General features: G+C 70.9%; 44 protein-coding genes (1 of these 44 running past the window's edge). 19 read left to right on the top strand and 25 right to left on the bottom strand.

Annotation, left to right across the window (positions count from 1 at the left end; all coding sequences use genetic code 11):
- The 6 genes from ACIBAG_RS44980 to ACIBAG_RS44955 all read right to left on the bottom strand — a co-directional run.
- Positions 1-1,451 carry the 5' portion of a nitrite/sulfite reductase gene (locus ACIBAG_RS44980; protein WP_399113850.1) on the bottom strand. 247 nt of this gene lie to the left of the window's left edge, so only the first 1,451 of its 1,698 coding nucleotides appear in the window; its start codon is at positions 1,449-1,451; its stop codon lies beyond the left edge, outside the window.
- Positions 1,452-1,580: 129 nt separating this feature from the next.
- The gene (locus ACIBAG_RS44975) at positions 1,581-1,664 is read right to left on the bottom strand and encodes a putative leader peptide (RefSeq protein ID WP_310591794.1); all 84 of its coding nucleotides are present in this window, start codon (positions 1,662-1,664) and stop codon (positions 1,581-1,583) included.
- Positions 1,665-1,790: 126 nt separating this feature from the next.
- Complete coding sequence (locus tag ACIBAG_RS44970) at positions 1,791-2,363, bottom strand: GNAT family N-acetyltransferase (RefSeq protein ID WP_399113848.1); 573 nt, start codon at positions 2,361-2,363, stop codon at positions 1,791-1,793.
- Positions 2,364-2,644: 281 nt separating this feature from the next.
- Positions 2,645-3,934 (bottom strand): hypothetical protein, encoded by a 1,290-nt coding sequence (locus ACIBAG_RS44965; protein ID WP_399113847.1) that lies wholly within the window; start codon positions 3,932-3,934, stop codon positions 2,645-2,647.
- Between the two features lie 159 nt (positions 3,935-4,093).
- Positions 4,094-5,383: a GAF domain-containing protein gene (locus ACIBAG_RS44960; protein ID WP_399113845.1), complete on the bottom strand. Its 1,290-nt coding sequence runs from the start codon at positions 5,381-5,383 to the stop codon at positions 4,094-4,096.
- 349 nt (positions 5,384-5,732) lie between these two features.
- On the bottom strand, positions 5,733-7,367 hold the full coding sequence (locus ACIBAG_RS44955; RefSeq protein WP_399113843.1) for an acyl-CoA dehydrogenase family protein: 1,635 nt from the start codon (positions 7,365-7,367) through the stop codon (positions 5,733-5,735).
- A gap of 138 nt (positions 7,368-7,505) precedes the next feature.
- Between ACIBAG_RS44955 and ACIBAG_RS44950 the strand changes: the two genes are divergently transcribed.
- Entirely contained in the window at positions 7,506-8,654 is a 1,149-nt protein-coding gene (locus ACIBAG_RS44950; RefSeq protein ID WP_399113842.1) for a YihY/virulence factor BrkB family protein, read from the top strand.
- A 62-nt stretch (positions 8,655-8,716) separates the two neighbouring features.
- Here the strand turns inward: ACIBAG_RS44950 and ACIBAG_RS44945 are convergent, their stop codons facing one another.
- A complete protein-coding gene (locus ACIBAG_RS44945) occupies positions 8,717-9,568 on the bottom strand; it encodes an NAD(P)H-binding protein (RefSeq protein WP_399113840.1) in 852 nt (283 codons plus the stop codon).
- 206 nt (positions 9,569-9,774) lie between these two features.
- Here ACIBAG_RS44945 and ACIBAG_RS44940 point away from each other — a divergent pair, with 206 nt between their 5' ends.
- Positions 9,775-10,746, top strand: coding sequence for a cupin domain-containing protein (locus tag ACIBAG_RS44940; protein WP_399113839.1), 972 nt, complete (start codon positions 9,775-9,777; stop codon positions 10,744-10,746).
- Between the two features lie 24 nt (positions 10,747-10,770).
- On the opposite strand, the gene ACIBAG_RS44935 is transcribed toward ACIBAG_RS44940, so the two are convergent.
- A complete protein-coding gene (locus ACIBAG_RS44935; RefSeq protein ID WP_399113837.1) occupies positions 10,771-11,385 on the bottom strand; it encodes an SMI1/KNR4 family protein in 615 nt (204 codons plus the stop codon).
- A 112-nt stretch (positions 11,386-11,497) separates the two neighbouring features.
- On the opposite strand from ACIBAG_RS44935, the gene ACIBAG_RS44930 reads away from it, so the two are divergent.
- Positions 11,498-12,190 (top strand): DUF6597 domain-containing transcriptional factor, encoded by a 693-nt coding sequence (locus tag ACIBAG_RS44930; RefSeq protein ID WP_399113864.1) that lies wholly within the window; start codon positions 11,498-11,500, stop codon positions 12,188-12,190.
- Here the strand turns inward: ACIBAG_RS44930 and ACIBAG_RS44925 are convergent.
- Both ACIBAG_RS44925 and ACIBAG_RS44920 read right to left on the bottom strand, forming a co-directional pair.
- The gene (locus tag ACIBAG_RS44925) at positions 12,167-12,574 is read right to left on the bottom strand and encodes a VOC family protein (protein WP_399113835.1); all 408 of its coding nucleotides are present in this window, start codon (positions 12,572-12,574) and stop codon (positions 12,167-12,169) included. The genes ACIBAG_RS44930 and ACIBAG_RS44925 overlap by 24 nt on opposite strands.
- Positions 12,575-12,644: 70 nt before the next feature.
- Complete coding sequence (locus tag ACIBAG_RS44920) at positions 12,645-13,277, bottom strand: VOC family protein (RefSeq protein ID WP_399113833.1); 633 nt, start codon at positions 13,275-13,277, stop codon at positions 12,645-12,647.
- Between the two features lie 287 nt (positions 13,278-13,564).
- Here ACIBAG_RS44920 and ACIBAG_RS44915 point away from each other — a divergent pair, with 287 nt between their 5' ends.
- Positions 13,565-14,212, top strand: a complete 648-nt coding sequence (locus tag ACIBAG_RS44915) for a ThuA domain-containing protein (RefSeq protein ID WP_399113831.1) — start codon at positions 13,565-13,567, stop codon at positions 14,210-14,212.
- A 232-nt stretch (positions 14,213-14,444) separates the two neighbouring features.
- On the opposite strand, the gene ACIBAG_RS44910 is transcribed toward ACIBAG_RS44915, so the two are convergent.
- Positions 14,445-15,599: a ferritin-like protein gene (locus ACIBAG_RS44910; RefSeq protein WP_399113830.1), complete on the bottom strand. Its 1,155-nt coding sequence runs from the start codon at positions 15,597-15,599 to the stop codon at positions 14,445-14,447.
- Between the two features lie 498 nt (positions 15,600-16,097).
- On the opposite strand from ACIBAG_RS44910, the gene ACIBAG_RS44905 reads away from it, so the two are divergent.
- Both ACIBAG_RS44905 and ACIBAG_RS44900 read left to right on the top strand, forming a co-directional pair.
- Complete coding sequence (locus ACIBAG_RS44905; protein ID WP_399113829.1) at positions 16,098-16,922, top strand: class I SAM-dependent methyltransferase; 825 nt, start codon at positions 16,098-16,100, stop codon at positions 16,920-16,922.
- Positions 16,923-17,410: 488 nt separating this feature from the next.
- Positions 17,411-17,554: a hypothetical protein gene (locus ACIBAG_RS44900; RefSeq protein ID WP_399113827.1), complete on the top strand. Its 144-nt coding sequence runs from the start codon at positions 17,411-17,413 to the stop codon at positions 17,552-17,554.
- Positions 17,555-17,596: 42 nt separating this feature from the next.
- On the opposite strand, the gene ACIBAG_RS44895 is transcribed toward ACIBAG_RS44900, so the two are convergent.
- Entirely contained in the window at positions 17,597-19,393 is a 1,797-nt protein-coding gene (locus ACIBAG_RS44895) for an ABC transporter ATP-binding protein (protein WP_399113825.1), read from the bottom strand.
- Between the two features lie 303 nt (positions 19,394-19,696).
- On the opposite strand from ACIBAG_RS44895, the gene ACIBAG_RS44890 reads away from it, so the two are divergent.
- Entirely contained in the window at positions 19,697-20,986 is a 1,290-nt protein-coding gene (locus ACIBAG_RS44890; RefSeq protein ID WP_399113823.1) for a DUF418 domain-containing protein, read from the top strand.
- A gap of 115 nt (positions 20,987-21,101) precedes the next feature.
- Here the strand turns inward: ACIBAG_RS44890 and ACIBAG_RS44885 are convergent, their stop codons facing one another.
- From ACIBAG_RS44885 to ACIBAG_RS44855, 7 genes are all read right to left on the bottom strand, one after another.
- Complete coding sequence (locus ACIBAG_RS44885) at positions 21,102-22,157, bottom strand: LacI family DNA-binding transcriptional regulator (RefSeq protein WP_399113821.1); 1,056 nt, start codon at positions 22,155-22,157, stop codon at positions 21,102-21,104.
- A 164-nt stretch (positions 22,158-22,321) separates the two neighbouring features.
- Positions 22,322-23,914: a family 43 glycosylhydrolase gene (locus ACIBAG_RS44880; protein ID WP_399113819.1), complete on the bottom strand. Its 1,593-nt coding sequence runs from the start codon at positions 23,912-23,914 to the stop codon at positions 22,322-22,324.
- Positions 23,911-24,861: a carbohydrate ABC transporter permease gene (locus tag ACIBAG_RS44875; protein WP_399113817.1), complete on the bottom strand. Its 951-nt coding sequence runs from the start codon at positions 24,859-24,861 to the stop codon at positions 23,911-23,913. Before ACIBAG_RS44875 ends, ACIBAG_RS44880 begins: the two co-directional genes overlap by 4 nt.
- A complete protein-coding gene (locus tag ACIBAG_RS44870; RefSeq protein WP_399113816.1) occupies positions 24,861-25,748 on the bottom strand; it encodes a carbohydrate ABC transporter permease in 888 nt (295 codons plus the stop codon). Before ACIBAG_RS44870 ends, ACIBAG_RS44875 begins: the two co-directional genes overlap by 1 nt.
- A gap of 10 nt (positions 25,749-25,758) precedes the next feature.
- Positions 25,759-27,096 carry an ABC transporter substrate-binding protein gene (locus ACIBAG_RS44865; RefSeq protein WP_399113814.1) on the bottom strand — a complete coding sequence of 446 codons (1,338 nt, stop codon included), beginning with the start codon at positions 27,094-27,096 and terminating at the stop codon, positions 25,759-25,761.
- Positions 27,097-27,516: 420 nt separating this feature from the next.
- Positions 27,517-28,605: a LacI family DNA-binding transcriptional regulator gene (locus tag ACIBAG_RS44860; RefSeq protein ID WP_399113812.1), complete on the bottom strand. Its 1,089-nt coding sequence runs from the start codon at positions 28,603-28,605 to the stop codon at positions 27,517-27,519.
- Positions 28,606-28,945: 340 nt separating this feature from the next.
- The gene (locus ACIBAG_RS44855; protein ID WP_399113810.1) at positions 28,946-29,959 is read right to left on the bottom strand and encodes a hydroxyacid dehydrogenase; all 1,014 of its coding nucleotides are present in this window, start codon (positions 29,957-29,959) and stop codon (positions 28,946-28,948) included.
- A gap of 494 nt (positions 29,960-30,453) precedes the next feature.
- On the opposite strand from ACIBAG_RS44855, the gene ACIBAG_RS44850 reads away from it, so the two are divergent.
- The 6 genes from ACIBAG_RS44850 to ACIBAG_RS44825 all read left to right on the top strand — a co-directional run bounded on the left by ACIBAG_RS44850 (position 30,454) and on the right by ACIBAG_RS44825 (position 40,132).
- Positions 30,454-31,806, top strand: coding sequence for an extracellular solute-binding protein (locus ACIBAG_RS44850; protein WP_399113808.1), 1,353 nt, complete (start codon positions 30,454-30,456; stop codon positions 31,804-31,806).
- Positions 31,803-32,801 (top strand): carbohydrate ABC transporter permease, encoded by a 999-nt coding sequence (locus ACIBAG_RS44845; protein WP_399113806.1) that lies wholly within the window; start codon positions 31,803-31,805, stop codon positions 32,799-32,801. Before ACIBAG_RS44850 ends, ACIBAG_RS44845 begins: the two co-directional genes overlap by 4 nt.
- Positions 32,798-33,661, top strand: a complete 864-nt coding sequence (locus tag ACIBAG_RS44840; RefSeq protein WP_399113804.1) for a carbohydrate ABC transporter permease — start codon at positions 32,798-32,800, stop codon at positions 33,659-33,661. The genes ACIBAG_RS44845 and ACIBAG_RS44840 overlap by 4 nt, the downstream gene beginning before the upstream one ends.
- A 103-nt stretch (positions 33,662-33,764) precedes the next feature.
- On the top strand, positions 33,765-37,109 hold the full coding sequence (locus tag ACIBAG_RS44835) for an alginate lyase family protein (protein WP_399113802.1): 3,345 nt from the start codon (positions 33,765-33,767) through the stop codon (positions 37,107-37,109).
- A gap of 25 nt (positions 37,110-37,134) precedes the next feature.
- The gene (locus ACIBAG_RS44830; protein WP_399113800.1) at positions 37,135-38,382 is read left to right on the top strand and encodes an alginate lyase family protein; all 1,248 of its coding nucleotides are present in this window, start codon (positions 37,135-37,137) and stop codon (positions 38,380-38,382) included.
- A 169-nt stretch (positions 38,383-38,551) separates the two neighbouring features.
- Entirely contained in the window at positions 38,552-40,132 is a 1,581-nt protein-coding gene (locus ACIBAG_RS44825; RefSeq protein WP_399113798.1) for a carboxylesterase/lipase family protein, read from the top strand.
- Positions 40,133-40,149: 17 nt separating this feature from the next.
- Here the strand turns inward: ACIBAG_RS44825 and ACIBAG_RS44820 are convergent, their stop codons facing one another.
- Positions 40,150-41,211, bottom strand: coding sequence for a LacI family DNA-binding transcriptional regulator (locus tag ACIBAG_RS44820; RefSeq protein WP_399113796.1), 1,062 nt, complete (start codon positions 41,209-41,211; stop codon positions 40,150-40,152).
- Positions 41,212-41,494: 283 nt separating this feature from the next.
- Here ACIBAG_RS44820 and ACIBAG_RS44815 point away from each other — a divergent pair, with 283 nt between their 5' ends.
- Entirely contained in the window at positions 41,495-42,979 is a 1,485-nt protein-coding gene (locus tag ACIBAG_RS44815) for a peptidoglycan D,D-transpeptidase FtsI family protein (protein WP_399113794.1), read from the top strand.
- 90 nt (positions 42,980-43,069) lie between these two features.
- On the opposite strand, the gene ACIBAG_RS44810 is transcribed toward ACIBAG_RS44815, so the two are convergent.
- The 4 genes from ACIBAG_RS44810 to ACIBAG_RS44795 form a co-directional block, all read right to left on the bottom strand.
- Complete coding sequence (locus ACIBAG_RS44810; RefSeq protein WP_399113792.1) at positions 43,070-45,226, bottom strand: serine hydrolase; 2,157 nt, start codon at positions 45,224-45,226, stop codon at positions 43,070-43,072.
- 244 nt (positions 45,227-45,470) lie between these two features.
- Entirely contained in the window at positions 45,471-46,394 is a 924-nt protein-coding gene (gene mmuM / locus ACIBAG_RS44805) for a homocysteine S-methyltransferase (RefSeq protein WP_399113790.1), read from the bottom strand.
- 61 nt (positions 46,395-46,455) lie between these two features.
- Positions 46,456-48,561: an autotransporter-associated beta strand repeat-containing protein gene (locus ACIBAG_RS44800; RefSeq protein WP_399113788.1), complete on the bottom strand. Its 2,106-nt coding sequence runs from the start codon at positions 48,559-48,561 to the stop codon at positions 46,456-46,458.
- Between the two features lie 63 nt (positions 48,562-48,624).
- Positions 48,625-49,248 carry a hypothetical protein gene (locus ACIBAG_RS44795; RefSeq protein ID WP_399113786.1) on the bottom strand — a complete coding sequence of 208 codons (624 nt, stop codon included), beginning with the start codon at positions 49,246-49,248 and terminating at the stop codon, positions 48,625-48,627.
- 251 nt (positions 49,249-49,499) lie between these two features.
- Between ACIBAG_RS44795 and ACIBAG_RS44790 the strand changes: the two genes are divergently transcribed.
- Entirely contained in the window at positions 49,500-50,594 is a 1,095-nt protein-coding gene (locus tag ACIBAG_RS44790) for a family 43 glycosylhydrolase (RefSeq protein WP_399113784.1), read from the top strand.
- Positions 50,595-50,615: 21 nt separating this feature from the next.
- Positions 50,616-52,028, top strand: coding sequence for an RICIN domain-containing protein (locus tag ACIBAG_RS44785; RefSeq protein WP_399113783.1), 1,413 nt, complete (start codon positions 50,616-50,618; stop codon positions 52,026-52,028).
- Positions 52,029-52,035: 7 nt separating this feature from the next.
- Here ACIBAG_RS44785 and ACIBAG_RS44780 read toward each other — a convergent pair whose 3' ends face one another.
- Positions 52,036-53,703, bottom strand: coding sequence for a rhamnogalacturonan lyase B N-terminal domain-containing protein (locus tag ACIBAG_RS44780; RefSeq protein ID WP_399113782.1), 1,668 nt, complete (start codon positions 53,701-53,703; stop codon positions 52,036-52,038).
- Positions 53,704-53,918: 215 nt separating this feature from the next.
- Between ACIBAG_RS44780 and ACIBAG_RS44775 the strand changes: the two genes are divergently transcribed.
- The 3 genes from ACIBAG_RS44775 (at position 53,919) to ACIBAG_RS44765 (ending at position 57,582) form a co-directional block, all read left to right on the top strand.
- Positions 53,919-54,974 (top strand): rhamnogalacturonan acetylesterase, encoded by a 1,056-nt coding sequence (locus ACIBAG_RS44775; RefSeq protein WP_399113862.1) that lies wholly within the window; start codon positions 53,919-53,921, stop codon positions 54,972-54,974.
- 70 nt (positions 54,975-55,044) lie between these two features.
- Positions 55,045-56,733, top strand: a complete 1,689-nt coding sequence (locus tag ACIBAG_RS44770) for a DUF2264 domain-containing protein (RefSeq protein WP_399113781.1) — start codon at positions 55,045-55,047, stop codon at positions 56,731-56,733.
- 72 nt (positions 56,734-56,805) lie between these two features.
- Positions 56,806-57,582: a hypothetical protein gene (locus ACIBAG_RS44765; RefSeq protein WP_399113779.1), complete on the top strand. Its 777-nt coding sequence runs from the start codon at positions 56,806-56,808 to the stop codon at positions 57,580-57,582.
- Positions 57,583-57,671: the final 89 nt, after the last annotated feature.

The following is a 57,671-nucleotide window of genomic DNA, read 5'->3' as shown; positions in this document are numbered from 1 at the left end:
TCCGCGACCTGGATACGGGCGCAGGCGTTCGGGCAGCCGTTGATGTTGATGGTGATCGGCTCGTCGAACTCCGGGATCCGGCGCTCCAGTTCGTCGATCAGGGCGGAGCCGCGCGCCTTGGTCTCGACGATGGCGAGCTTGCAGTACTCGATGCCGGTGCAGGCCATGGTGCCACGCCGGAAGGGGGAGGGCTTGGTGGTCAGGTCCAGGGCCTCCAGGGCCTCGGCCAGCGACTCGACCTGCGCCTCCTCGACATCGAGGATGATCATCTTCTGCTCGACCGTGGTACGGACCCGCCCGGAGCCGTGCGCCTCGGCAAGCTCGGCGATCTTCGTCAGGGTCGCGCCGTCGACGCGGCCGACGCGCGGGGCGAAACCGACGTAGAAACGGCCGTCCTTCTGCCGGTGCACACCGACGTGGTCCCGCCAGCGCTCCACGGGCTGGGCGGGCGCCGGGCCGTCGATCAGCTTGCGCTTGAGGTACTCGTCCTCCAGCACCTGGCGGAACTTCTCCGCGCCCCAGTCGGCGACCAGGAACTTCAGGCGGGCGCGGGTACGCAGACGCCGGTAGCCGTAGTCGCGGAAGATCGAGATGACGCCCTCGTAGACGTCCGGGACCTCGTCCAGCGGCACCCAGGCGCCGAGCCGGACGCCGATCTTGGGGTTGGTGGACAGGCCGCCGCCGACCCACAGGTCGAAGCCGGGGCCGTGCTCGGGGTGGTTCACGCCGACGAAGGCGACGTCGTTGATCTCGTGCGCCACGTCCAGCAGCGGCGAGCCCGAGATGGCGGACTTGAACTTGCGGGGCAGGTTGGAGAACGCCTTGTTGCCGATGATCCGGCGCTGGATCTCGTCGATCGCCGGGCTGCCGTCGATGATCTCGTCCGCCGCGATGCCGGCGACCGGCGAGCCGATGACCACACGGGGCGTGTCACCGCAGGCCTCGGTGGTGGACAGCCCGACGGCCTCCAGGCGGTTCCAGATCTCGGGCACGTCCTCGATCCGGATCCAGTGGTACTGGACGTTCTGCCGGTCGGTGATGTCTGCGGTGCCCCGCGCGAACTCCTGCGAGATCTCGCCGATGACGCGCAGCTGCTGCGTGGTCAGGCGGCCGCCGTCGATCCGCACCCGCAGCATGAAGTAGGAGTCGTCCAGCTCCTCCGGCTCCAGGATCGCGGTCTTGCCGCCGTCGATCCCGGGGCGGCGCTGGGTGTACAGCCCCCACCAGCGCATACGACCGCGAAGGTCGTTGGGGTCGATGGAGTCGAAGCCGCGCTTGGAGTAGATCGTCTCAATGCGTGTCCGCACATTGAGACCGTCGTCGTCCTTCTTGAACTGTTCGTTGCCGTTGAGCGGGGTGAAGTGCCCCGCGGCCCACTGGCCCTCACCGCGGTGACGGCTCACCTTGCGGCGGGGAGTCGCGGCGGCAGGCTTCTGCGGGGTGGCGGCCATGGTTGATACGTCCTTCGGGACAGGCGGGAAAGCGGCTCTGACCTGCGCGTACGGGCGCATGGGCAGACCTGCGCGTCATTGCGCGGGAATGAAGTGAAAAGGGGGGCGATGTCGGGCGCTGCGGGACTGTCAGCGCGCCGGACAGATGGCGCTGGACATGCGGCCGAGGTCGACGTGCCGCCGACTCACCAAGGCAATTCCAGTTCCAGACATGACGGAAGCGTGGCATGGCGATCTGGACACAGTCCAGCTTTGTCCGTCATGCGGACACCCTTGTCTCGTGCAGTGAGACAAGGGTGTCGTCGGTCACATGGCTGGTATCGGCCGTTTCTGCCCAGCTCAGCCAGGGTAGGCCCCCGGCCACGGACCGGGCGTGGCCACCTCGGTCTCCTCCTCGACCTTGGTGTCGAAGAGCTTGAAGCCGCGCCGCAGATAGTTGTCCATGGCGTGCTCCCCGTCCTTGCTGCAGGTGTGCAGCCACACCCGCTTGGTCGGCGCCAGTCCCGGCCAGCGGTCCGCGAGGTCCCAGGCGCGTGCGGCGCCGTACGCCAGCAGATGCCCGCCGATGCGCCGTCCGCGGAAGGCCGGGATCAGGCCGAAGTAGACGATCTCCACGACCCCGTCGTCCTGCGGCTCCAGCTCCACGTATCCGGCGGGCGTACCCCGGTCGTGGGCGACCCACGTCTCGACACCCGGACGCGCCAGGTACTCCTGCCACCGCGCGTACGACCAGCCGAGCCGGTCGATCCACCGGATGTCCCCGCCGACGGAGGCGTACAGGAACCGGCTGAACTCGGGCGAGGGCACCTCGGCCCGGACGATCCGTACGTCACCCTCGGGGGCAGCGGCCGGGAGGACATCGGTGGGCGAGGTCTGCTCCAGGGACCAGGTGGTCACGGGGATGTTGGTCATGGCTGCCAGGGAATCACCCGGACGGCCGATCTGTCGATCGACGGCGACGGCGACGTCGGCCGTCCGAGCCGGGCGGCCCCGACCGGCGGCGGGCCTGTCGCCAGGACCTGTCGTTTGGATCATGCCGGCGTCGCGGAGTCTGGCACGCTCTCCCTCAAGCTCTTCGAGCAGGGGGTACCCCCAGCCGCGTTGTCGTCGGTTGCCGACTCGCCCATCGCCCCCGGCTCGGGTCGGCTGAAAAGCGCAGTACCTCTCAGCCGACCTGATCCAAACGACAGGCCCTAGCCCAGCGCCCGGTCGATCGACGTCAGCGGCACCGCGAACAGTGCCCGGCCCGACTGGGACCACACCTCGCCGGTCGCCTCCCAGTAGGACAGGGGGCCCGCCTGGACGCCCCAGCAGCGCGGGGCGCTCTCCGAGCCGCAGCGGGTGGCCTCGGCGCCCTCGGTGTCCTGGCGCCACAGGCTGCCCTGCCGGTCCGTCGCGGCCGGGGCACGGCCCAGATACCAGTCGGAGCGGTCCGTCCCGTCGGCCCGGTGAGAGAGCAGGCCCCCGATGCCGGACGCCTCCGTCTCGTACGCCTCGACCGCGGACGCGGCTCCAGTGGCGTCGGTGGCCAGCAGGCCGGGGCGGGCCGGGTCCGTGCCGAACTCGTAGCGCCACAGGCGGGCGGGCCGCTCGCTGTCCGCCGGTGTCCACTCGCTCGCGACCAGACTGTCGGGCGCCGTGCTGCGGTCGAGGGAGATGGCGCCGAGGCGGGGCGCGGTGCCCGTGCCGGTCAGACGGTACGAGCCGACGGCCGGGAGCACGAAGCGCTGGCCGTGCGCCGACCAGCCGTCCGCGACCCGGCCGACGGCGACACTGTCGACCGTGGTGCGCTGGACGCGGTTCATGTCGTACACGTACAGCCCGTCGGCGGCGGTCACCAGCAGCTTGTCCTGGTACCAGACCATGCCGGTCAGACGGGAGGTCAGGGCGCGGTAGTCGCGGCCGCCGTCCACCGGGACGACGAGCAGGGCGGACGCGTACCTGAGATGGCCGAGGTCGTTCGCGTCGACGAAGGCGACCCTGGCCGGGCCCCGGTCGGCGGTGCCCTGGCTCCAACCGGACAGCAGCACCCGGTTGTCGTTCCACCAGCCGTCGTCGTCGGCGTCCCCCGAGGTGGTGACCGCGCCCGCCCGCCAGTTACGGGTGTCGGCGGCGTCCCAGCAGTACGCGCGGGTGGCGGCCGGCGCGACCGGCAGCGCCGTGCGCTCGGCGGCCGTACAGCCGGACGCGGCGCGCAGACTCCGGTCGGCGCTCTCCAGGACGGCGGACACCCCGACCGGCTTGCCCATCCCGGAGGCGAGTTCGTCGAGCGTGGCCTGCGGGACCAACCGCTCCTGGAGCCGCAGCGCGCGGGTGTCGGCGTCCCTGGTGAGAGGCTCCAGCGCGCCGGGGTTGTCACCGACGGTGGCCTGTGACGCGCTGATCATCGTGGCGGCGGCGGTGAGCGCCAGGGCGGTTCCGGCCAGGAACGCGCGTACAGCGCGGCCCTGCTTGCGTCGACGGTGTCTGCCGCGGTGCTTCATCACAACCTCCCGAGGCGAGCCAACTGCCTCCATTGGTCCGTGTGTTGACCAAAGGAGCAGGTGGGGTGGCCCGTACAGGGATGCTACGGCAGGTGGGCGGGCTTGCGGACGAAGACCCCCCAAATATGCGGAAGACAGTTCCTTCGAGCGCTTGTCCCGTCAGGACACCCCGGCCGACACCCTCCCCCGTACCACCGCCGGCGCCGTCGAGTGCGGCAGCAGGTCGCGTGGGTCGTCCGGCAGCAGCACCCCTACCTCCGCGTCCTCACGGAAGCGGTACGGCCGGTGCTCCAGGAACGCCCCGAGGTAGCGCCGTACGCGGGACATCTCGGCCCGCACCGTCACCGTACGGGCCGGGTCCCCGAACATGTCCTCGGCCAGCTCCGCCGCGCTGCGGCCGGTGCGGTGCAGGGCCAGGAGGTAGAGCAACTCGGCGTGCCGGGGGCTGAGTTCATGGCTCCAGGAGCCCGCGCCACCGGACACCGTCACCGACCAGCGGCGCGGCTGCGTCAGGTCCAGCGCGATCCGCGTCGCCCCGGCCGGCACCGGCTCGTCGGCGGGCCGCAGCAGCCAGCCGCCCGCCAGCGGTTCCACCGCGCACAGGCCGAGCGGCGGCAGCCACCGGCGGCCCGGCGACAGGGACTTGGGCAGCGCGATCCGCTTCGCGTACGGCATCCCGCTCACCGCGGCCGTCCAGCCGTCCCGGTCCACCACCAGCGCCCGCCCGGCGATCCGCGCCAGCACCGGCGCCGCCACCGCGCGCAGCCGCTCCAGCGAGGTCAGATGCAGCTCGCGCAGTCGGGCCTCGGCGAGCTTGGCCACCGAGTCGACCCAGGCGAGCGTGGCCGGGTGCATGGTCTCCAGCGGCCCGCTGACGTCCACCACGCCGATCAGCCGGCCGTCGCGCGGGTCCGTGATGGGGGCGCCGGTGCAGGTCCAGGAGGTCTGCGAGCGCTGGAAGTGCTCGGAGGCGAAGACCTGCACGGGCCGCCGCACCACCGCCGGGGTCCCCACGCCGTTGGTGCCGACGACGCTCTCCCGCCAGTCGGCGCCGAGTTCGAACCCCAGGCCGTCGGCCTTGCGCAGCACGGAGGAGTTCCCCTCCCGCCACAGCACCCGGCCCTCGTCGTCGGCGACGACCATGATGTGGTGGGCGACGTCCGCGACCGAGAGCAGCCCCTCACGCAGCACCGGCAGGACATGCCGGAGCGTGGTCGACTCACGGCGCCGCTGCACCTCCTCGCGGGACAGCAGCCCGGAGCGGAAGTCGTGGTCCGGGTCGACCCCACAGCGCAGCATGCGTTCCCAGGACTGCTCGATCACCGGGCGCGGCGCGACGGGCGCGCGCTGCCCGGCGAGCGTGGCGGCGCGGACATCGCTGAGTACCCGCGCCGCGCGCGCCGAGTCCACGGCTGCCAGCTGCGTCACGTCCGTCGGCGAGAGCGCCAAGGGTCCCTCCCGGGAGAACAGGTCCGACTCGTCCTGACTGTGTGTCTCACTGTGTGTCTCATAGTGCCGTCCGACCTTCGCGGAGGGGCACAGTCCGCCCACAGACGCCAACAAGTTGCAACCCCTTGCAACCCTGGTGGACCGCCCTGGCTTGATTGAAACTTGAGCGACGCCGTCCCGAGCGGCGTTCGTGGCCTCGAACGGGCCCTGGTGGGGGTGGTGCCGTGTCGGCGCAGCACCACCCCTACCTCCGGTGGTTTGGCCGAATTCGCTATAGAGGTGCCGCTTACTGCGCGTTGGCGTCTGCGGGTGCGTGGGGGCTTGTCGCGCAGTTCCTCACGCTCCTAGGTCAGGCCTGCGGCCTGGACCTATCGACCATTGAGGCCAGATTCACAGTGGACGGTAGTGTTCCGAAGGTCGTGCCACCGTCGCTGCCCAGGCGCGACGCGCAGAACGCGTCTGCCACCTCCGGTGGGGCGAAGCGGACCAGCAGGGATCCCTGCAGCACCAGTGCGAGCCGCTCCGTCAGGCGCCTGGCGCGTGCCTCGATGCCTTCCAGATCCGCCAGTTCTGTCAGCAGGGACTTGATCGCGGTGTCCAGGCGGTGGTCCGCGCCTCGTGCCTTGCCGACCTCCTGGAGGTAGGCGTTCAGTGCCGCGGGCTCGCGTTGCAACGCTCGTAGGACGTCCAGGGCCTGGACGTTGCCCGCGCCCTCCCAGATGGAGTTCAGCGGGGACTCGCGCACCAGGCGGGGCATTCCTGAGTCCTCGACGTATCCGTTGCCGCCCAGGCACTCGGACGCCTCGACCGTCGTGGGCGTGCAGCGCTTGGTCACCCAGTACTTGGCGGCCGGTACCGCGATGCGCAGCAGTGCGCGCTCCTGCTCGCCGCCGTCGTCGTAGGCGGCCGCGAGCCGCAGCGCGAGGGTGGTCGCCGCCTCCGACTCGACGGCCAGGTCGGCCAGGACGTTGCGCATGAGCGGCTTGTCGACGAGCTTGCCGCCGAACGCCTCGCGGTGGGAGCAGTGGTGGATCGCCTGGGCGACGGCCTGCCGCATCAGCCCCGCCGAGCCGAGCACACAGTCCAGCCGGGTCGCGGCCACCATGTCGATGATGGTGCGCACCCCGCGCCCCTCCTCACCGACCCGGCGTGCCCAGGTCCCGTCGAACTCTACCTCGCCGGAGGCGTTCGAGCGGTTGCCCAGCTTGTCCTTGAGACGCTGGATGAGGAAGACGTTGCGGGTGCCGTCCGGCAGTACGCGCGGCACGAGGAAGCAGGTGAGGCCGCCGGGGGCTTGCGCCAGCACGAGGAAGCCGTCGGACATGGGGGCCGAGCAGAACCACTTGTGGCCGGTCAGCTCGTAGGAGTCACCGTCGGGCAGGGGGCGCGCGGTCGTCGTGTTGGCGCGTACGTCGCTGCCGCCCTGCTTCTCCGTCATGCCCATCCCGAACAGCGCCCCGGCCTTCTGCCCGGCCGGCCGCAGCTCACGGTCGTAGATCATGGACGTCAGCAGCGGCTCCCACTCGGCGGCGAGGCCGGGTTCCGTGCGCAGCGCGGGCACGGCCGCGTGGGTCATGGACAGCGGACAGCCGTTGCCGGCCTCGACCTGTGTCCACAGCAGGAAGGCGGCCGCCCGGCGCACATGCCCGCCCGGCCGGACCCAGGCCGCGGTCAGCCCCGCCGCGACTCCCTTGCCGAGCAGCCGGTGCCAGGACGGATGGAACTCGACCTCGTCGATACGGCGGCCGTAACGGTCGTGCGTGCGCAGCTGCGGCGGGTGCGCGTTGGCCAGCACCCCCCACTCCTGCACCTGCGCCGAGCCGCAGGTCCGGCCGAGCGCGGCCAGCTCAATTCGGGCCTCGTCCAGCAGCTCCGGGGCGAGATGCCGTTCGACTGCCTCGGTCAGGGCGCGGTCGGAGGTGTAGACGTCGTAGCCGATCAGCGGTGGGGGCTGGTTGGTCACGGTATGCGTGCTGCCTGCCATGCCGGTGAACCTATCCCTCCGTGGGGCGGTGGTTCCCACCCTGACACAGCGGCGGGGCGGGGGACCGGGCAGGTGGCGACGGTGTGCGCTCCCGGCGCCGCTATGAGTGCGCCCCCGCTCGGCGGATACCTTTAGGTCGTGCAGCCAGCAAGTGAATCCCCCCAGCGGACCTCCGGCCGTCTCCATCGGGCGCGTGTCCTCTACCGGAACGTCTCGAAACGCAGGACCGCCTGGCTGTTGCTGAAGGACACCGTCAACTCCTGCATCGAGTACCGCATCCTGGGGCTCGCCGCCGAAGCCGCGTTCTTCACGCTGCTGTCCGTCCCGCCGCTGCTCCTCAGCCTCATCGGCCTCCTCGGTTACGTCGACGACTGGACCGGCACCAACACCATCACCAGCCTGGAGACCAACCTCCTGGAAGCCTCCCGCACCGTCCTGTCGGACAAGGGCGTGCGCCAGATCGCCCAGCCGATCCTGGACGACGTGATGAAGGGCGGCCGCCCCGACGTCATCTCCGTCGGCTTCCTGTTCGCGCTGTGGTCGGGCTCGCGGGCGGTGAACGTCTTCATAGACACGATCACCGTGATGTACGGCCTCGACGGCGTCCGGGGCATCGTCAAGACCCGGCTGGTGGCGTTCCTGCTGTTCATCGCGGCGCTGCTGATCGGCTCGGTGGCGCTGCCGCTGATGGTGGCCGGGCCGGACGCGGTGGTGCGGATCGTGCCGTGGTCGGAGACCGTGGTGCAGGTCCTGTACTGGCCGGTCGTCATCGTCCTGTCGATCGCGTTCCTGACGACGCTGTACCACGTGTCCGTGCCGGTGCGATCACCCTGGATCGAGGACGTGCCCGGCGCGCTGGTCGCCCTCGGGATGTGGGTGCTGGGCAGCTTCCTGCTGCGCATCTACCTGACGAACACGATCGAGGGGGCGACGATCTACGGCTCCCTCGCCGCGGCCGTCGCCGTACTGCTGTGGATCGGTGTGTCCGCTTTCGCCGTGCTCGTCGGTGCCGCGGTGAACGCCGCGATCGACCGGGTCTGGCCGGCCGCCGCGACCGCCGCGGCCCGCGCCGCCAACGAGCGGCTGCGCGAGGCCCAGGTCGCCGAGTACGTGGCCCGCCACGCGGCGAACCGCGAGGCGGACCCCGAGGACCCGGACATGCCGTCGGAGTTTCCCGAGCGGTGGTCCCGCTTCCTGCCGCCGGAGGACGTGTCGTCGAGGCTGCGGACCCATGTGAAGAGCACGCACCACACCCCGCACAAGCCGGAGGACTCGGACAGGACCTGAGAGCCTTTGTCATATCCCCGGCCGGGCACGCGACGCCTGGCACGCACTCCCGGCACTGCGCCTCACGCCTTCCAGACCCCTGCCGCCGCGGCCTCCCTCGCGAAGTCGGCGAAGTCCCGTGGCTCGCGGCCGAGGACCTCGCGGACATCGCCCGTGACATGGGCATTGCGGCCGTCCATGAGCGTTTCGAAGACGTCCACCAGGAGCTCGACCTCCTCGGGCGGCACCCCGAACCCGGCGAGCGCCTCCCCGTACGAACGCGTCGGGACCGGCGTGTACGTGATCGTGCTGCCCGTCGCCGCGGAGATCTCCGCGACCGCCTCCCGCCAGGACAGCAGCCGAGGCCCGGTCAGCTCCAGCGTTTGCCCCGCATAACGGTCGCCGGACGTCAGCACGGTCACCACCACGTCCGCGATGTCCCGAACGTCGACGAACGGCTCCTGCACCTCGCCCGCCGGGAAGACCAGCTCCCCCTGGACCATGCCCTCCACCAGCGGCCCCTCGCTGAAGTTCTGCGAGAACCACGTGCCCCGTACGATCGTCCAGTCCGCCCCCGACGACTTCAGCGCCTCCTCGGTCGGCAGCGCCTGGTCCTCGCCGCGTGCCGACAGCAGCACCAGCCGCCGTACGCCGAGCCCGACCGCCTCCCGGGCGAGCGCCCCGACGCCCTCGGCCGCCGCGGGGGAGCCGACGTCCGACGGGTACATCAGATACGCCGCGTCCGCGTCCCGCAGGGTCTCCGCCCACGTCGTCGGGTCCTCCCAGTCGAAGCCCCGCGCCCGGGACGCGGCCCGCACCGTGAGCCCCGCCGCGCGTGCCGCTTCCGCCACCCGGCTGCCCGTACGACCCGAGGCACCGGTCACCACCACCGTCATCGCTCGCCTGTTCGCCTTGTCGGCCACGTTCTTCCTCATGCCGCCAGTCAACGGGCGGGTGACCCGGCAGCCCATCGCTGAACGGCTCATTCCCATGCGCGGTCGTCCAAGCGCCCGCCGGCACGGCAGATCCTGGCTGGTCGAGAGCATGTCTCCGGAGGCGGAGAGCCAGGAGGCGTTGGCACGGGTGACGTCGTCCCTCCCGCACCCCGGGGCGGGGGGAGCCCGGGACCTACGCTGGCGACATGGATGCCCTTGCAGGCCTGCTGGAGGGTCCGCGCGCGCGTGGCGCCTTCATGATCCGCGCGTGTTTCGAGCCGCCATGGTCCGTCCGCGTCGAGGACCGCGCTCCCCTCACCGTCATGGTCATGGTTCGCGGCGACGCCTGGGTGATCCCCGACCAGGGCGAGCGAAGCGAGAGGGGGGTCCCCCCGGCCGAAGGCCGGGGGAGCATCCGGCTGCGGGCCGGCGATCTCGCCATCGCCCGCGGCCCGGGCCCCTACACCTGTGCCGACGACCCCGGCACCGCACCGCAGGCCCTCATCCTGCCGGGCGCCGAGTGCCGCTACCCCGACGGACGTTCCCTCAACGGCTCGATGGACCTTGGCGTGCGCACCTGGGGCGACCGGCTGGACGGGTCGGCGGTCATGCTGATCGGCACCTATCTGTGGGAGGGCGAGATCAGCGGGCGGCTGCTGACCGCGCTGCCGCCGCTGCTGGCGCTCCCGGCCGACGTGTGGAACTGCCCCCTAACGCCGTACCTCATGGAGGAGATCGTCCGCGACGAGCCCGGTCAGGAGGTCGTCCTCGACCGGCTGCTCGACCTGCTGGTCATCGCCGCGCTGAGGGCCTGGTTCTCCCGCCCGGAGGCGGCGGCACCGGGCTGGTACCGGGCACTGGCGGACCCGGTCGTCGGGCGGGTCCTCCGGCTGGTGCAGGACGATCCCGCACATCCCTGGACGGTCGCCTCACTGGCCGCGAAGGCGGGGGTGTCACGGGCCGCGCTGGGGCGGCGCTTCACGGAACTGGTGGGGGAGCCGCCGATGACGTACCTCACCGGGTGGCGGCTGGCGCTGGCGGCGGATGCCCTGCGGGACACCGGCGACACGCTGGAGGCGATTGCCCGGCGGGTCGGGTATGGCAGTGCGTTCGCGCTGTCCAGTGCGTTCAAGAGGGTTTACGGGGTGAGTCCGCAGGAGCATCGCCGACGCGCTTGAGACACCCACCCGCGCATCTCCGAGTCATTGACGACCTGTCCCCGGCCCAGGGGCGTAGAGCTTCGAAGATTCCGTGCCGCGCTTTTCCGCCTCACGCCAGTGCACGAAGCGCGGTACGGGATCGAACTCCATGGCGTACGAGTCCAACTCGTTCAGGAGAACCCTGCGCAGGAACTCGGCCATGCCACAGGGGATGACCTTGCAGGGCACCAGCAACGCCTGACGATCGAAGAGCAGGACAGGCCACTGGTCGGGGTCCGGGTCGGTGGTCAGCCAGCACAGGATGTCGGCGTGGGAGGTGTGGCCCCAGGCGAGGATGTGCTCCGGGTCGATGTCGAGCTCGTCTTGGTCCTGGCCCTCCATTTCCCAGGTGTAGCGGGCATTTCCCGTCTCCTCCTCGAGGTCACCGTGGGGCCATAGGGGGGACTCCGTGGGAAGCGGCGCGTCTATTCCGATTTCGCCGATCGAGTTCTGTGAGCCGATCGAGCCGACGCCGTACACGGACATGAAGGCCATGTAGTCCCGCGGGAACCTGGTACCCCACCGCGCTTCGGCCGCCTGCCAGTCGATGTGTTCGTCCGCACCGAGGTCCGCAGGCAGGATCTGCCGCAACGCTGCTGTCCCCGTCGGGTCTTCCATGGTGGTCCCCGTCCCTTCGACCGAGTCGGCGAGAGTCTAGAAGGCAGGACTGACACCGACCGTGCCAGTGCGTGAGGAACGGAAACAGGCGTTGCGCACTAGCCTGGTCCGTATGTACGCGGAGCGGACGTCTCGGCTGGCTGGTGCCGTGGTGTGGACGAACGCCCCTGGCGGGCCCGGCACGGGGCGGGTGCTGCCCGACGGGTGCATGGATCTGCTCTGGAACGACGGGCGGCTGCTGGTCGCCGGGCCGGACACTCGTGCGTACGTCACCGAGGGGAAGCCCAGTGCCTGGGTGGGCGTTCGCTTCTGTCCCGGTACCGCGCCGGCCTTCCTGGGCATCCCCGCGCACGAAGTGCGTGACCGGCGCGTCGACCTCGCGGATCTGTGGCCGGCCTCGGAGGTGCGGCGGCTGCGCGGTCGTGTCGAGGCCGCCGACGACCCGGTGACCGGGCTCGAGGACGTGGCGCTGGAGCGGGCCGCCGACGCCGAGCCGCCCGATCCGCTGCTCCGGCGGGTCGTCGCGGCCCTCCGCGCCGGGCGCCCCATTGCCGTCACCGCTGACGAACTCGGGGTCGGCGCACGGCAGTTGCACCGCCGTTCCCTGACCGCCTTCGGCTACGGCCCCAAGACACTGGGCCGGATCCTGCGTATGCAACGGGCCCTCGCCATGGCCCGCGACGGTGTGGGATTCGCCGAGACGGCCGCCCGGGCCGGGTTCGCCGATCAGGCCCATCTGGCCCGGGACGTCAAGGAGTTGACCGGTCTGCCGCTCGGTGAGCTACTGGGCCGGCGGGGCGGCTAGTGGTGCGAACAGGTCGACGCCGTTTCCGTCCGGGTCGAGGACGGTGGCGTAGCGCTGGCCCCAGAAGGCGTCCCACGGCTTGAGTTCGCCGTGGCAGCCGGCGGCGACCAGTTCCTCGTACACCGTGTCCACCTCGGCCGGATCAGCGCACCGCAGGGCCAGTCCGGCCCGGCTGCCGCCCGTGGGTGGCCGCCAACCCTGGTGGAAGGACCGTACGGTCTCCTCGGTGTCGAGCAACAGCCGTAGCCCGCCCGGCAGTTCGGCCTCGGTGTGGGGCTCGTTCTCGGCGCCCTCGGGGAAGGCGAAGCCGAGGCGGCGGTAGAAGGCGACGGAGGCGGCCATGTCGGAGACGACGAGGCCGATGGCATCGAAACGTGGAGTCATGCGATCACCGTAGGCAGCCGGGGAGCGGCCGGTCTTGAAGGAATCGGACGCCGGCCGCGAGGCCCGTGGGTCAGTGGAAGGTCACCGGACCCAGGAGCGTGTCCACGGTGAACGTCATTCCCACCGGGCCCGTCGTGAGGTCGAGGTCCGTGCCGAGTGCCGACAGCAGGGGCCGGATCTCGTCCGGCTCGGGGGCGCTCGCCGAGAGGGACAGCAGCGGTGTGGTGGGCAGACCCGAGGCGGTGGGGTGCAGCGAGGTACCCCAGTCGATGAGGAACGGGACGAGGCCGGAGGGGTGGGCGTCCTCGCCGTCGGTGAGCCGCCATTCCAGCAGGGTGCCGTCGGGTCTGCGGCGGCTCATCGCCTGCGCGGACCCGGGGTCGTAGCCCTGGGCCCGGGCGCTGTCGATGGCCGCGTCCAGGTCCGGCGGGCTGATCGCCCAGGTGACCGTGCGCGGGGCGGTCACCCCGTCCACGTCGAAGGGGCGGGGCTGCCCGGGCGCGGACTGCTCGGGATCCGGGCCGATGATCTCCAGGTAGCTGGTGCCGCCCAGGGACACCAGGTAGTTGCGGGTGCCCAGACCGACGTGCACGCCGCCCGGTGCCGGGGTCACGCCCGTGCGCCGGGTGAAGTCGGCGACCGTGGCGGCCAGGTCCGGGGTCGCGAGGACCAGATGATCCAGGAGCGCGGGAATGGCGTTCATCGCAGCCGAGGCTACGCAGGGCGGCCCGCGATATGGAACACCTGTGCGCCGGGCGGGGGAAGTCGCGGATCCGTTGCCGGCGGTCATGGGTCATTCACGCGTTGTCGTGGTGCGGGAGGTGCGTGGGGGGGCGAAACGCTCAACGGCCCGGGTTGTCGGGCGGTCTGCGGCAGGGGGAGGGGGGAGCGGTCCGCGCGGGGTGAGTGACCGCCTTCACCGAGGATCCGAAACTTTCGGATCCCCGGCACAAGTGGGCCCGCGACACCGGCTCACCTAGGCTCGAGCACATGTCCGCACGACTCCTCGTCTACACCCGCACGACCGCCTACCGGCACGAATCCATCCCGGCCGGCGTCGAAGCCGTACGCACCATCAGCGACTTCGAGGTGCACCACACCGAGGATCCGCAAGCCTTCGAGTCGCCCCTCGACGGGTACGCGGCCGTCGTGTTCCTCTCCACGAGCGGCGAGGTGCTCACCCCCGCCGGGCGCGAGCGGCTCGCCGCGTACGTCGAGTCGGGCGGCGGCTTCACCGGCGTGCACGCGGCGGCCTGCACGGAGTACGACTGGCCGTACTACGGCGAGCTGCTGGGCGCGTGGTTCGACCGGCACCCCGAGTACCAGCCAGGCAAGGCGGTCGTCGAGGACCACGACCATCCGGCGACCCGGCACCTGCCCGCCGTATGGGACTTCGCCGACGAGTGGTACGACTTCCGCACCAACCCACGCGGTGCGGTACGGGTGTTGGCCCGCGCCGACGAGTCGTCGTACGACGGCGGCGGCATGGGTGCGGACCACCCGCTGGTGTGGTGCCGCGAGCAGGGATCGGGCCGCGTCTTCTACACGGCTCTCGGCCATGCCGCCGAGGCCTACGAGGACGCGGGCTTCCGCACGCAGCTGCTGGGCGGGATCAACTGGTCGGCGGGACTGGCCTAGGGCCTGTCGGATCAGGTCGGCGGAGAGGTACTGCGCTTTTCAGCCGACCCGAGCCGGGGGCGATGGGGGAGTCGGCAACCGACGACAACGCGGCTGGGGGTACCCCCTGCTCGAAGAGCTAGGGGGAGCGCGTGCCAGACTCCGCGACGCCGGCATGATCCAAACGACAGGTCCTAGAGACGACGGAGGGCCGCTCCGTGGCGGGAGCGGCCCTGTCGTTCCCGTGGTGTCGTCACCGGACGCGTTGCGGCCTGGGCAGCGCGCGGAACTGGGGGCCGTAGGTGTGGCCCGGGGCGTACGGGATCGCGGTCTCCATCAGTTCGACGGCGGGATACTCCAGGCCGTGCATGGCGTGGACGGCCGCCTTCATCGCGCGTTCGCCGCCGCCGGACCAGGCCGCGTCGAGGACGTCCAGCACGGTGCTGTAGTTCGCGTCGAAGCGGAACAGCAGCCCTCGGACATGGGCCGGCGGGTTGGGCCAGCCGCCGGCCGGGACCGGGGCCATGGGGCGCACGTCGGGGAAGGGCACGGGTGGGCCGACGTACCTCCAGCCGTGCTCGGTCTCGCGCAGCTCCCGGCCGTGGTAGATCTCGCCGAAGGCGTAGTAGTGCGCCGGGTGGTCGTCCTCGAAGGACTCGGCCGGGGAGCTTGCGGTGCCTTCGCCCTGCTCCCTGATGATCTCGATGGCGTGCTCGACGTGGTCGAGGTTCTCGATCGGCCGCAGGTCGTCGCCGCCGACGTGCGCGGACAGCTGTCCCCGCACCGACAGTTCCGGCCGCACGACCTTGAACGCGTTCAGCATCTCGGCGTAGAACTCGCCGACGGTCGGCGAGCTCTGCGCGTTGCGGGTGAGCGGCTCCTCGGGGGCCTCGATCGCCATCATCACGTCGCGGACGGAGGCCTTGGTGAGGCCCGACAGGTAGACGGTCACCCCGGCCCGCACACCGCCGGGCAGCGGGCCGGGGAACACCGGTGCGGCGGCCTTGATCCGCGGCCTGCCGCCCACGCCCACGAGCAGGTTGCAGACGATGCTCAGGTGGTACATCTCGTCGCCCACGATGCGCCGCAGCATCCGCGCGACCTCGCTGCCGTGGTCCTTGACGGACCACCAGCCGCACAAGTACGGCGGGATGGTGGCCAGTTCGAGTCCCACGGCGACCTGAAGGGCCGATCTGAGCCACGCGACTCCGCGGCCGTTCTCGGGAACGGCCAGCAGACGCGCCACGGACCCGAGAGCGGGCGCCGCGAGCGGCCCGCCCTCCGGCAGCGCGGCGGCCTGCGCGGGACCGGCGACCGCGGCCGGCGCTCCGGCCGCCAGTGCGGCCGACGCCAGGAAACTCCTGCGCTTGAACGGAGCCACCGCCGACTCGTCCGGCACTTCGCTCATACCTGTCACCCTCGCCTCAGCTCATAGCGACGGTCCCGCTTCGGCTCGACATGCCCCCGGGACCCCTCCGACAGCTCGCGAAGCTAGCAGTCAAAATGGCAAGTATCAGGTCATAAGGGACGCTCGGCGTCGCGGCCACCCTGTCGGTCCAACGTTTGGGTTCCGGTACGGCGTTCGGAAACGGCCTCCTGCCGGGCGAGCGCTGCCCGGCTGAGGCTGTCACGGACGCGGACGACGTCGGGGTCGGCGTCGGAGCCGGGCGCCGCACACCGAGGTCGTCGGGTGCCGGGGCGCGCAGCTCCTCGAGGAGCGGTTCGGTCAGGCCGGTCGCGAGTCGCAATCGCGCGCCCGCCGTGACGAGCGGGGCGAGTGCGGGCGGCACCCGGGTACAGAGCGGATCGGAGGGGCCGCCGAGGCGGCGTCGGTTCGGACGGGGCGACGCTCTGCCTAGGCTCGAGCCGACATGCTGACCGTGGCTGACGACGGGGGAGTGCGCCAATGTCGATGACCGGCTCGGAAACGTTCGACCGGAGTGAGCGGCTGATGTGGGCGGGCCGGGGGGCCGCGTACGCCGGAAGCTACGCCAGGCTCTGTGCCCATACGGTGCCGCGGCTGCTCGACGCCGCCGAAGTGGGGCCGGGCGTACGGCTGTTGGACGTGGGAACCGGGCCCGGGACGGTCGCCGCGGCCGCATGCGCGCGGGGCGCGAAGGTTACGGCCGTGGATGCGGAGCCGACCATGGTCGAGCTGGCCGCGCAAGCCGCGCCCACGGCCGACGTGCGCGTGGCGACCCTCCCCCAACTGCCCTTCACGGACGGCGAGTTCGACGCCGTCGCGGCCAACTTCGTACTGAACCACGTGGGTCGGCCCAAACTCGCCCTCACCGAGCTGCGCCGGGTTCTCAGGCCGGGCGGCTGCGTCGCGCTGACCATCTGGGCGGCACCGCCCGCGGCGGGACAGGCCCTCCTCGGCCGCGCGATCCAGGCCGCGGGTGCGGTACGCCCCCCGCACCTGCCCACGGGACTCGCCCCCGAGGACGACTTTCCCCGGGACGAGAACGGCCTGTGCGGGCTGATGCACGCGGCAGGGCTGCGCGACGCCGTCTGCGAGACCCTGCGCTGGGAGCACCGGGCGGGCGCCGAGGAGTGGTGGAGCGGACCCGCGGCGGGCATCGCGTTCGGCGGGCAGATGGTGCGGAGCCAGCCGCCGCGCGTCCGCGCCGAGATCAAACGCCACTTCGATCTGTTCAGCGCGGAGTTCGCGGACGAGGACGGTGTACTGACGTTGCCCCACGCGGCGTTGCTCGCCCGGGCGTGGCACTGAGCACTCTGGTCGGCGGGGCATCACACCTGCTCATCAGTGCCTCGAGTGGGAACGAAGGCGGGTGGGGAGAACGGCGGGCATGGGACTGTCGACGGAGTTCACGGAACTGTTCGGGGTGGAGCATCCCCTTGCCCTGGCGCCGATGGGTGGGTCGGCCGGTGGGGCGCTGACCGCGGCCGTTTCGCGGGGTGGGGGTCTAGGCCCTGCCGTTTGGATCATCCCGGCGTCGCGGGGTCTGGCACGCACATCTGCCGCGTTGTCGTCGGTCGCCGACTCGCCCGCGCTCGAACAACCTCGCGCGGGGGCACCCCCATCGCGTCGACTCCCTCCTCCGCCTTGCAACTGCACGCACCAGACCCCGCTCGGGTCGGCTCAAGGGTGCCGTACCTCACATCCGGCCTGATCCAAACGACAGGTCCTAGTCCGTGTCCGCAAAGTCCCGCCTGCCCCGCGACGCGACCTAGGCCCGACAGGCGTACCAGGACGCCGTGGCCCGAGGCGACATCCCCGCGCTCCCTCAGTGGGCCGGCGAGGCCGTCGGCCTCATCGACGACCTGCCGTCCGCAGCGGACCTGGTCGTCACCCTGGCCACCCAGGCCGAGGCGGCACTGACCCGAGCGGGCAGGCGCTGACAAGTGGCCCGGCCGACCGACCGCGCAGCGGCGTGTGGTGGGTCATCGCGCCGGGGCCAGGAGCTGGGTGGCCGCCAACTGCGCGTACAGCGGGTCCTGGGCCACCAGTTCCTCATGGGTGCCCACGGCCCGGACCCGGCCGGCGTCCATCACGACGATCCGGTCGGCGCCTGTCACCGTCGACAGGCGGTGGGCCACCACCAGCACGGTGGTCTCGCGGGCCAGGTCGGTGATGACGTCGCGCAGCGCCAGCTCGTTGACGGCGTCGAGTTGCGAGGTCGCCTCGTCCAGGAGCAGCAGGCGTGGCTTGCGCAGCAGGGCGCGGGCTACGGCGATGCGCTGCCGCTCGCCGCCCGACAGCTTCGAGCCGCGGTGTCCGACCGGGGTGTCCAAGCCCTGGGGCAGGCGCTCGACCAGGGTGTCGAGTTGCGTCCGGGCCAGGACGTCGCGGATGTCGTCGTCCGTCGCGCCGGGCGCCGCGAACACCAGGTTCTCCCTCAGCGTGCCGGCCAGCACGGGGGCGTCCTGCTCCACGTATCCGATGGCGGACCGCAGCTCGGGCAGGGGCCAGTCCCGTACGTCCTTGCCGTCGACCAGGACCCGGCCGCCGGTGGCCTCGTGGAACCGCTCGATGAGCGCGAAGACCGTCGACTTGCCCGCGCCGGAGGGACCGACGAAGGCGGTCATCCCGGTGCCCGGCAGCTCGAAGCTCACCTGCTGGTGAACCTTCGGCAGGCCGGTCCGGTAGCGGAAGGACACGTCCTCGAAGCGGACCGACGCCGGACCCGGCACCGCCGCCCTCTGCGCAGGCAGGGCGCCCTTGTGCCGGTCGGTCGGCTCCGTCGACAGGCGTTCCACCTGCGCGATCCGCGAGAGCGCGGCCGCCCCCTCCTGGTACTGGGAGACGGCGTCGACCAGCCTGGACACCGGCTCGATCAGATAGAACAAGTACAGGAGGAAGGCGATGAGGGTGGACACGGGGATCTCCCCGGATGCCACCCGTGCCCCGCCGACCCCGAGCACCGCGAGGAAGGCCAGCTGTACGGCGAGTTCGTCCGCCGAGCCGGCCACGGCCTCCCACTTCGCGCTCTTCACGCCGTGCCGCCACGCCCGTCGCGCCGCCGCCTCCACCCGGGCGGTCTCCCGCTCCTCGGCACCGGACGCCTTCACGGTACGGAACGCCCCGAAGACCCGCTCCAGCGCGATCGAGATCTCCCCGACCGCCTCCTGCGAACGCTCGGTGGCGCGGGCGATCTTCGGCATCACCAGCGCGACGGCCCCGCCGACCAGCACGACCACACCGAGCGTCACAGCCAGCAGCACGGCGTCCAGGTACGCCATCATCACGATCGCCGCCACGGAGGCCACCGCGCCGGTGGCGGCCGAGACGACCGCCTGGGTGCTGACCGCCCGCAGCAGCGTCGTGTCCGAGGTGACCCTCGACATCAGATCACCCGGCGGGATCCGCTCCCACTCCGCGATCCGCAGCCGCAACAGCCGTCCCACCAGGGTGCGCCGCGCGGCCAGTACCACCGACTCCGCCGTCCGCTCCAGCACATACGCGCCGAACGCCTCGACCGCCGTGCCCAGCAGCACCAGCACGGTGAGGGCGATCAGGATCCCGGCGATGGTCTCACCGGAGGCGAGCCGGTCCACCAGTGCCTTGGTGGCCAGCGGCTGCAGCAGTCCCCCTGCGGCCCCGACCAGGGCGCACAGCAGGCCGAGGACGACGGCCCACCGGTGCGGCCGGACATAAGCGCACAGTGCCTTGACCGTCTCTCGGGCGGACAGGGAAGCCTCATGGGTCTCATCCGTCGTCGGGGCGGATGCGGTGTTCACGACATTCCTTTCTTCTCTTCTGCGGTCCGCCGGCGGACACCGAAACCCGCGCGAAGCGCCGGTCTCCATGTGTCGCTCACGGTGTGTCATGCCTCCAGCCTGGAAGCCCGTCCGCCCCGCGCCCATCCGGCAACCGTCGGGTCCACCCCCGCCGAGTGGCTGAAGAGGACCGCCGTCCGGTCGCACCGGACCGGCCGGGGACGAGACTCCGCCGGTCGGCAGGGCCGTACCCGCCGACCGGCGGGGGCGTTACCGAAGACCGCCGGATGGTCCGCCCCCCGGCGTCCACGCGAGATTCTCCGCATGACACAGACACAGCCGCCGCAGGAGACGTCAGCTCCGCAGGAGAACTCGCCTCCGCCGCCCCGAACCTCCCCCGACTCCGCCGGGCCGGCCTCGCCCGGTCCCTCGATGGGACGCCTCGTCGGGGTGGACCTGGCCCGCGCGCTGGCCGTGTTCGGCATGTACGTCGTGCACATCGGCCCCCCGCTGTCGGCCACGGACGGCGTTGCCAGCTGGATCCGGTACATATCGGACGGTCACTCGTCGGTCCTGTTCGCCACCCTCGCCGGGTTCTCGCTGATGCTGCTCGCCGGCCGCCGGGAGCCGAAGACCGGCCTGGCCGGCCGGCAGGCGAAGGCCCGGATCGCGATCCGCGCCGTGGTCCTGCTGGCGCTGGGCACCGTGATGGCGATGGAGTACGGGGGAGTGATCATCCTCGGCTTCTACGGGGTCTACTTCCTGCTCGCCCTGCCCCTGGTCCGCCTGCGCGCCAAGACCCTCGCGATCATCGCGGCCGCGTTCGCCCTCGTCACACCACAGTTGGCGTACGTCCTGACCTCGCTGCTGAGCGAGTCGGTCCAGCAGAGCATCAACGCCTACGACCCGCTCCGCCGCCTCAGCGAGGTGGGAGTGCTCGATCTGCTGCTCACCGGTTTCTACCCGGCGCTCACCTGGATGTCGTTCGTGATCGCGGGCATGGCGCTGGGTCGCCTCGACCTGTCCTCCGGCACTGTCCACAAGCGCCTGGCCGCGTTCGGTGCCGCCCTCACCGCGACCGCGTACGGCATGTCCCTGCTGCTGGCCGGCCCCGGCGCGTTGCGGAGCCTCGCGGAAGGCGGGTCGTCGTCCGGCGGCTCCGGTTCGGCGTCCTTCGGCAGCATGCCGTCGACCGGCGGCTCCGGGTCGATGCCGCTCGACGGCGGGTCGTTCCCCCAGATGCCGGCGTCGTCGCTCCTGGCGGCCGGGCCGCACAGCGGCACCACGTTCGACATCATTGGCAGCCTAGGCGTCGCGATCCTCGTGATCGTGGGCGCTACGGTGGCGATGGACCGCCTGCCGCGGCTGCGCCGCCTGGCGAAACCGGTCATCGCCGTGGGCACCATGTCCCTGACCGCCTACGTCGGCCATTTCGTCGCGCAGTCCGTGTTTTCCACGCCTGCCGGGACCGGCACCCAGCAGTCCTGGGTTCCGCTGCTCATGTACGTCTTCGGGGCGATCGTGTTCGCCGCGATCTGGTCCCGCTTCTTCCGCCGCGGCCCCCTGGAGTACCTGCTCAACGCCGCCACCAAGCCGGTGAAGTACATCCGCTGACACCTGCCCGGGGGTGGGTCGACTCCATGCAGTTCGGCCCGGCGACCTGCCCCCACGACTCGGCCGCGCGACCTGCCCGGCACTTCCCCGGCACAGGAAACCCGCCTGGGACGGCTCAATCGGGCGACCCGTCCCGGGGCCCCGCCGTGCTCCTGCGCTCCACCAACCGGGTCGACAACTCCGTCCGCGTACTCTCCGGCCGGTCCCCGTCCATCATCCGTACCAGCAGCCGCAGTGCCGTCGCCGCCATCTCCGACAGCGGCTGGCGGACCGTGGTGAGGGCCGGGCTGATCCAGCGGGCCTCCGGCAGGTCGTCGAAGCCCACCACGCTCACGTCCGCCGGCACGCTCAACCCCCGTTCCGCAAGCGCCTGGTAGACGCCGAGGGCCATACGGTCGGAGCAGACGAAGACGGCCGTCGGCGGTTCCGGCAGGTCGAGGAGGTCCAGCATGCGGCGGTGGGCGACGCTCTCGTCGAAGCCCGCGTGACGGACGTACTCGGGCCGGTGCCGTATCCCCGCGGAGGCGAGTGCGGAGCGGTAGCCGGCCACGCGGGCGTTGCTGCACATCTTGCGCTGGTGCCCGGCGATGACGGCGATGCGTTCGTGGCCGAGGCAGAGGAGGTGCTCGGTCGCCGTCACCCCGCCGTGCCAGTTCGCCGCGCCCACCGACACCACACCCGGCGGCGGCTCGAGGACCGGGTCGATCATCACGAACGGGATGCGGTGCTGCTCCAGCCACGCGTACTGAGACGCCGTCAGCTCGGCCAGATTGAACAGCACCCCCGAGGAGCCGCGCGCGATGAGCTTGTCCAGCCAGCCCCGCTCCGGACGGGCGCCCCGGGTGCGGGTCAGCCCGGCGGAGACCACGACCTCCAGCCCCGCGTCGTGGGCCGCCGCCTCCACCCCCTGCAGCACCGCCCCCGACCAGGAGGTGTCCAGCGAGTGCACGACGAGGTCGACCAGTCCCGGCGTCTTCGCCGCGTCGAAGCGGGGTCTGCGGACATAGCCGAGCCGGTCCAGCGCCTCGGTGACCCGGCGGCGGGTCTCCGGTGCGACGTCCTCCCGGCCGTTGACCACCTTGGAAGCGGTCGGCACGGACACCCCGGCCTCGCGCGCCACGACTGCCAGGGTCGGCCCGGCCGCCATGCTCGCACTGCCCGTACGGACCATCGGGAACCACCTCTCCGGCCCGCCCGAGGGCCATGAAAAGTTTTCGACCAGCGCGGAAACAGTAAGCGCTTCCTACCCTAGGTACACCGAAAGGAGTCCGGAAGGGGCCGGAGTGGCAAGGTCCGCATGTTCCCCGACTTTCGAAACCTCGAACAGGGCCGGGATCACCGGCAGGTGAGGCGGAACCCCGTGAAGTCGGCCGTGAAAGCGGCATCGACGAGATCCACGGCGTGGACACCCGCCATCGCCCCGGTGAAGCGCAGCTTGGAGCCGTAGTCGTCGGAGAGCCGGGTGAAGTCCAGCGGCGGCCCGATCGGTGTGCGCACGCCCTCGCGGACGTACCAGAACCGCGCCCGGCCGTCGTCGACCGTCACGCCCAGGGTCAAGGGCGCGCTCGCGTCCACCTCCACGACCGCCGCCCGCCGGGTGACCGACTCCTCCCGCTCGACGAGGCTCAGTACCGTACGGCCCGCACCGCGCCACTGCTGGCCGCGCTGCTCCTCTCCCTCGGGCTCCGCCCAGGTGAGATCCAGGCTCAGATACGCCTCCGTGCCGTACCAGAGGACCAGCCCGGCGGCCTGCGTGAACGTTCGCGGCCGCGCCTCCACGGTGACCTCGGCCTCGGCACGGTGCTCGGTGACGCGCTGGGCGAGCAGGCTGTGCGCCCACCGGGACTCGGGACCGTGCCGGCCGGTCAGCCTGATCCAGCCGGGGCGGGTGGTGGTGTCGGCCCAGCTCGGATCGGCGTAGCCGCGCAGGGTGCTCCAGGGCCAGCCCAACGGATCGTCCAGGTCGGCGGGTTCGGGCGCCGGCTCGGTGCTGGGACGTGTCGGCACGTCGACCTCGACCGCGGGTTGCGGACCCCCGTGCCGCAGCCTGGGCCGGCCGTCCGCGTCCCAGACCACCGCCTGGATCGCCGTCTCCCGCCCGAGCGGGCAGCGCGGACCGTTTGGCGTGTGCAGCGGACGGGCCACCAGGTGGCTCAACACCCAGTCGCCGTCCGGCGTTTGGACCAGCTCGGCGTGGCCGGCCTTCTGCAACGGCGACGACGGATCGTCCCGGGACGTCAGCAGCGGACGGTCGTCGAGTTCGTACGGGCCCGTGATGCCGCGGCCGCGCGCCATCCGCACGCCGTGCTCGAAACCCGTGCCCCCTTCCGCCAGGACCAGGTGGTACCAGCCGTCCCGGTGCACCAACTTCGGGCCCTCGATGAGCCGTTCGTGCTGGAGAAGCAGGTGGGTGTCCCCGACCGGGCTCAACGTCTCCCGGTCGAGCTCGGTCAGCACGATCCCGGCGAAACGCCGACCGCCCGGGCGGCAGTCGTTCTGGAGGTTGAGCAGCCACAGCCGCCCCTCCTCGTGGAAGAGCGCGGGGTCGAACCCGTGGCTCGGGATGCGACGCGGCGGCGTCCATCTGCCGCCGATCTCCGGGGCCGTGCTGACGTACGTGTCCACGTCGAAGTACGGCGTGCCCACCGAGCGCACCACCGAGTAGACCACCCAGAAGCGCTCGCCGTCCCAGCTCAGCGACGGCGCCCAGATGCCACCCGAGTCGGGGACACCGGCCAGCGAGTCGCCCGGGACCGCGCCCCGGACATGGCCGGCGTACTCCCAGTGGGCCAGGTCCCGGGAACGGTGGATCGGGATGGTCGGGAACCACTCGAACGAACTCGTGGCCACGTAGTACCAGTCACCGACCCGGACCAGGGAGGGGTCGGGGGCGAATCCGCGGATCACCGGGTTGTGCAGCAGGGTCACTTCAGGGCCCCCAGCGTCACGCCGGTCCGCCAGTAGCGCCGCATCGCGACCATCATGATCGCCATCGGGACGATGGACAGCAGGGCGCCGGTCAGGACGAGGCTGGTGACGTCGATGCCCGACTCCAGCTTCTTGCCGGTCCAGTGGTACAGACCCAGGTTGAGCGTCCAGTTCTCCTGGCCGCGCAGCACGGTGAGGGGGAGGAAGAAGGCGTTCCAGGTGTTGACGAAGGCGAGCAGGAACACGGTGGCACCGCCCGTCGTCATCATCCGCAGCACGATGCTGAAGAAGATCCGCAGCTCGCCCGCGCCGTCGATGCGGGCCGCCTCCAGCAGCTCGAACGGGATCGTGGCCTCGGTGTAGACCTTGGCCAGATACACGCTGAACGGGTTGATCAGGCAGGGGATCAGCATCGCCCAGGGTGTGTCGACCAGCCCGATCGCCGAGAACAGCAGATACAGCGGAAGGGTGAGCAGCGCGATCGGGATCAGGAACGAGCCGACCACGGCCGCGAACACCACGCCCCGGCCGGGGAAGTCGAACCGGGCGAGGCCATAGCCCGTCGCGAGGGCGATGAGCGTGCCGCCGAGCGAGCCGACACCGGCGTACAGGAACGAGTTGGCGGTCCAGCGCAGGAAGATGCCGTCGTCGTAGGTGAAGACCTGCTGGAGGTTGTCCCACAGGTGCCAGCCCGAGAACCACAGGCCGTTGCTCTGGTACAGGCCCACCCGGTCCTTGGTCGCGGCGATCATCAGCCAGTACACCGGGAAGAGGCTGTAGACACTGGCCAGGACCAGACCGAGCAGGAGGAATCGCTGGCCGCCCCGGGAGCGTGCGGCCGGATCCGGGCGGGTACGCCGGCGGACGCCGCCTCCGCCGGGCGGTACGGCGGCGGTCTCCGGACCGTTCTGTGTGCCGCTGTCCTCGCGGTTTTCCGTCAGCGTCATCAGTCCACCTCCCTCGAGGTCAGTCGGTAGAAGACGAAGGAGGCCACACCGAGGATCAGGGCGAGCAGCACCGACAGGGCGGCGGCGTAGTGGTAGTTGGCGGCGTTGAACGCCTGGTTGTAGATGATCATGATCGGGGTGAAGCTGTCGCTGACCGTCTCGGGGGTCACGTTCCGGAACAGCGCAGGCTCGTTGAAGATCTGGAGCATCTGGATGATCGACAGCAGCGCGGTCAGGACGAGCGCGCCGCGCACGAACGGGACCTTGATGCTCAGCGCGATCCGCAGCTCCGAGGCACCGTCCAGGCGCGCGGCCTCGAACAGCTCACGGGGCACGCCCTGCAGCGCCGAGTAGATGATCACCATGTTGTAGCCGATGCCGTGCCAGGTCAGCAGGTTGCCGATGGCCGGCCACACCATGGAGGGCGCGAAGAAGTTCCAGTCGAACCCGAACAGGTCGCCGAGCGGGGTGAGTGGACCGACGTCGGGGCTGTACAGGTTGATCCACACGATGGCCGCGACCACGCCGGGGATCATGTACGGCACCAGCAGCATGATCCGGAACCGCCCTGCCGTCCTGGCGGTGACCGCGTCCAGGAACAGCGCCAGGACCAGGCTGACGAGCAGCATGAACGGGATCTGGACGCAGGCGAACAGCACCACCCGCAGGATGGAGGTCATGAACGCCGAGTCGGTCAGGCCGTTCCGGTAGTTTTCCAGCCCGACGAACTCCGTGGTCGCACCGCCACCGAGACCGAGCCCGGACTGCTTCTCCAGAAACAGCGACTGGTGGACCGCGTAACCGATCGGGAGCAGATACAGGAAGACGAAGCCGAGCTGGAAGGGCACCGTGAACGCGGCACCCTTCCAGCGCTGGGAGCGAATCATCGGGTCCGCCTCAGCCCTTGACGCTGATGCCGCGCTGCTTCAGGTCGCCCACCGTCCACTCCTGCATGTGCGCCAGGAGGTCGGTGACTTTCTGCTCCTTGCTGACGACCTTGGCCCACTCGTCCTGCATCTCGGTGAACATCGCGGTCCAGTTGGGCCCGAAGGTCCAGTCGGTGGTGATGGTGCCCAGGCTGTCGGTGACGACCTTCTTCGCGGGCTCGTAGTTCTTCCCGAGCAGCTTCTCGGAGATCGCCTCGGAGACATACGCGTCACTGTCGGCCAGCGCGGGCATCACCCCGCTGCCGGTCTCCGGGCTCGCCATGGTCTTGACGGCGCCGGTGTCGGTCGACATCCACAGCGCCGCCTCGGCGGCCTGCTCCTTGTGCTCGCAGCCCTCGGTCACCAGCGTCAGGTTGCCGCTCTGGTTGGTGCCGGCCGGTGTCTTGGCCGCCTCGCCCTCGAAGGTCGGCCAGGGGGACAGCGCCCAGTCGCCGAAGGACTTGGTGAAGTTCTGCACCATGCCGGACATCTGCCAGGTGGAGATCTGCCGGGTCGCGGTGCCGCCGTTGTCGTAGTTGCGCTGCACGGCCGCGTAGTCGGCGAAGGACAGCTTGGAGTTCAGGTCGTTGTCGATGATCTCCTGGATCACCTTCGCGGCCTTGAGCGTGCCCTCGTCCTGGAAGTTCACCACCCAGGAGTCGCCGTCGATGCTGTACCAGTGCGCCCCGGCCTGCATGGCCAGCACCTCCAGGGTGCTCGGGTCCTCACCGGCGTAGTTGGTGATCTTGATGTCGTGCTTCTTCAGCTCCTTGCCCGCGGCGATGAAGTCGTCCCAGGTCGCCGGGGGCTTGAGCCCGTACTTCTGGAAGATGTCGGTGCGGTAGATGGTGAAGGCGGGCGCGGAGGCGGTCGGCACCCCGTACACCTTCCCCTGCACCTGACCGGTCGCCCACGAGCCGGCGTTGAACTTGTCCTTGCTCGACTCGACGTACTGGGTGATGTCGGCGAGAGCACCCTGCGAGACCCAGCTGGTCACGTACTCACCGGTGTTCTGCAGCAGACAGGGCGCGTTGTCCGCCTTGACCGCGTTGGTCAGCTGCTTCTGCATGGTCAGCTGGTCGGTGACCTTCGTGTACTTGAGCTGGACGTCTTTGTGCGAGGCGTTGAAGGCCTTGACGACGGCCTCCTGCCCGTTGGCCCAGCCCCAGAAGTCCAGGGTGACCGGGCCTGAGGCCTTGGACCCGGAGTCCGAGGAGTCGTTCCCGCCGCACGCGGCGAGCAGACCTGTCAGGGCGATTCCCGCGACGGCGGCGGAGGCGAACCTTCTCCGGGGGCTGGTGAAGTTCATCTGACCGTGATCCTTCGGAATTGGCGTTCTCAGAACGAGAGGACGGCGGCTCGGTTGTGCCGGCCAGGAACGGCGGCCGGAAACCGTCGGCTCGCGGTTGCGGGGGGTCGGCCAAGCAGAAGCTGTAGTAAGCGGTTGCAGGGACGGTAGGCCGACGTCTCCTCTCAGAGCAAGAGGTGCGCGGCAAATTTGTTACGGCGGATTGTCGTCGGCGTGATCGGCGAAGGTGCGCGGACGGGCGGCCGCCGGGTCGGCATACCCGCAGGTCACAGGGGCTCTACTGGCGAGGTGGCAGACCAGGGCTGAGGCGCTCACCGACCGGGGGCGCAGGAGAAAATCTTCAGGAAACCGATTACGTAACGCACGCCAAGACGCATCTCAACGGCTCTCGACGGGGCATGACCCGCACCCCTGCGCGGCTCAGTCCCGCAGCCGAGGCGGCCTTACGGAGTTGCGTACGACGACATGGGTGCCCAGCACCAGATGGTCGCCGTCGCTGCCCCTGCGGCGCCCGCCGGTGCCCTCGCGCCGGTCGGCCACGGCACGCAGGGCGACCCGGCCCATCTCCTCGTACGGCACGTGCACGGTGGTGAGTTGGGGGGTGAGCTGGGAGGCGAGCGGGATGTCGTCGTAGCCGACGATCGACACGTCCTCGGGAACCCGCAGCCCCGCCGCGCGCAGGGCCTGCATGGCACCCGCCGCGACGACGTCCGTCCCGGCGAGCACCGCGGTGAAGTCGGGAGTCTCCGCCAAGGCCGCCTCGACGGCCTCGTAGCCGTGCTCGTCGTCGTACTGGCCATGGCGCACGAGTGCCGGCTCGAAGGGCACCCCGTACGCCTCGAAGGCACGTTGCGCGCCTCTCAAGCGCCCCTGGGCGGTGGTGAGTTCGGCGGGACCCGGCAGCACGAGAACCCGCCGGTGGCCGGCCGACAGCAGGTGGCTGGCCATGGCGTAGGCGCCGCCCTCGTTGTCGTAGTCCACCGTCGTCGCCGGTACGTCGCCCTCCAGCGGAGGTCTGCCCACGAGCACCAGATGGGACCCGGCGGCATCCAGGGAACGGGCGAACCTGGCCATGCGCAGTTGGTACTCGTCGTAGTCGTAGGCGCCGCCCAGCAGCACCACGGCGGCGACACCCTGCTGGCGCATGAGGTTGACGAGGGCGAGTTCCCGCTCGGGATCGTCGCCGGTGGTCCCCACCAGCGAGAGCCAGCCGCGCAGGGTGGCCGCGCCCTCCACGCCCCTCGCCACATGGGCGAACGCGGCGCCGGTGATGTTGTTGATGAGGATGGCCACGGTGGGCGTACCGCCGCCGGCCAGGGAGCGGGCGTGGGCGTTGGTGACGTAGTCCAGGTCCCGGACGACCTTCATCACCCGGCGGCGCAGGTCCTCGGAGACCGGATAGTTGCCGGACAGCACGCGCGACACGCTGGCGACCGAGACGCCCGCGCGCTCCGCCACGTCCCGGATGGTGGCCCGACCGGCGTCGCCGGACGCCTTGCGCTGACTCACCCTTGCGGCTCCTTCACCGTCGCGCCTGCCTCACGGAAACCGTATCCCATGGCTTCTCCCGGGGATTGTGCCTGCTGGACGGCGCGGGGCGGGGTGGGGTGGTGCGGGGGGCGGGCAAGGGCCTGCTGGACGGTGGAGATGGCGGACGGGGCCGAGTGCAGGCTCGCTGTGGTGCCCACGTCCTAGTGGAGGCTCGCTGGGTCGTGCGCATGCTCGGGTGCAGGCTCGCTGGGTGGCGCGCATGCTCGGGTGCAGGCTCGCTGGGTGGTGCGCACGCCGGGTGCAGGCTCGCTGGATGTCCCGCACGCCCGAGCGCAGGCCCGCTGGGAGTCGCGCACCCTCAAGCCACTCGTCCCAGATCGGCGAACCGCACCTCGTGCACGAGCCGCCCACCCGCCGCCACTCGCTCCATCTCCTCCACCACGATCCGCCCGAGCCGCTCCAGTTCGTTCCCCAGCGACCCGGCGATATGAGGGGTGAGGAACACGTTGGGCAGGTGGTACAGCGGTGACCCAGCGGGCAGCGGCTCCGGCTCGGTCACGTCGAGCACGGCGTGCAGCCGCCCGGAAACCAGCTCGTCCGTCAGCGCGGCGGGATCGATCAGCGCCCCCCGGGACGTGTTGATCAGCACCCCTCCGTCCCGGATCAGCCCGAGCCGGTCCCCGTCGAGCATCCGGTACGTCTCGGGGATGTCCGGAGCGTGCAGGCTGACGATGTCGCTGTGCCGCAGCAGGTCCTCCAGCGACAGCAGTTCGGCACCGAGCTCGGCGGCCTCCGCGGCGCTGACGTACGGGTCGTGCAGCAGCACTGTGAAGTCGAACGGCCGCAACAGCTCCAGCAGCCGACGGCCGACCCGGGAGGCGCCGATGACGCCGACCCGCCGGCCAACGTTGCCGGTCGTGGCGGTCTCGCCGGGCGTCGGATAGGAGTGGGTGGCACGGAACCGCTCCCGGAAGGCGAAAGCGTCCTTCCCGGCGAGCAGGATCATGGCCAGCGTGTACTCCGCGACCGGCAGCGCGTTGCCGGTCACCGCGCTGGACACCGTGACCCCGGCCTTCCACAGCGGGTCCCCGACCAGCGAGCGAACCGAGCCCGCGGCATGCAGCACCGCCCGCAACTCGGGCGCGGCGGTCAGGAGGTCGGCGTCGAGGTGGGGGCAGCCCCAGCCGGTGACCAGCACCTCGGTGCGGGCGAGGATCCCAGCCGCCGCCGGGTCGGTGAAGTCCCGTACGACGAGCGCCGGGTCGAGCTCGGACGTCTGCCTCAGCCGGGTCATCAGCGGTGGCGGGAAGAGCAGGGGGAGGTGCACCGGATCCATCGCGAACACGGCCCTCGGCGGGAGCGGGCTGGGCATGGCTCTCCTGAGACACTGGGTGGAAACATTTTCAGAAAGCGCCTTCTACCGTAGATCTGCCGGGAGGGCCGGTCAATCACCAGGAGGAGAGGCGGCTTTTCGGAAGCGGCGGGCGGCGCTCGTGATCGACCTCCCGCAGCTCTCCGAAATCGGTTTCCGGGCCGTTCCCGGAAGTTTCACAGGGCTCGGCCAGGTCGGCGAGCGACGCATCCGATGTGGCAACCGGTTCCCTCGGCGCGGCAGGAATCAGGGTCCGCCCCGCCGCAGACTGTGCTGATCAGGCCGTGTTTCCGGGGGTTCGCAGAGCCTCGCCGACCGTGAAGCCGAGGTTACACAGTCTTTTCGAAAGTTCGTCAGGGCTCTTGACGACGTTTCCGGACCGCAAGAAGCTCTGCCCCAACCTAAGACAACCGGTTGCCGAACGGCCGGATCTCGGCCAGTGCTCGGATCAATGGTCGAAATCCCGAACGGACAGAGCGGGAGGTGGTGCGCTCATGCGACACCCACAGACCGGTGCCCCCCTGAGTCGCCGCCGCTTTCTCGGCGTCACCGCGGGAGGAGCTGTGGGCGGCGCGGCGGCCCTGAGCGGCTGTGCCATGCAGGTGTCCACCGGGGTCAGCAGCTCGGGCGAGACCGTCACCTTGATGGTCAAGCCCGACGACATCACGCCCGAGCTGGTCAAGCAGGCCCAGAAGGACACCGGCATCACGATCATCCGGGTGGACTTCGACATCACCAAGCTGATCGCGATGCTCACCGCCGGCAGGCCGCCGGACCTGGTGCGCGGTGTCGGCGCCACGGACGCCGCGTACTTCGCGGCACGGGACGTGATGCAGGAGCTGGACCCGTACTTCGCCAAGAGCGGCATCCTCAGGCTCGATGACCTGGACCCGGTCAACGACCTGTGGCGCTATGACGGAAAGACGCAGGGCAAGGGCCCGCGCTACGGCATGGCGAAGGACTTCTCCCAGGACTCCATGTTCTGGTACAACACCTCGGCCTTCGACAAGAAGGGGGTCGACTACCCGCCCGAGCTCGAGCCGATCACGTACGAGGAGTGGCTGGACAACGCCGAACGTCTGGTCCAGCGCTCGAAGGGCCAGACGACCGTCTTCGGCGGCAGCTACAACGGCCTGACCAAGGGCACCCTGCTGGCAGGTCTGACGGCGGCCGCCGGAGGCCGCCTCTTCAGCGACGACTTCACCCGGGTCGACTTCACCACCCCCGAGGCCCGCAAGGCGCTGGCCTGGTACGTCGAGTACTCCAGGGCCAAGGTCGGGCCGAGCCTCGTCCAGCCCGACCCCAACGGCTGGGACGGGCCGACCTACCAGGCCGGTCGGTTGGCCATGTCGAACTCCGGCTACTGGATGGGCGGCCTGATCAACACCGACAAGAAGCTGGCGGAGGTGTCCCGTCTCGCCCCCGCCCCGGTCTTCGAGGGCGGCCCGCGCATCAGCTCCTGCCAGGGCGGTACCGGCATGTGGATGCCGCGGCAGGCGAAGAACAAGGACGCCGCGTGGCGGATCTTCGAGTGGTACTTCGGCGAGGCGCCCGCCAAGTCGCGTGCCTCCGGCGGCTGGGGCATCCCGACCCTGAAGTCCCTGCGGTCGCTGATGCCGGCCCAGGAGGACTACCAAAAGCGCGTGCTGAAGGTGCAGCAGAAAGAGCTCGAGCACTTCTCGGTGGTCGCCTTCTCCCCCTACACCACGGGGGAGTCGTTCGAGGCCCTCTTCAACCGGACCGCCCCGGCCGCGATGAAGGGCGAGATGTCCGTCGACGCCCTCGCGGGACAACTGAACTCGGCCATCAACGAGCAGCTCAAGCGCGGTAAGGAGCAAGTGGGATGACGGTCGACCAGATCCCCTCGGTCGCGGACCGGCCTCGCCCGGCCGCGAGCACCGGCCGGGCACGGACCGCCGACCGGCCGCGGTCCTCGATGACCACGCGCAGGCACCGGGCCTTCTACATGTTCACCTCGCCGTGGATCATCGGCTTCCTGCTGCTGACCATCGTGCCCATGGGGTACGCGCTGTGGCTGAGCTTCACCACGTTCGACGGCATCTCGCCGCACTGGCGCCATGTCGGGCTCGGCAACTACCGCGAGCTGCTGAACGATTCGGTGACCTGGGACGCCCTGGGCCGCGCGGGCCTGTTCGCGGTGACCTCGGTGCCGCTGTCGATCATCGCCGGACTCGGGCTCGCCGTCCTGGTGAACCGGCCGATCAGGGCGCGTGGCGTCCTCCGCACCCTGCTCTACCTGCCGGCCGTGGTGCCTCCGGTCGGGGCGGGCATCGCCTTCAAGAACCTCTTCGACCAGAACGCCGGTGCCACCAACGGCGTCCTGACCCTCTTCGGCTTCGACGCCCTCGGCTGGCTCGCCGACCCCTACGCCCGCTACGTGCTCATCATGACGGTGCTCTGGGGCGCCGGAAACATCATGATCATCTCGCTGGCGGGGCTCCAGGACGTCCCCCGCGAGCTCCATGAGGCGGCCCGCATCGACGGGGCGAGCTCCTGGCGGACCTTCCGCAGCATCACCGTGCCGCTGCTGTCGCCGGTGCTGCTCTTCCAGACGGTGACCGGGGTGATCGCCTCGGTGCAGACCATCATGCCGCTGCTGCTGGCGCCCATCGCGAGCACGGCCGGCACCACCACGGTCCCGCAGTCCAACTACCTCTACATGATCCATGTGTTCGCGCAGTACTTCGCGCTCGGCCGCTACGGCTACGCCTCGGCACTGCTGTGGGTGCTCTTCGTCCTGATCCTCATCGCGACCGGCCTCATCTTCAGGTTCACGTCCGGCGTGGTGTTCTACAACGTCGACCCGGAGGCGAAGAAGTGACCGCCACCAGCCTGAACCCCAAGCCGCCGGTCCGCGTGCGGATGCGCGTCAACCGCCTCGTCCTCTACACGGTCCTCGTCGTCGTCACCGGGCTGTTCCTCGGCCCGTTCGGCTGGTTGGTCCTCACCGGTCTGAAGACCTCGGCCGAAACGGCCTCCGCGCCCGTGCACTGGGTGCCCGAGGTCTTCCAGTGGCACAACTTCGCCGACGCCTACAAGCTCATCGACTTCCTGGGCTACGCCCGCAACTCCCTGATCATCGCCCTGATCTACGCCGTCCTCGTCACCCTCAGCTCGGCCTGGGTCGGCTACGGCTTCGCCCGGCTGACCGCGCCCGGCAAGAAGACGCTGTTCGGCATCCTGATCGGCTCGATGATGCTGCCGCAGATGATCACCCTGCTGCCGACGTACCTGATCTTCGCCAAGCTCGGCATGGTCGACACGTACTGGCCGTGGGTGCTGTGGGGCCTGTCCTCCGCCCCCTACCTGGTCTTCCTCTTCCGGCAGTTCTTCGCCGGCCTGCCGCGCGAACTGGAGGAGGCCGCGATCGTCGACGGCTGCGGATACGCCCAGATCTTCTGGCGGATCTTCCTGCCGCAGTCCTGGCCCGTCCTGTCCGCGAGCTTCGTGATCGCCTTCACCTGGACCTGGGGCGACTACATCGCCCCGCAGCTGCTGCTGTCCACCGACCGTTCCACGCTCGCCGTCGCCGTGATGACCAGCTACGTCAACACGGGCGGCCAACCCGTGACCAACCTCCAGGCCGCCGCCTCCGTGATGTACGTCGTCCCGATCCTGCTGATCTTCCTGGTCGCCCAGCGCGGCTTCGTCGCCGGGATGTCCACCTCCGGACTCAAGTGACCCCCGGGTCTCTCATCCCGCGCGTGGGCACCGCCGCCCAGACCCGCACGCTCACCGTCCAGCACGCGTGATGCGCCCGCTCAGAACCACCTTGGAGTCACCCGTGTCACCCGAGTCACCCCTCAGCAGACGGTCCTTCCTCGGTACGGCGGTCCTGGTCGCCGCAGCCGGCGGCGGCCTGCTGTCCGCCCCCGCGGCGACGGCGTGGGCCCAGGACGACCAGCAGGCCCGGCTCCGGGCCTTCACCCACCCCGGGCTGCTGCACAGCGCCGCCGACCTGGCCCGTATGAGGTCCGCGGTCGCGGAAGGCCGCGCCCCGATCGCCGCCGGCTTCGCCGCGCTGGCCGCCGACTCCCGCTCCCAGCACAGCTACGCCGTCCGCAACACCGGCCAGATCACCACCTGGGGCCGCGGCCCCACCGACAACACCAGCCAGGCCGCCACCGACGCGGCCGCCGCCTACCAGAACGCCCTCATGTGGGCGATCACCGGCGACGCACGCCACGCCGACAAGGCCCGCGACATCCTCGACGCCTGGTCCGCCTCCCTCACCGGCATCACCGGAGCCGACGGCCAACTCGGCGCCGGAATCCAGGGCTTCAAGTTCGTCAACGCCGCCGAGATCCTCCGCCACAGCGGCTACGACGGCTGGTCCGAGGAGTCGGTACGCCGCTGCGAGCGCTCCTTCACCGACGTCTGGTACCCGGCCCTGTCCGGCTACTGCCTCTACGCCAACGGCAACTGGGACGTCGCGGCGCTGCGCACCATCCTCGCCATCGCCGTGTTCTGCGACAACCCGGTGATGTTCGAGGACGCGCTGCGCTTCGCCGCCGCCGGTTCCGGCAACGGCTCGGTGCTGCACCGCATCGTCACCGCCGCGGGCCAGGGCCAGGAGTCCGGCCGCGACCAGGCCCACGAGCAGCTCGCCGTCGGCCTGCTCGCCGACGCCGCCGAGGTCGCCTGGCAGCAGGGCGTCGACCTGTACGGCTTCGCCGACGACCGGATCCTCGCCAACTTCGAGTACTTCGGCCGCTACAACCTCGGTGACAACTCCGTTCCCTTCACCCCCGACCTCGACCGCACCGGCAAGTACATCAAGACGGCCGTCTCCGACCGGCAGCGCGGGGCGTGGCGGCCGGTGTGGGAGATGGCGTACGCGCACTACTCCGGACGCCTCGGCAAGCCGGCCCCCTACACCGAGAAGGTCGTCTTCCGGGGAGCCGGAGGGACGCGTGTGCCCGAGGGCTACCAGGAGGACCACCCGGGCTGGGGCACCGTCACCTACGCGGGGACGCCGGCCGCCTCACCCACCGCGCCGACGGCTCCCGCAGGCCTCACCGCGACCGGCGACAGCAGCGCCGTCACCGTGTCCTGGCTGCCGTCCGCCTGGGCGAAGACGTACACCGTCCGCCGGGCCACCCGCCCGGAGGGGCCCTACGAGGAGATCGCCTCCGGCATCGAGCAGCCGCAGTACCAGGACACCGACGTCAACGCGGGACGGACGTACTACTACACCGCCACTGCCACCAACTCCCATGGCAGCAGCGCCGATTCGCTCCCGACCGCCCTCACCGCCGGCCTCCCCGAGCCCTGGGCGACCCAGGACATCGGCGAGATGAGGATCCCCGGCTCGGCCGCATTCGACGGCGAACGGTTCGTGCTGGAGGCGTCCGGCACCGCCGAGACGTACCGCATCGCCCACCTCCGGCTGCCCGGCGACGGCGCGATCACGGCGCGGGTCGTGTTCCCGCTGAGCTCGCAGTACTCCAAGATCGGCGTCACCCTCCGCGCCTCCCTCGACACGGACGCCGCGCACGCCGCCCTGCTGATCCAGGGACTGCCGCTGCACACCTGGAGCGGCGTATGGAGCGTGCGCCCGCAGGCCGGGGCGCCCGTCTCCGGCACCGGCAGCACACCCGTACCGCCGTCCCAGCAGACCGCGATCACCAGCTCGGCCGCCTTCCCGATCTCCGACCTCGGCGCCCTTCCCGAGTCGGCGACCCCGCTCGAGGCGCCCTACGTCGAGGGCGCGGGCGACGGCTACCGGCTGCGGGCGCCGTACTGGGTGCGGGTGACCCGCAGGGGCCGTCGCTGCACCGGGGCGATCTCGCCGGACGGCATCCGCTGGACCGAAGTCGGCTCCACCGAGGTCGAGTTGGGGCACACCGTGTACGCGGGCCTGGTCCTCACCTCCTGCCTCGGCGTCGAAGCGGAGTACGCGGAGACCGGCACCGGGGCCTTCGACAACGTCTGCGTGACCTCCAGGACCTTGGGCGAGGTCTGGTCCGTGCCGCGCCCCGCGCGCACCGCGAGCGGCCTCACCGCTGCCGCCGGAGCCGACGCCGTCGAGCTCGCCTGGACCGACCCGGACCTCTCCGCCCGCTACAAGGTGCTGCGCTCCACCTCCGCCGACGGCCCCTTCGAGACGATCGCCACGGGCGTCGGCCCGGTCGGCTTCGGCACCCGCGTCCGGTACGCCGACGCCACCGGGACGCCCGGGACGACGTACCACTACGTCGTCGCCAAGACGAACTGCGGCGGCCGAGGCCCACTCTCCGACTCGGCCTCCGCGCACATGCCGACCCCGAGCGTGCCCCAACTCGCTTCCGCCGCAAGCGCGTTCGCGAACAAGGGCGTCGACTTCCGGCACGTCCTGCGGGGCTCGCACGAACCCGTCCGGTTCACCGCCGACGGCCTGCCCGAGGGACTTCGCCTCGACAGGCGCACCGGCCTGATCTCCGGAACGCCCACCGAGACGGGCGAGTTCACCGTCACCACCACCGCGGGCAACGCGGCCGGCGACGGCACCGGAACCCTCACCCTGGCCGTCGGCACGCCCCCGCCCGCCCCCTGGACCTACGGCGACCTGGGCGATGTCGTCCTCGACGAACGGGACTTCGCCACCTTCGGCGTGGCGGCGATCCGCACCCCGGGCAGCACGTCGTACACCGACGGCACCTTCACCGTGCGCGGTGCGGGCGTCGACCTGACCGTCAACAACCAAGGGATGACAGGGCAGTTCGTCCGACGGCCCGTCACCGGCGACTGCGAGATCACCGCCCGGCTCGTCTCCCGCACGGGCGCGAGTGCCGACCGGGTCGGCCTGCTGATGGCCAAGTCGCTGTCCCCGTTCGACCAGGCCGCCGGGGCGATCGTCACCGGCGGGACCACCGCGCAGCTCATGCTGCGCACGACCGTCGCCGGACGGTCGGCGTTCACCGGGAACGGGACGGCCACCCTTCCCTCCCTGCTGCGGCTGAAACGCCTCGGGACCGCCTTCACCGCAGCGCTGTCCACCGATGAGGGCGCCACCTGGACCACCCTCGCCACCGGCGAGGTCCCCGGGTTCGGTGACGCCCCCTACTACGTGGGCCTCGTGGTCTGCTCGCGCAACCCCCTGGCCCGCTGCACCACCGAGTTCGACGAGGTGAGTGTCACCACCGACTGATCCCCCCACGGATTGGAGATGCACCATGAGCCGCACTTCCCCCCACCAGCACCTCCATACCGGTGAGTTGAGCCGCCGCGGTCTGCTGAAGACCGCAGGCGGCCTCACCGCCGCCGTCGCCCTGGGCGCCGGAGCCGCCGCGAGCACGGCGGGCGCCGCCCCGGCGACCTGGACCCACCCCGGCATGCTGCACAACTGGGGTGACATCAACCGCGCCAAGGTCAGGGTCGCCGCGGGAACGGACCCCTGGCTCTCCGGCTGGAACAGGCTGGTCGCCAACTCCCACTCCCAGTCCACCTGGACCAACCGGGCGACGGCGACGATCATCCGCGGCGGCACCGGCGAGAACTACCCCCAGCTCTACAACGACATCGCCGCCGCCTACCAGAACGCCCTGCGCTGGCACATCGGCGGCACCGAGGCCAACGCCCGGTGCGCGGCGAACATCCTCAACGCCTGGTCGAGGACGCTGACCGCGGTCAACGGCAACGCCGACCGGTTCCTCGCCGCCGGCCTGTACGGCTGGCAGTTCGCCAACGCCTGCGAGCTGATGCGCGACTACGACGCGTTCGACCTCGCGGCCGCCCAGGAGATGCTGGCGCGGGTCTTCTACCCGATGAACAACAGCTTCCTGACCAACCACAACGACGCCTGCATCACCAACTACTGGGCCAACTGGGACCTGTGCAACATGGCGTCGATCCTCGCCATCGGCATCCTCAACGAGGACGCCGCCAAGTACGACCAGGCCGTCACGTACTTCAAGTCCGGCGCCGGCAACGGCTCCATCGCGCACGCCGTGCCGTTCCTGTACACGGACAGCGACGGCTACGCCCTCGGCCAGTGGCAGGAGTCCGGCCGCGACCAGGGGCACACCGTCATGGGCATGGGCCAGATGGGCGCGATCTGCGAGATGGCCTGGAACCAGGGCGACGACCTGTACTCGTACGACAACCGGCGGTTCATGAAGGCCGCCCAGTACGTCGCCAAGTACAACCTGGGCAACGACGTCCCGTTCACCACGTACGGGTGGGGCACCGGCCAGAACTGCGCGTACCGGGAGCACACCGTGATCTCCTCGGCGTCCCGAGGTCAGGTACGCCCGGTCTGGGCGATGCTCCACTACCACTACAACCGGCGCCTGTACCTCGACGACAGGTACATCTCCCAGCTGTGCTTCTCCATCGCCCCCGAGGGCGGCGGCGGTGACTACGGCACCACCAGCGGCGGCTTCGACCAGCTGGGCTTCGGCACGCTGATGTACGCCAAGTAGCCGTCCGTACGCCAGGTAGCCGTCCGTACGCCAGGTAGCCGTCCGTACGCCCAGGAGCGGCCCGTACGCCGAATGGCCGCCTCACCCGCTCGTGCGCCGGAATATCGGGCCACAATGAGTTGCTCTGATCTTCACGGTGCACGAGCGCGGTGAGGAGGCTGGTGGACAGATGACGGCAGTCCAGGCAGACCCCGTGGTGAGCACGCCCCGCGGTGCCGTTCGGGGCCGGTACGAGCAGGGCGTCGCGGTGTTCCGGGGCATCCCGTACGCCGCGCCCCCGTTCGGTGCGAACCGGTTCCGGCCGCCCCTGCCGCCCGAACCCTGGGACGGCGTGCGGGACGCCGGGTCCTTCGGGCCGACCGCACCCAAGCCCCCGTACTCCGAGTCGTTCGCGCAGTACCTGTCCGACCCCGACGTGCCCGGCGACGACTGTCTCAACCTCAACGTCTGGACCCCGGAGCCGGGCCCCGGTGCCCGGCTCCCGGTCATGGTGTGGCTGCACGGCGGCGCCCTGACGAGGGGATCCTCGGGCGTGCCCGTGTACAACGGGCTGGCCTTCGCGCGTGACGGTGTCGTCCTCGTCTCGGTCAACTACCGGCTCGGCATCGAGGGCTACGGCCTCTTCCCGGACGCCCCCGCCAACCCGGGCCTGCGCGACCAGCTCGCCGCCCTGGAGTGGGTGCACGCCTCGATCGCGGCCTTCGGCGGCGACCCCGACCGCATCACCCTGTTCGGCCAGTCCGCCGGCGCCATCAGCATCGGCGCCCTGCTCGCCGCCCCGCAGGCCCAGGGACTGGTCCGCCGGGCCGTCCTGCAGAGCGGGCCGCCCGAGGCCGCCGAGCGGGACAAGGTGCGGCGGATGGTGCGCCGTATGGCCAACCGGCTGAGGATCCCCGCCACCGCCGCCGCCTTCGCCGACGTCGACCGCGAGCTGCTCCTGCGCACCCAGGCCGAGGTGGGGCGGCTGAGCAGCCCCGTGGTGGGCGGGCCGGCGTTCGGGATCGTCGTCGACGGAGACATCGTCCCCCGCGATCCCCTGCAGGCGCTCACGGAGGGTGACGCAGCGGCCGGCGTCACCCTGATGACGGGCTGGACCCGCGACGAGTACCGGCTGTGGCTGGTGCCCGGCGGGCTCCTGGAGCGCGTCGACCGGCTCGGCGCGGTCGCCCTCGCCGGGGCCATGGCCCGCTGCCACGTCGGCGCCGACGTGCCCCGCGGCTACCGCGCCCTGCACCCGCAGGCCGGCACCGCCGAGATCGTCGGCCAGATGGTCACCGACCACCTGCTGCGCCGCCCCCTGCACCGCCTGGCCGACGCCCGCCCCGGCTCGTCGTACGTGTACGAGTTCGCCTGGCCCTCCACCCTTCCCGACCTCGGCGCCTGCCACGCCCTGGAACTCGGCTTCGTGTTCGACACCGGCGAGGTTCCCGAATCCCGCAAGCTGGCCGGCGACGGCGCCCCGCAGGAACTGGCGGACGAGATGCACGGGGCGTGGGTGCGGTTCGCGGTGGAGGGCGACCCGGGCTGGCAGCCATGGGACGAGTCGCATCCCGTGCGGGTCTTCGGCGACGGTGAGACCCGCACGGTCTACGGCCCGCGGGACGCCGAGCTCGCCCTGTGGACCGCGGCCGTCACGGCTGAGGAGTCCACCCCCGCATCGGCCCTGGCCGACGGTTCACCCCCACGCGGTACGGAACTGCGGTCGGTCGTACGGCGTCTGCGCCTGCCCGGCGCGGTCCGCCGGCACTGACGACGCTCACCCCGCGCCTACGGGGAGCCCGTGGGTGCCGCGACCGAGTCCCGCACCACCACATGCGTGCCCAGCAGCAGGTGCTCGTCCGGGCTGCCCGGGGTCCGGCCGAGCGCGGTGCGTACGGCGAGGCGGCCCAGTTCCTCGTAGGGGACGTGCACCGTCGTCAGGGCCGGGTGCAGGTCACGGGCGAAGGGGATGTCGTCGTAACCGGCCAGTGAGACGTCCCCGGGTACCTCCAGGCCCGCCTCGTGCAGGGCGGTGAGCGCGCCGGCGGCGACCATGTCGGTGGCGGCGACCACGGCCGTGAACTCCAGCCCCCGCTCGATCGCGTCGCGCATCAGCCGGTGCCCGGCGTCGCGGGTGAAGTCGCCGTGCAGGACCAGCGCCGGGTCGGGCTCCAGGCCACGGGCGCGATGGGCGGCGAGATAGCCGCGCTCACGGCCCTGCGCGGTGGTGTGGTCGGGCTTGCCGCCCAGGAACAGCACCCGTCGGTGGCCCTGGGTGAGGACGTGGGCGACCAGGGCGTAGGCCCCGCCCTCGTTGTCGTACTCGATGACGGTGACGGGCGCGCCGGGGCCGAGCGGCGGCCGCCCGCACAGCACCAGCCGGGAGCCCGCCGACGCCAGGGAGTCGGCCATCCGGCGGGTGCGCTCGCGGTACTCGGGGGTGTCGGCGGAGCCGCCCACCAGGATCACGGCGGCGGCGCGCTGGGCGCGCATCATCTCGACGAACTCCACCTCGTGCTGGACGTCGCCCTCGGTCGTGCACACCAGGCACAGATGCCCGAGCCGCCGGGCCTCCCGCTCCACGCCGTGCGCCATGTGCGCGAACGACGGGCCGGTGATGTCCTCCAGCACGAACGCCAGCGTGGGCGTGCCGACCCCCGCGACCGCCTTGGCGCGCGCGTCGGCGACGTAGTCGAGGTCGCGGACCGCGCGCATCACGCGGGTACGCGTCGCCGAGCTCACCGGATACACGCCGCCGAGCACCCGCGAGACGGTCGACGCGGACACCCCCGCACGGGCCGCCACGTCCCGGATCGTGCTGCGCCCCGCGTCCGCGCTCTTCCTGGTCATCCCTGCCTCGTCCCTCTCCCGGGCACCCTTGCCCGCCCCCTGGGGAAACCCGCGGCAAACACGATGGCAACCGGTTCCCGGGTCGGAGGCTAGCAGCGGGTGAAGGGCGGGGACGAGTCCTGTGCGCGGGGCGCGTGCGCGGCTGACAGGGCCGTCCGTCCCGATCCGTGGGCCGGGAACCCGGCGGCAAGCTCAACTATGGTGCGGGCATGGTCTTTTGCAATCCGACTCATGTCCGATTAGTGCCGCCAGGGCGTCAGCCCGTCGCCGGAGGTGCGGCCGCGTGAACAAGCCGCTGAGGCGCATAGCCATCTTCTGCGGGATCCTGATCCTCGCCCTCCTGCTGCGGGCCAACTGGCTCCAGTACCTGGAGGCGGACGAACTCGCCACCGACGACAAGAACCGACGCGTACTGATCAACCAGTACTCGGCACCGCGCGGCGACATCATCGTGGGCGCCAGATCGATCACGGGCTCGAAGGAGGTCGAGGGGGCGGAACTGAAGTACCAGCGCACCTACACCAACGGGCCCATGTACGCGCCGGTCACCGGGTACGCCTCCCAGGCCATGGGCATGACGTTCCTGGAGAGCACGTACGACAGCGTGCTCAGCGGCCAGGACGACCGGCTGGCGTTCGAGCGCTTCACGGACGTCGTCACCGGAAAGGAACGGCGCGGCGGGGACGTCATCACGACGATCGACCCCAAGGCGCAGGAGGCCGGGTACAAGGGGCTGACGGAACTCGGCGCGCGCGGCTCGGTGGTGGCCCTGGATCCGGCGACGGGGAAGGTGCTGGCCCTCGTCTCGACTCCGTCCTACGACCCCGCGGCGTTCGCCGGCAACTCCCTCAAGGAGAGCGACAGGTTCCGGGCGCTCGGTGCCGACAAGACCAAGCCGCTGGCCAATCGGGCGCTGCGCGAAACGTTCCCGCCGGGTTCGACCTTCAAGATCCTCACCGCCGCCGCGGCGCTGGAGCACGGCGTGGTGACGGACATCGACGCCGCCACGGGCGCGGCCTCGCCGTACCGCCTGCCGCAGTCGACCAACACGATCGGCAGTGAGGCCGGGGACGGCGTCTGCGACAAGGCGTCGTTCAAGACGGCCATGCAGTACTCCTGCAACAACGTCTTCCTCGACGCGGCCGTGAAGGTGGGGGCGGACAAGATGCGCGAGACGGCCCAGAAGTTCGGCTTCAACGAGGACGTCTACTCGTCCGAGTTCGGCGACCTGCGGGCCGTCAAGAGCCTCTACCCCGAGGACCTGGACAAGCCCGGCACGGCGCTGACCGGCATGGGCCAGGGCAGCCTCACCAGCACGCCGATGCAGATGGCCATGGTGACGGCCGCGCTGGTCAACGACGGCAAGGTGATGCAGCCCTACATCGTCGACGAGTTGCGGTCCCCCGATCTGAACAGCCTGGACAAGAACGAGCCCCAGGTCATGAGCCAGGCCGTCTCCGAGGCAACGGCCGGGAAGGTCCGGGAGATGATGGAGCACACCGCCAAGGAGGGCAGCGCCAAGCGGGCCCTCATCGACGGCATCACGGTCGGCGGCAAGACCGGAACGGCCCAGCGCGGCGTGGATGTGCGCGACCAGGTTCCCTACGGCTGGTTCGTCTCCTACGGCCTGAAGCCCGACGGCGAGTCCGTCGCGGTGGCCGTCTTCATCGACCCGACCGACATGGACATCTCTCGCGAGGACATCTCCGGCGGCAGCCTGGCCGCACCCATCGCGCGGGACGTGATGGAGGCGGTCCTGCAGAAGTGACCCCGGTTCGGTTCGGTCCGGTCGCCGAGAGCGCGCCGCGCAGGGGCGGGCGCTCTCGGCGCAACCGGTGGCCGAGGGCACCCGCCCAGATCACCCGAGCCGAGTCAGTCTCGTCCCGAGAGACGGTTCCCGAAGCTCGGACCGGAGCGCCACGGGCACGCTCGGAGCCCCCGCACCGCGGCCCACCACCAACTCGCCGACGACGGTACCGGCCTTCGACCCCTCGTCCAGGCCCTCGCCCCCGTCGCGGAAGGCGAGCGTCAGCTGCTGCCCCGGTACCCCGACGACCTTCAGGTCCTTCGTGGCCACCACCGGCGTACGGCCGCCGAGACCGTCGTCGACATGCCCGACCACCTGGCCCTTCTTCACCGCCGTCGCCGACGTGAGCGCCTCCCGGACCGCCCTGATGAGCGTCTCGCTGTTCCTCAGCACCAGCTTGAGACTGTTGGAGCCGTCGGGATCCGGACCCGTCACGTGCTGGTCCATCAGCGAGCCCAGGATCAGCCGGTCCTCGCCGTCCACGGTCCGGTACGCCGCCCAGGACAGGGTGCCGCCGGCCGCGGTGTTGGAGCCGGTCTTGATGCCCCTGACGCTCAGCCCGGCCACGGTCAGCCGGTCGTTGTTGTTGTAGATGCGCCCGATCCCGGGGATGTCGGCGTTGGGCATCGCGACGACCGTGCGGAAGGACTCGAACCGCATGACCGCCTCGGCCAGTTTGAGCTGGTCGACGGCCGTGCTGACGGTTCCCTTGTCCAGGCCGCTGGGATCGGTGTACGTCGTGTTCGTCATGCCGAGCGACTCGGCCGCCTCGTTCATCTTCCGCACGAACGCGGTCTCGTCGTCGCTCTTCGTGTCCCACCGGGCCAGCAGCCGGGCGACGTTGTTGCCCGACGGGATCATCAGCATCTTCAGCATGTCCTGGAGGCTGAACGTCTGGCCGACCCGCAGCCCCACGATGCGTGACTCGTGCTTGGACTTGCCCTCCTCCACGGCCCGGGCGTCGACGGTGACGCTCGGGCCCGGCTCGTCCCGCTCGAGCGGTCGATCACGCAGCAGCACATACGCCGTCATGATCTTGGCCACGCTCGCCGTCGGGACGGCCTTCTGCTCCCCGAACGTCCCGATGGTGCCCGAGCCCACGACCATGACCGCGCCCTGCCCCTCCTCGGGCCACGGCATGGTGAACGCTTCCCCGCCGATGGTGAACGACGATGCGCTCGCGTCGAGATCGAGGGTCGGCTCCGGAAGCGGGCGCAGCAACTGGACGACGAGCAGGACCAGCGCGAGCAGCGCCACCAGCGGTGACCAGATCTTGACCCTGCGGAGGGTCGTGCGGAGCGGGGTGGCCGGTGGCGGCGGCGTGTTGGTGAGCTGCGCGAGCAGGTCGATCGGGGAGGGAGCGGCGGACCGCGTGCCCTCCGGCTCGGCACCCGCCGGCTTGACGCCCTCCGGCTTGACGCCGGGCGGCTCGGCGACGCTGATCGCCATCGTCCGGTCGGCTTCGGGGGCGTCGGCCGGGGGGCGCAGCGCCAGGGTGCGGGTGCTTTCGGAGTTCTGGGGGGTGGGGGCTTCTTCGGGTTCGTCCTTGGTGGTCGAGTCCGTGGCTGCGTCGGTGTTCGTGTCCGATGTGTCGCTGTCGCTGTCGCTGTCGCTGTCGCCGTCGGCGTCGGCGGTGGCGTCGGTGTCCTCGTCCGATGCGGTGTCGGCGTCCTTGGCAGGTGCCTCGGTGTCCTCGTCCGGTGCCGCGTCGGCGACTTCGGCCTCGGTCTCGGTCTCGGTCTCGGGAGCCTCGTCGGCGAGGGGCTGGGCCGCCTCAGTCAGGGTTTCGGCGGGCGGGGTGCCCGCATCGCCCTCTCCCGCCTCTTCCGCCGGTTCACCGGCAGGGGCCTTCCTCGGTTCGGCCGGTTCCTCGGCCGATACTTCGGGCACGTCCGGTGTCTCGGGCTCGTCCGTCGCTGCGGGTATGCCGGGCTCGTCCGGCGTCTGCGGCTCTTCCGCCGCTGCCGGCGACTCGGGTTCCCCCGCCGTCTGCGCGGCCTCCCGCTCCTCCGCTGCCTCCGCGGCCTCCGACTCGTCCGGCGATTCCGCAACTGACGCCGACTTCGGTTCTGCCGTCGCCTCCCCGGACGGCTGCCCGGTGTCCTTCTTCTCGGCCAGGTCCGGGCCCGACTCGTGGTCTTCGCCGGAGGGCTCCGCCGACGGGTCGTCCTGGTCGAGAACGCTGGTGTCGGGCGTTCGGTCCGCCATCGTTGTCTCCTTCATGCGCTCGCGGCACATGCGTCCAACGGGACAGGCGGACGGGCACGTCACGGACTTGACGCAGGTACCGGTGATGCTCGCCGGGCGGTCCGCGGCCCCCAGGTTCCCCCCGACGATCGCCACGCGGCGGCGCGGTCAGGGTAACCGATCACTGTTCGAGTACGGCGAACAGCGCAGTTCCCGGTGACCGGAAACCGACGCGCTGCGGCCGGGACCCGACCGGCTGTCCCGGCTACCGCGCCTCCGCCAACGTACGAGCGATGGAGCCGATCGCCTCCGGCCCCACCCTGCAGCACCCCCCGATCAGCCGTGCCCCGGACTCCCGCCACCCCCGCACCTGCTCGGCGGCGAAGGAGGAACGCCCGTCCCAGGCGCGCGCCTCGGCGTTCCAGGCCTCACCGCTGTTGGGGTAGACGACGACCGGCTTGCCCGTGACGCGGGCGGCGGTGCGGACGGCGCCCTCGACGTCCTCGGGCGCGCAGCAGTTCACGCCGACGGCGATCACCTCGTCGGAGTCGGCGGCCAGGGCGAAGGCCTCCTCCAGCGGCTGCCCGGCGCGGGTGCGGTCACCGGCGACGGAGTACGACAGCCAGGCCGTAACGCCGAGCCCGCGCACCGCCCGCAGCAGCGCCTCGGCCTCGTCGGCGTCCGGGACGGTCTCCAGCGCGAGCACGTCGGGACGGGCCCCGGCGAGCACCTCCAGACGGGGCCGGTGGAAGCGCTCCAACTCGGCCACGCTCAGCCCGTACCGGCCCCGGTACTCGGAGCCGTCCGCCAGCATCGCCCCGTACGGCCCGACCGACGCGGCCACCCACAGCGGCCGCGTCACGCCCTTGCCCCGCGCCTGCCGTACCGCCTCGCGCGCCAACTCCACGCTGAGCGAGAGCAGTTCCGCCGCCCGCTCGTGGCTGATGCCACGCTTGGCGAACCCCTCGAAGGTGGCCTGGTAGCTGGACGTGATCGCCACGTCCGCCCCGGCCTCGAAGTAGGCGAGATGCGCCTCGGTGATCGCCTCGGGCCGCTCCGCGAGCAGCCGCGCCGACCACAGCTCGTCACTCAGGTCGTGCCCGGCGGACTCGAGCTGATTGGACATGCCGCCGTCGAGCACGACGGTTCCGGCGGCGAGGGCTTCGGCGAGGGTGACGGTGCTGGTCATGATGACGACGGTAGTCGAGACGGGGCAGGTGTCCGGCATGTGGGACAACGGGGGGGACGCACTAAGCCGCGTGTCGCCCACCCCGCCGCCGGCCTCGCCCCCGTCCGAGCCGTGTCGCCGGTACCGCGAGGCCGAGGAGCAGCCCGGCGGCCAGGACGTACGGCCACCAGCCGAGGCCGTCGGCGCCCGCGCCGGCGGTGGTGGTGCCGGGGGAGGCCGCCGGGTCGGCTGCCGTGCGGGGGGTGGGGGAGGGGGGTGTGGCGGTGGCGGTCAGGACCACGTCGTTGCCGTCGCCGCCCCGGTAGCTGATCCGGTACGTGGTTTTGTCCAGCCGCAGCCTGGCGCCCTCCTTCAGACCGGTGAAGGCGCCGGTCGTCCTCGCGGAGCCCTGGTGGTCGAGGACGGTGACACTCCGCGCGGGCTCGGTCGCGCCGGCGGCGGACGCCAGGTCGAGGTCGCCGGCCAGGCGGACCGCGCCCGTCACCTTCAACGGGCCGTCGCGCAGAACCAGTTCACCCTTGGCCGACTGTGTGTAGCCGCCGGAGACGGTCAGCCCGGTCGCGACCACACCGCCGTTCGTCACGGCCCCCTTGACCGTGCCCTTGCCGCTCAGGGACTTCCCCGTGCCCACGCGCAGTCCCGAGGTCCCCACGTCCAGCCGCGACTTCGCCGACGTGAGCCGGATCGCCCGGCTGCCGGCGAGCGTCGCGCCGTCGCGCAGCGCGAGGGTGCCCTTCTTGACCGTCGTCGGGCCGGTGTACGTCACCGCGCTTCCCGTGAGGGTCGTCGTCGCGGCCCCCGACTGGGTGAGCGACCCGCTGCCGCTGATCCGGGACAGGGCCAGGGGCCTGCTCGTGTTGTTCAGCACCAGGGAGCCGTTGTTGACGACCTTGTAGAGGCCGCCGCGGGTGTAGAGCCCGCCGTCGCCGCCCGGCCTGCCGCTGCCCAGGCGCAGCACGGCGCCCTTCTCGACCGTGGTCGAGCCGTCGTAGTACTGCACGGCGGCGAAGGTGACGTCGTTGCCCTTCGTGCCCTTGATGACGATGTCACCGGCGCCGGGCGCGGACAGCGTGTCGTGGAACACGCCGCCGCCGATGGGGGCGCCCAGCGTCACCGGGCCGTTGTAGTCGAAGGTGAGCAGCGAGCGGAACCGTGCCGCCAGCAGGTTGATGTAGACGGTCTCGGCGGTCCCGGGCATGAAGATCTTGTTCGTCGTGCCGTCGCCCCACTGGACGTTGGCCCCCTTGATGTTGGTGCCGCGCTTGTTGACGTTCTTGCGCGCCGGGGTCCAGTTGAGAGCCGGGTCGCTGAGCGAGGGATTGGTGTCGCCGCCCTGGTCCGACCAGCTGTACTGGCCGGTGAGGATCACCTTGCTGCCCGGCCGGGACTGGACGTTGATGTCGCTGCCGTACTCGCGCTGGTAGAAGTCCATGCCCATGGTGACGGTCTGACCGAGAGGCGTGTCCACGGTCCAGGTGCCCTGGTTGAGAACCTTGCGCATGTTCGGCAGCGAGGTGGCGAACTCCGGCGCGCCGGCGTTGAGCTGCGTGCCGTTGTCGATCACCCCGGAGAAGGAGTGGGTGCCCGACAGGGCCCAGCTGCCCCAGAGGAAGCGCGGCTGCGTGATCAGCCCGGAGCCGCTGATGGTGCCCAGGTTGTAGGCGCTCCTCAGGGACAGACGCAGGGTGCCGTTGACCCGGATGTTGTCCTGGTTGAGGCGGAACGCCGGGGTGTTGTACGGGAAGTGTCCGATCAGGCCGGTCGTGCCGCCGTTGCCGTACTGCAGGGTCGCCCCGCGCTCGACGGTGATCGCCGGCGGGTCGGCGTTGGTCGTGGTGACGTACGGGTGGTTGCCGCCGAGGACGCTCACCTTCTGCCGTTGCCGGGACTTCGGGAGCGTGAAGTCGCTGTCCTTGGTCAGGATCAGCGTCCCGGTGCCGCGCACGGTGAGCGTGCCCTCGCCGCGGAAGACACCGTCGTACGTCGTCGTCCCGGCGGGGACGGTCACGACCGTGTCGCCGCCGAGCGTCACGTCCCGGCCCGCGAGAACGTCGGCGGTGACGTCTCGTGGGCCGGCGGCCACCGCGGGGGGAGCGGTGACGGTGAGGGCGGCTACGGCGGCGAGGGCGCCGGCGGCCGCTGCTGTTCTGTGGGTAAGGCTGCGCACATCTAATGGAGACGGCGTGGGGCGGCGGCGATAACAGAAAATCGCCGCTGTGAAGCTCTGCCCTCAGGCGTTGCGCGGGAAGACCTGAAGCGGGGTGTCCCCGGTGAACCGGAACTCGCCGGCGGGCAGGCAGTTCTCCTCCCGGACGGGGGCCACCCCGTCGCAGTGCTCCGCGCTCAGCCGCATGAAGACCGTGGTCGTGTGCGCCCCGACGCTCAACGGGTGCAACGGCCCGGCGGCGAAGAACGCGAACGGCAGGCCGAGGTTCGGGTCGAAGGCGATGCGGCGCAGCGTCTGCGGGCCGAAGGTGTAGCTGCGTTCCCGGGCGGTACCGATGTCGGTGACGACTCGAACGCCGAGGAACTTCGAGACGAAGTCGTCCATCGGGGCGGGCCGCGCGGGCGTGTAGCCGGCCGGGTACACGGCGCTTGCGGCGTTGGGCGCGGTGCCCCAGCTCGGGAAGGCCCGGAACCAGCGCTCGCCGGCGAACATCTCCCGGCAGGCAGGTGGGCCGACGAGGCGTTCGGTGATCCCGAGGAACTCGTTGAGGTTCGTGCCGTCCGGGGCCGGACAGATGTGTTCCTCGGGGGGTACGGCCCGTGCCCGGGCGTGGGCGCCGGACGCCGTGAGAACGGTGGCCGCCAGCGCGGCGGACACCAGGGCCGCGAGGAACCGGGTTGGTCTCATCGGGCGTTCGCCTTTCCGTAGTGGAGCGGGGCGGCTCTCAGCCGACCACGCCCGCATGGCCGCCGCTCCTGCAGCTGGCCGTTCGAGTGAGCGCGATGCATCGACGGGCCTATTGGTCACGCCAGACCCGTTGACCTCCACGTTGCACGCCCTTACCTTTCGGTCGTTCGTAATGTCAGATCTTGTTCGCTATCCCGAACAGTCTCGAACATTCCCCCACTTCTGAGCCCCACCCATGAGAGGCAGGCCGCATGAGCCGCGATCACGATCTGCCCGAAACCCCCGGACGCAGACTGCTGTTGAAGGGCGCCGTGGCCGCCGGCGCCCTGACCGCCGCCTCGGCGATCCCCGGCGTCGCCCACGCCGCACCCCCGAAGCCGGCCTCCTATGCGAACCCCCTCGTCCAGCAGCGTGCCGACCCGCACATCCACCGGCACACCGACGGCTTCTACTACTTCACGGCCACCGCCCCCGAGTACGACCGCATCGTCCTGCGCCGCTCCCGCACCCTGAACGGCCTGTCCACGGCGGACGAGTCGGTCATCTGGCGGGCCCACCCCACCGGCGACATGGGCGCGCACATCTGGGCTCCCGAGCTCCACCGCATCGGCGGCAAGTGGTACATCTACTTCGCCGCCGCGCCCGCCGAGGACGTCTGGCGGATCCGCATCTGGGTCCTGGAGAACGCCAACCCGAACCCGTTCAAGGGCACCTGGGTGGAGCGCGGCCAGGTCAAGACCGCCTGGGAGACCTTCTCCCTCGACGCCACCACCTTCACCCACCGCGGCACCCGCTACCTGTGCTGGGCCCAGCACGAACCGGGGATGGACAACAACACCGGCCTCTTCCTCTCCGAGATGGCGAACCCGTGGACCCTGACAGGCCCGCAGGTGCGGCTGTCGACGCCTGAGTTCGACTGGGAGTGCGTCGGCTTCAAGGTCAACGAGGGCCCCTACGCCCTCAAACGCAACGGCCGGATCTTCCTCACCTACTCGGCCTCCGCCACCGACCACCACTACTGCGTCGGCATGCTGACCGTCGACGCCGACGCCAACCTCATGGACCCGGCCGGCTGGTCCAAGTCGCCGACCCCGGTCTTCACCAGCAACGACACCACCAAGCAGTACGGCCCCGGCCACAACTGCTTCACCGTCGCCGAGGACGGTCGCAGCGACGTCCTCGTCTACCACGCCCGCCAGTACAAGGAGATCGTCGGCGACCCCCTGAACGACCCCAACCGCCACACCCGCATCCAGCGCCTCGGCTGGAACCCGGACGGCACCCCGGACTTCGGCATACCCGTGGCAGACACGGCGGCGGGCACCACCGCCGCGACCGGGCAGTGAGAGTGAAGGGGAGTGCCTGATATGAGACGTGCGTACGCGGTCCTGCTCGCCCTCTGCCTGGCCCTGGCCGGCGTCCTGGCCACCGCGGGGCCCGCCCAGGCGGCACCCCAGACCGTCACCAACGGCACGCAGTTCACCGACACCTCGGGCAACCCGGTGCACGCCCACGGCGGCGGTGTCATCAAGGTCGGCTCGTACTACTACTGGTTCGGCGAGCACCGCAACGCCGACAACACCTTCCGGTACGTGGACGCCTACCGCTCCACCGACCTGAAGAACTGGGAGTTCCGGAACCACGTCCTGACCGAGGCCGGCGACCCGGAGCTCGCCACCGCCAACATCGAGCGCCCGAAGGTCATGTACAACGCCGCCACCGGCAAGTTCGTCATGTGGATGCACAAGGAGAACGGCGTCGACTACAGCGAGGCCCGCGCCGCCGTAGCCGTCTCCGACACCGTGGACGGCGACTACACCTGGCAGGGCAGCTTCCGCCCGCTCGGTCAGCACATGTCCCGCGACATCACGGTCTTCGTCGACACGGACGGCACCGGCTACATGGTCTCCGCCGCCCGCGAGAACTACGACCTCCAGATCTACCGCCTGACCAGCGACTACACAGGCATCGCCGCCCTGGTCGCCGACCCCTGGCACGGCGGCCACCGCGAGGCACCGGCGCTGTTCAAGCGGAACGGCGTCTACTTCATGCTGACGTCGGGCGCGACCGGCTGGAGCCCCAACCAGCAGCAGTACGCCACCGCCACCAACATCGCAGGGCCGTGGACCGCGATGACGAACATCGGCGACTCCACGACCTACGGCTCGCAGACCGCGTACGTCCTCCCCGTGCAGGGCACCTCGACCACCTCGTACCTCTACCTGGGCGACCGCTGGGGCAACTCCTTCGGCGGCACCGTCAACGACTCCCGCTACGTCTGGCTGCCGCTGACCTTCCCCTCCTCGACCTCGATGTCCATGTCCTGGTCCCCTGAGGTCACCATCGACACGGCGACCGGCTCGGTCAGCGGCACCAGCGCCACGTACAACACGCTGATCGCCCGGCACAGCAGCCGGTGCGCGGACGTCACCAGCCAGTCGCAGTGGGCGGGCGCCCAGATCAAGCAGTACGACTGCAACGGCGGCGGCAACCAGAGGTACTGGTTCAAGTCCGTCGGCAGCGGCTACTACCAGCTGATGACCCGGCACAGCTCCCTGTGCGTCCAGGAGAACGCGAACACGGTCACGCAGGAGCACTGCAACGCCTCGTCGACCGCCCAGCAGTGGTCGGTCACCACCACCGGCTCCTATGTGAACATCAAGTCCCGCGCGACCGGCGAGTGCCTGGACGTGAACGGCGCGTCCACCGCCAACTCCGCCGCGGTCATCACCTATACCTGCAACGGAGGTACCAACCAGCAGTGGACGCGCGGAACCTGAGGTCGCGTCAGGCGAGCAGGTCGATCGCGTCGATCGCCGTGCCCGCGCTGAGATAGCCCGTCGTCCCCGAACCGCTCACCACGTTGATCTTCAGTACGTTGTACTGGCTGGTGTCCGTCTTCCAGGCAGACGCCGGCACGCTGTAGGTGAACGTGTGGTTGTTGCCCCGGTAGGACCCGTTCGTCAGCGACCGGGTGCTCGGCTGGGTGGGCGGGGAGGGGATCGCCGACGTCCAGGTGTCGTTGATGACGACCTGCGGCCGGCCGTTGGCGTAGGCCGTCGTCACACCGATGCGCAGGGTGTGCGCTGCGGCGGCCTGGGCGGCGGTCAGCCGGAAGTACACCAGCAGCCCGCTGTTGACGTCCTTCCAGATGTAGCAGGGGAACGCCGAGGTCTCACTGCCGCTGCCGATCACCACGTTGCCGGTCCAGGCGGCGGCCCGGACGTCCGACGGGTGGGCGTAGGTCATCAGGTCGGCGTTCTTGAAGCCGCTCGGCGTGCCGTTCCAGTCGTTGATCCGCCAGATCGCGGTGGCGTTGGACGGGTCGTTCGAGGAGGCGATGGCGATGGTGTTGAGGGTGGTCGTGCCACCGGCCGTGACCGTCACCGACCCCGTGTGCACGGCGAGTTCGCCCTTGTAGACGGTCAGCGTGTACGTCCCCGGCAGCACACCCCCGATCGAGAAGTAGCCGTCCGACGACCGCGCCGAACCCCAGTACTGGGCCGCCGAGTTGGCGAGCCCCACGGTGTACGGGTACGCCGTGTTTCGCCCGGTGATGCCGACGCCCGCGACCCGGCCCCGGCCGCTCGCCGGGACGTAGCCCGAGATGCCGAGCGAGTCGGCCCAGGAGGTGGTGAGCGCGCCCGGGAACAGCGACGAGGAGGGGGCGCCGCCGTCGGTGAGGGCGATGACGTAGGGGCCCTGGAGGCCGAAGCGCTCGGCCTCGGTCTGGTTCTGCGCGTAGTGCAGGATCTCGTACAGACCGCCGCCGTCCGCGCTCTGATGGCGCAGCAGCGAGCGGTAGAAGGGGCCGCCGGAGGCCTTCTCGTGGTTGGAGCGGACGATCCACAGACCGACGCCGTTCGCGCTCCAGCCGACGTAGTCGTAGTCCATGACCCGCAGCTTCGAGTAGTGCTTGGAGCGGGTCTGGCCGTCGGACTTCGCGAACACGTCCGAGGCCTCGATGGCGGTGGGCGCGTAGGTGTAGGAGTCCGGCTCGTCGTTGAGGAACAGGCCCGCCTTGACGCGCAGGATGAAGCGGGTGGACGCGACCGACGTGTCGGCCCGGTTGGTCCACAGGTAGATGTTGTTCTCGCCGCTGCGGGCCGCGTAGTAGTGCCGCAGGGTGCCGTACGCGACCGAGACCAGGATCGTCGACCCCGACTGCCTGATGGACACGGTGGAGCTGCCGAGGCCGGACTCGATGTGCGAGTTCTTGCCGCCGTAGCCCTGGTATTCCGTGCCCCGGTAGACCAGCGAGGTGAGGTCGCCGTTGGACTTGCTGACCTTGAAGACGAGGTTGGCGCCGGTGTCGACGACGTAGTTCGAGCCGTCGTCGCTCCAGCCGAAGGCCGCGGCGGAGGCGGTGCCGCCGAGGGCCGCCGTGCCCGCGGCGGCCGCGGTGGCGAGGACGAAGGTGCGGCGGCCGACCGGTCTGTTGGTGGATCCGGACATGGGGGGTGCCTCCTTCGGGAGGTGTGCGGGGGTCTGCGGGTGTGAGCGAGAGTGACAGTTGAATCGATTTCGCGAAAGGGCTTTCGCGGCAGGGAAGTTGGCAATCTTGTGAAATCGACGGAGGGTCTAGAAAGCGCTTGCGCTTCGCGGTACGGTCCAGCGCCAGGCCTTGTCGTCCTGTCCTTGTCGCGTGGAGGAGCCGACGCATGAGACGCATGAGACGTTTCAACCTCGCCGTCCTGGCGGTGGTGACGCTGAGCGCCGGCCTGGCCGCCGCACCGGCCCAGGCGTACGGGTCGCACTCCGGTCAGCGTCCCCTCGGCATCGAGAACTGCACTGTCACCGCCTGCCACTTCGACGTCCCGCCCGGCACGTACGACGTGAAGGTCCTCCTCGGCGGCGAGGCCGCGTCGAGCACGAGCGTCACTGGTGAGACCCGCCGCGCCCTGCTCCCCGAGACGGCCGTCCCTGCGGGGGAGCGTGTCGCCCGCAGCTTCACCGTGAATGTCCGCACCCCCGAGGGTGAGCCGACCGGCCCCGACGGAACTCCCGGGCTGGACCTGCTGCTCGGCGGCTCGGCTCCCGCACTCGCCGACATCAAGGTCACCCCGGCCGCCCGCCACACCCGCCGGATCTTCCTCGTCGGCGACTCCACCGTCTGCGACCAGCCCGGCGACCCGTACTCCGGCTGGGGCCAGCAGCTCCCGCAGTACCTCCGCCAGGGCCTGTCCGTCGCCAACTACGCCGACTCCGGCGAGAGCACGGTCACCTACCTCGCCGACTCCCGCCTCTGGGCCACCGTCCAGCCGCGGATCCGCCCGGGAGACCTCGTCCTGATCCAGCTCGCCCACAACGACAAGACGACCGACGAGGCGACGTACCGCGCGAACCTGGAGGCGCTGGTCGCGGGCGTGCGCGAGAAGGGCGGCGAGCCGGTGCTGGTGACGCCCGTCGTGCGCCGCTGGTTCAACTCGGACGGCACGCTCAACAACAACACGGCCCTGCTCGTGAACGGCCTCGGCGTGGACCACCCCGCCGTCATCCGCTCGGTCGCCGCCACGCACGACGTCCCCCTGATCGACCTGACCGCGAAGACCAAGGCGCTGGTGGAGTCGCTGGGCGTCGAGGCCTCCAAGGCCCTGTACCTCTACAACGAGAAGCGGGACAACACCCACACCTCGGTGCACGGCGCCACGGTGTACGCGGGGCTCGTCCGCGACGAACTCGCCGCTCGGCATCTGGTACCGGAGGGCCTGGTGCGGGTGGGATGAACCCCTGGGGCGCCCCGACCGGAACCGGGGCGCCCCAGGCCTGACCTTCACAGAGCCGGAAAGAGAACCGATGCAGCTGCCGCCCGACGACCGCACCCTCAGTCCCCGCACCGGCTACACCCGCGCCCACTGGGAGGCCGCCGCCGACTCCCTGCTCGCCGCGGTGGAGCCGTACGCCACGCAGGACCGCGCCCTCTACCACTTGCCCGGCGACCACGAGAGCTGGTCCGGCCGCCTCTCCGACGGCCTGGAGGGCTACGCCCGTACGTTCCTGCTGGCGGCCTTCCGCCGTGACGAGACGGCGTTGGGGCGCTACGCCGACGGACTCACGGCCGGCGTCTCGGGCGTCTGGCCCCGTATCGAGGACCGCGGCCAGCCGCTCGTCGAGGCGGCGTCGATCGCGCTCGCGCTGCGCCTGACCCGACCGCTGCTGTGGGACCGCCTGGACGACCCGGTGCGGCAGCGGGCGGCGGCCTGGCTCACGGACGCCCTGACCGCCGAGGCCTGGCCCTGCAACTGGGAGTTGTTCCCGGTGACGGTCGGCGGCTTCCTCCAGGAGATCGGACACGAGACCCAGGAGTCCCGCAAGGCGATCGACCGGGGTCTGGAGCGTATCGAGGACTGGTACGTCGGCGGCGGCTGGTACACGGACGGCGACGGCCGGAAGTACGACTACTACAACGGCTGGGCGATGCACCTGTACCCGGTGCTGCACGCCTGGCTGGCGCGGGACGAGAGGCTGCTGGAGCTGTACGGGGGTCGGCTCTCGCGGCATCTCGAGGACTACGCCCGCCTGTTCGGCGGCGACGGAGCCCCCATGCACCAGGGCCGCTCACTGACGTACCGCTTCGCGACGACGGCCCCGCTGTGGCTGGGCGCGCTGACGGGCCGTACGCCGCTGTCGCCGGGTCAGACCCGCCGGCTGGCCTCCGGCGCGCTGAAGTACTTCCTGGAGCGCGGCGCGGTGGACGCGAACGGCCTGCTCACCCTCGGCTGGCACGGCCCCGACGAGACGGTCCTGCAAGGCTATTCGGGCCCGGCGTCCCCGTACTGGGCGAGCAAGGGCTTCCTCGGCCTGCTCCTGCCGGCGGACCACGAGGTGTGGACGGCGGTGGAGGAGCCCGCCCCGGCCGAGCGCACGGACGCCGTGACCGCGATCGCCGCCCCCAACTGGCTGCTGCAGTCCACCGGTTCGGACGGCCTGGTCCGCCTCCACAACCACGGCAGCGAGGACATCCGCTACGACCCGTACTACACGCGCCTCGCCTACTCGACGGCGACGGTGCCTTCGCGGTGGTACGACAACAGCGTGATCGTCGGCCACGACCCGAGCCGTACCGACATCGTGCCGCTCGGCGTGGGGGAGGGCTGGGCGGCCTCCCGGCACTCGGCTGGCGGGGGAGCCCGGGTGACCAGCCTCGTGCTCGCGCGCGGGGCCGTGGAGGTGCGGGCCCATCTGGTGGCGGGGGCAGAGCCGGGAACGCCGGTGCGGATCACCGGCTGGGTTTGCGGGGACGGCGTGCGTGCGGAAAGCCGGCCGGCCGTGGGCTTGGACAGCGATCTCTGCGGTGTCACCGGCACTTCGGCCACGCTGTTCGTCGCACTCGCCCGGCTGACCGCCGAGCGGGATCCCGCGCCGCTGGACGAGCTGGTGACGGTGCGCGTGGACGGCGATGGCGGGATCCACGTCCGCTGGAGCGACGGGCATGAGGTCGAGGCGCGGTTGGCGGACGGCGAGGGAGTCGGCGTACGAGCCTGAGCGGCCGCGGGATTCCGCCGCCGACGGCCACACCTGTCACGTCGTCCGCACGCCCGGCCGGAAGGATACGCCGTGGCGGCGTTTCAGGGCACGATGGCGATCATGGGTGGGAGAGACGAGCTGGTCGAACTGCTGGAGCGGGCCGGGCTGCTGATCGTGGGGGACTGGCAGGTCGAGGAGGTGCCGCCGCCCGCGATCGTCTGGCGGCAGGTCGTCGCGGCGGAGGCCGAGCCGGCGGTGGCCGTCGCCACGGACCGGGCCGACCTGGTCGCGGAGGTCAACGCGCAGTGGCACCGGCTGGCGTGCGAGGCCGGGATCCTCGGCGGGGACGGGACTTTCCTCGTCCACGCCGTCGGCAACCGGTTCGGGCGTTGGGCCAGGGTCCGGCTCGGCGACGGCTGGGATCTGGCCGGCGTGCTGGGCGGGGGGCCCGGGCGGCCGGAGTTCATGACGGTGTCGCTCGACGGGGACACGCTGGTGGGGGCCGCGGCCGGGGAGCGCTCGGTGCGGCTGGTCGTCGTCCACCGGCTGCGGGAGCGGCGGGAGGCGGCGGCACGGGCGGCCGCCGAGGAGACGCCGCGGGAGCGGGAGGCCGCGTGGGCTGCGCTGCTCGCAGAGACGGAGCCGACGGTACCGTGGTGGTGGTCCGGGGTGAGGTTCAAGGCGGCGGTCGGAGCCGCGCCCGCGGTGGCGTACCAGGCCCCGACCAGGGCGGCGGTGGCGGCGAGGCCCGCGATGACCGGCTTGCGGGCGGCGTGGACCCGGCGGTGGCCGGCCGGGCCGGACGCGGACGCGGGCGTCGTACGTCGTACGTCTTGCGGAAGTCATGTACACCGGTCGAGCGCCTAGGTGTATTGATCACGAGCGTTGTTAACGCTGGGCGGGCTTGATCATGGCGAAGGCCCCCGTGTGTGGTGGAGGTGTCGAATCTTCACCGC

It is taken from the genome of Streptomyces sp. NPDC051243, from assembly GCF_044455405.1.
Lineage (GTDB): Bacteria > Actinomycetota > Actinomycetes > Streptomycetales > Streptomycetaceae > Streptomyces.
The sequence above is the reverse complement of the archived record's forward strand: the minus strand, read 5'-3'. Positions and strand labels throughout refer to the sequence as shown.

What these genes read in the sequence shown, in the direction of transcription:
- ACIBAG_RS44975 (WP_310591794.1), bottom strand. Translation starts at nt 1,664, where the DNA reads ATGTCTGGAACTGGAATTGCCTTGGTGAGTCGGCGGCACGTCGACCTC.
- ACIBAG_RS44970 (WP_399113848.1), bottom strand. Translation starts at nt 2,363, where the DNA reads ATGACCAACATCCCCGTGACCACCTGGTCCCTGGAGCAGACCTCGCCC.
- ACIBAG_RS44965 (WP_399113847.1), bottom strand. Translation starts at nt 3,934, where the DNA reads ATGAAGCACCGCGGCAGACACCGTCGACGCAAGCAGGGCCGCGCTGTA.
- ACIBAG_RS44955 (WP_399113843.1), bottom strand. Translation starts at nt 7,367, where the DNA reads ATGGCAGGCAGCACGCATACCGTGACCAACCAGCCCCCACCGCTGATC.
- ACIBAG_RS44945 (WP_399113840.1), bottom strand. Translation starts at nt 9,568, where the DNA reads ATGAGGAAGAACGTGGCCGACAAGGCGAACAGGCGAGCGATGACGGTG.
- ACIBAG_RS44940 (WP_399113839.1), top strand. Translation starts at nt 9,775, where the DNA reads ATGGATGCCCTTGCAGGCCTGCTGGAGGGTCCGCGCGCGCGTGGCGCC.
- ACIBAG_RS44935 (WP_399113837.1), bottom strand. Translation starts at nt 11,385, where the DNA reads ATGGAAGACCCGACGGGGACAGCAGCGTTGCGGCAGATCCTGCCTGCG.
- ACIBAG_RS44930 (WP_399113864.1), top strand. Translation starts at nt 11,498, where the DNA reads ATGTACGCGGAGCGGACGTCTCGGCTGGCTGGTGCCGTGGTGTGGACG.
- ACIBAG_RS44925 (WP_399113835.1), bottom strand. Translation starts at nt 12,574, where the DNA reads ATGACTCCACGTTTCGATGCCATCGGCCTCGTCGTCTCCGACATGGCC.
- ACIBAG_RS44920 (WP_399113833.1), bottom strand. Translation starts at nt 13,277, where the DNA reads ATGAACGCCATTCCCGCGCTCCTGGATCATCTGGTCCTCGCGACCCCG.
- ACIBAG_RS44915 (WP_399113831.1), top strand. Translation starts at nt 13,565, where the DNA reads ATGTCCGCACGACTCCTCGTCTACACCCGCACGACCGCCTACCGGCAC.
- ACIBAG_RS44910 (WP_399113830.1), bottom strand. Translation starts at nt 15,599, where the DNA reads ATGAGCGAAGTGCCGGACGAGTCGGCGGTGGCTCCGTTCAAGCGCAGG.
- ACIBAG_RS44905 (WP_399113829.1), top strand. Translation starts at nt 16,098, where the DNA reads ATGTCGATGACCGGCTCGGAAACGTTCGACCGGAGTGAGCGGCTGATG.
- ACIBAG_RS44890 (WP_399113823.1), top strand. Translation starts at nt 19,697, where the DNA reads ATGACACAGACACAGCCGCCGCAGGAGACGTCAGCTCCGCAGGAGAAC.
- ACIBAG_RS44885 (WP_399113821.1), bottom strand. Translation starts at nt 22,157, where the DNA reads ATGGTCCGTACGGGCAGTGCGAGCATGGCGGCCGGGCCGACCCTGGCA.
- ACIBAG_RS44875 (WP_399113817.1), bottom strand. Translation starts at nt 24,861, where the DNA reads ATGACGCTGACGGAAAACCGCGAGGACAGCGGCACACAGAACGGTCCG.
- ACIBAG_RS44870 (WP_399113816.1), bottom strand. Translation starts at nt 25,748, where the DNA reads ATGATTCGCTCCCAGCGCTGGAAGGGTGCCGCGTTCACGGTGCCCTTC.
- ACIBAG_RS44865 (WP_399113814.1), bottom strand. Translation starts at nt 27,096, where the DNA reads ATGAACTTCACCAGCCCCCGGAGAAGGTTCGCCTCCGCCGCCGTCGCG.
- ACIBAG_RS44855 (WP_399113810.1), bottom strand. Translation starts at nt 29,959, where the DNA reads ATGCCCAGCCCGCTCCCGCCGAGGGCCGTGTTCGCGATGGATCCGGTG.
- ACIBAG_RS44850 (WP_399113808.1), top strand. Translation starts at nt 30,454, where the DNA reads ATGCGACACCCACAGACCGGTGCCCCCCTGAGTCGCCGCCGCTTTCTC.
- ACIBAG_RS44845 (WP_399113806.1), top strand. Translation starts at nt 31,803, where the DNA reads ATGACGGTCGACCAGATCCCCTCGGTCGCGGACCGGCCTCGCCCGGCC.
- ACIBAG_RS44830 (WP_399113800.1), top strand. Translation starts at nt 37,135, where the DNA reads ATGAGCCGCACTTCCCCCCACCAGCACCTCCATACCGGTGAGTTGAGC.
- ACIBAG_RS44825 (WP_399113798.1), top strand. Translation starts at nt 38,552, where the DNA reads ATGACGGCAGTCCAGGCAGACCCCGTGGTGAGCACGCCCCGCGGTGCC.
- ACIBAG_RS44820 (WP_399113796.1), bottom strand. Translation starts at nt 41,211, where the DNA reads ATGACCAGGAAGAGCGCGGACGCGGGGCGCAGCACGATCCGGGACGTG.
- ACIBAG_RS44810 (WP_399113792.1), bottom strand. Translation starts at nt 45,226, where the DNA reads ATGGCGGACCGAACGCCCGACACCAGCGTTCTCGACCAGGACGACCCG.
- mmuM (WP_399113790.1), bottom strand. Translation starts at nt 46,394, where the DNA reads ATGACCAGCACCGTCACCCTCGCCGAAGCCCTCGCCGCCGGAACCGTC.
- ACIBAG_RS44795 (WP_399113786.1), bottom strand. Translation starts at nt 49,248, where the DNA reads ATGAGACCAACCCGGTTCCTCGCGGCCCTGGTGTCCGCCGCGCTGGCG.
- ACIBAG_RS44790 (WP_399113784.1), top strand. Translation starts at nt 49,500, where the DNA reads ATGAGCCGCGATCACGATCTGCCCGAAACCCCCGGACGCAGACTGCTG.
- ACIBAG_RS44785 (WP_399113783.1), top strand. Translation starts at nt 50,616, where the DNA reads ATGAGACGTGCGTACGCGGTCCTGCTCGCCCTCTGCCTGGCCCTGGCC.
- ACIBAG_RS44780 (WP_399113782.1), bottom strand. Translation starts at nt 53,703, where the DNA reads ATGTCCGGATCCACCAACAGACCGGTCGGCCGCCGCACCTTCGTCCTC.
- ACIBAG_RS44775 (WP_399113862.1), top strand. Translation starts at nt 53,919, where the DNA reads ATGAGACGTTTCAACCTCGCCGTCCTGGCGGTGGTGACGCTGAGCGCC.
- ACIBAG_RS44770 (WP_399113781.1), top strand. Translation starts at nt 55,045, where the DNA reads ATGCAGCTGCCGCCCGACGACCGCACCCTCAGTCCCCGCACCGGCTAC.